The organism is Microbacterium caowuchunii (genome assembly GCF_008727755.1).
Taxonomy (GTDB): domain Bacteria; phylum Actinomycetota; class Actinomycetes; order Actinomycetales; family Microbacteriaceae; genus Microbacterium; species Microbacterium caowuchunii.
Genome location: NZ_CP044231.1, coordinates 56877 through 113956, shown reverse-complemented (window position 1 = coordinate 113956; position 57080 = coordinate 56877). Strand labels below are relative to the sequence as shown.

The 57080-nt window shown below is 71.1% G+C and carries 50 protein-coding genes (2 of these 50 cut by a window edge); 26 read left to right on the top strand and 24 right to left on the bottom strand.

The annotated features are described in order from the left end of the window. From F6J84_RS00510 to F6J84_RS00460, 11 genes are all read left to right on the top strand, one after another. Window positions 1-659 carry the 3' portion of an XdhC family protein gene (locus tag F6J84_RS00510; RefSeq protein ID WP_150970496.1) on the top strand. 433 nt of this gene lie to the left of the window's left edge, so only the last 659 of its 1092 coding nucleotides appear in the window; its start codon lies off the left edge, out of view; its stop codon occupies window positions 657-659. A 142-nt stretch (window positions 660-801) separates the two neighbouring features. Further along, on the top strand, window positions 802-1641 hold the full coding sequence (locus F6J84_RS00505; protein WP_150970494.1) for an FAD binding domain-containing protein: 840 nt from the start codon (window positions 802-804) through the stop codon (window positions 1639-1641). After that, window positions 1638-4385, top strand: a complete 2748-nt coding sequence (locus F6J84_RS00500) for a molybdopterin-dependent oxidoreductase (protein ID WP_150970492.1) — start codon at window positions 1638-1640, stop codon at window positions 4383-4385. The genes F6J84_RS00505 and F6J84_RS00500 overlap by 4 nt, the downstream gene beginning before the upstream one ends. A gap of 36 nt (window positions 4386-4421) precedes the next feature. Further along, window positions 4422-5033 carry a helix-turn-helix domain-containing protein gene (locus F6J84_RS00495; RefSeq protein ID WP_150970490.1) on the top strand — a complete coding sequence of 204 codons (612 nt, stop codon included), beginning with the start codon at window positions 4422-4424 and terminating at the stop codon, window positions 5031-5033. A gap of 142 nt (window positions 5034-5175) precedes the next feature. Next, window positions 5176-6228, top strand: coding sequence for an ABC transporter substrate-binding protein (locus tag F6J84_RS00490; RefSeq protein WP_150970487.1), 1053 nt, complete (start codon window positions 5176-5178; stop codon window positions 6226-6228). A gap of 41 nt (window positions 6229-6269) precedes the next feature. Further along, window positions 6270-7643, top strand: coding sequence for an amidohydrolase (locus tag F6J84_RS00485; RefSeq protein ID WP_150970485.1), 1374 nt, complete (start codon window positions 6270-6272; stop codon window positions 7641-7643). Between the two features lie 33 nt (window positions 7644-7676). Further along, complete coding sequence (locus F6J84_RS00480) at window positions 7677-9182, top strand: aldehyde dehydrogenase family protein (protein ID WP_150970483.1); 1506 nt, start codon at window positions 7677-7679, stop codon at window positions 9180-9182. After that, the gene (locus tag F6J84_RS00475) at window positions 9179-10567 is read left to right on the top strand and encodes an NtaA/DmoA family FMN-dependent monooxygenase (protein ID WP_191905704.1); all 1389 of its coding nucleotides are present in this window, start codon (window positions 9179-9181) and stop codon (window positions 10565-10567) included. The genes F6J84_RS00480 and F6J84_RS00475 overlap by 4 nt, the downstream gene beginning before the upstream one ends. 90 nt (window positions 10568-10657) lie before the next feature. Further along, window positions 10658-11158, top strand: coding sequence for a thiamine pyrophosphate-binding protein (locus F6J84_RS00470; protein WP_150970479.1), 501 nt, complete (start codon window positions 10658-10660; stop codon window positions 11156-11158). Window positions 11159-11160: 2 nt separating this feature from the next. Further along, window positions 11161-11772: a thiamine pyrophosphate-dependent enzyme gene (locus tag F6J84_RS00465; RefSeq protein WP_150970477.1), complete on the top strand. Its 612-nt coding sequence runs from the start codon at window positions 11161-11163 to the stop codon at window positions 11770-11772. After that, window positions 11772-13334 (top strand): GMC family oxidoreductase, encoded by a 1563-nt coding sequence (locus tag F6J84_RS00460; RefSeq protein WP_150970474.1) that lies wholly within the window; start codon window positions 11772-11774, stop codon window positions 13332-13334. Before F6J84_RS00465 ends, F6J84_RS00460 begins: the two co-directional genes overlap by 1 nt. 395 nt (window positions 13335-13729) lie before the next feature. Here the strand turns inward: F6J84_RS00460 and add (F6J84_RS00455) are convergent, their stop codons facing one another. The 8 genes from add (F6J84_RS00455) to F6J84_RS00420 all read right to left on the bottom strand — a co-directional run bounded on the left by add (F6J84_RS00455) (window position 13730) and on the right by F6J84_RS00420 (window position 21365). Next, window positions 13730-14800: an adenosine deaminase gene (add, locus tag F6J84_RS00455; RefSeq protein ID WP_150970472.1), complete on the bottom strand. Its 1071-nt coding sequence runs from the start codon at window positions 14798-14800 to the stop codon at window positions 13730-13732. Next, on the bottom strand, window positions 14797-15432 hold the full coding sequence (locus F6J84_RS00450) for a helix-turn-helix domain-containing protein (protein WP_150970470.1): 636 nt from the start codon (window positions 15430-15432) through the stop codon (window positions 14797-14799). The genes add (F6J84_RS00455) and F6J84_RS00450 overlap by 4 nt, the downstream gene beginning before the upstream one ends. 24 nt (window positions 15433-15456) lie before the next feature. Then, on the bottom strand, window positions 15457-16488 hold the full coding sequence (gene add / locus F6J84_RS00445; protein ID WP_150970468.1) for an adenosine deaminase: 1032 nt from the start codon (window positions 16486-16488) through the stop codon (window positions 15457-15459). Window positions 16489-16663: 175 nt separating this feature from the next. Further along, complete coding sequence (locus F6J84_RS00440; protein WP_150970466.1) at window positions 16664-17548, bottom strand: ABC transporter permease; 885 nt, start codon at window positions 17546-17548, stop codon at window positions 16664-16666. After that, window positions 17545-18381, bottom strand: coding sequence for an ABC transporter permease (locus tag F6J84_RS00435; protein ID WP_150970464.1), 837 nt, complete (start codon window positions 18379-18381; stop codon window positions 17545-17547). The genes F6J84_RS00440 and F6J84_RS00435 overlap by 4 nt, the downstream gene beginning before the upstream one ends. Then, a complete protein-coding gene (locus F6J84_RS00430) occupies window positions 18371-19195 on the bottom strand; it encodes an ABC transporter ATP-binding protein (protein WP_224785887.1) in 825 nt (274 codons plus the stop codon). Before F6J84_RS00430 ends, F6J84_RS00435 begins: the two co-directional genes overlap by 11 nt. Before the next feature lie 33 nt (window positions 19196-19228). Beyond that, window positions 19229-20302, bottom strand: coding sequence for an ABC transporter substrate-binding protein (locus tag F6J84_RS00425; protein WP_150970462.1), 1074 nt, complete (start codon window positions 20300-20302; stop codon window positions 19229-19231). 208 nt (window positions 20303-20510) lie between these two features. Continuing rightward, complete coding sequence (locus F6J84_RS00420) at window positions 20511-21365, bottom strand: hypothetical protein (protein WP_150970460.1); 855 nt, start codon at window positions 21363-21365, stop codon at window positions 20511-20513. A 160-nt stretch (window positions 21366-21525) separates the two neighbouring features. Between F6J84_RS00420 and F6J84_RS00415 the strand changes: the two genes are divergently transcribed. After that, window positions 21526-22032, top strand: a complete 507-nt coding sequence (locus tag F6J84_RS00415; protein WP_150970458.1) for a septum formation family protein — start codon at window positions 21526-21528, stop codon at window positions 22030-22032. Window positions 22033-22065: 33 nt separating this feature from the next. On the opposite strand, the gene F6J84_RS00410 is transcribed toward F6J84_RS00415, so the two are convergent. From F6J84_RS00410 to allB, 6 genes are all read right to left on the bottom strand, one after another. Further along, window positions 22066-23439, bottom strand: coding sequence for an amidohydrolase family protein (locus F6J84_RS00410; RefSeq protein ID WP_150970456.1), 1374 nt, complete (start codon window positions 23437-23439; stop codon window positions 22066-22068). 44 nt (window positions 23440-23483) lie between these two features. After that, the gene (locus F6J84_RS00405) at window positions 23484-24797 is read right to left on the bottom strand and encodes an allantoate amidohydrolase (RefSeq protein ID WP_150892858.1); all 1314 of its coding nucleotides are present in this window, start codon (window positions 24795-24797) and stop codon (window positions 23484-23486) included. Next, window positions 24797-25981 (bottom strand): pyridoxal-phosphate-dependent aminotransferase family protein, encoded by a 1185-nt coding sequence (locus F6J84_RS00400; RefSeq protein ID WP_150974613.1) that lies wholly within the window; start codon window positions 25979-25981, stop codon window positions 24797-24799. Before F6J84_RS00400 ends, F6J84_RS00405 begins: the two co-directional genes overlap by 1 nt. 105 nt (window positions 25982-26086) lie before the next feature. Further along, window positions 26087-27676, bottom strand: a complete 1590-nt coding sequence (locus F6J84_RS00395; RefSeq protein WP_150970454.1) for an AtzH-like domain-containing protein — start codon at window positions 27674-27676, stop codon at window positions 26087-26089. Next, window positions 27673-28767 (bottom strand): acetamidase/formamidase family protein, encoded by a 1095-nt coding sequence (locus F6J84_RS00390; RefSeq protein WP_150974612.1) that lies wholly within the window; start codon window positions 28765-28767, stop codon window positions 27673-27675. The genes F6J84_RS00395 and F6J84_RS00390 overlap by 4 nt, the downstream gene beginning before the upstream one ends. A gap of 32 nt (window positions 28768-28799) precedes the next feature. After that, a complete protein-coding gene (allB, locus tag F6J84_RS00385) occupies window positions 28800-30146 on the bottom strand; it encodes an allantoinase AllB (protein ID WP_150970452.1) in 1347 nt (448 codons plus the stop codon). A 122-nt stretch (window positions 30147-30268) separates the two neighbouring features. On the opposite strand from allB, the gene uraD reads away from it, so the two are divergent. Continuing rightward, on the top strand, window positions 30269-30793 hold the full coding sequence (uraD, locus tag F6J84_RS00380) for a 2-oxo-4-hydroxy-4-carboxy-5-ureidoimidazoline decarboxylase (protein WP_150970450.1): 525 nt from the start codon (window positions 30269-30271) through the stop codon (window positions 30791-30793). After that, window positions 30790-31122 carry a hydroxyisourate hydrolase gene (gene uraH, locus F6J84_RS00375; RefSeq protein WP_150970447.1) on the top strand — a complete coding sequence of 111 codons (333 nt, stop codon included), beginning with the start codon at window positions 30790-30792 and terminating at the stop codon, window positions 31120-31122. Before uraD ends, uraH begins: the two co-directional genes overlap by 4 nt. Before the next feature lie 13 nt (window positions 31123-31135). Here uraH and F6J84_RS00370 read toward each other — a convergent pair whose 3' ends face one another. Beyond that, window positions 31136-31702: an adenine phosphoribosyltransferase gene (locus F6J84_RS00370; protein ID WP_238702546.1), complete on the bottom strand. Its 567-nt coding sequence runs from the start codon at window positions 31700-31702 to the stop codon at window positions 31136-31138. A 94-nt stretch (window positions 31703-31796) separates the two neighbouring features. Here F6J84_RS00370 and F6J84_RS00365 point away from each other — a divergent pair, with 94 nt between their 5' ends. Beyond that, entirely contained in the window at window positions 31797-33491 is a 1695-nt protein-coding gene (locus tag F6J84_RS00365; protein ID WP_150970445.1) for a glycoside hydrolase family 13 protein, read from the top strand. Between the two features lie 65 nt (window positions 33492-33556). On the opposite strand, the gene F6J84_RS00360 is transcribed toward F6J84_RS00365, so the two are convergent. After that, window positions 33557-35368, bottom strand: a complete 1812-nt coding sequence (locus F6J84_RS00360; protein WP_150970443.1) for an FAD-dependent monooxygenase — start codon at window positions 35366-35368, stop codon at window positions 33557-33559. A gap of 144 nt (window positions 35369-35512) precedes the next feature. On the opposite strand from F6J84_RS00360, the gene F6J84_RS00355 reads away from it, so the two are divergent. Next, window positions 35513-36727: an amidohydrolase gene (locus F6J84_RS00355; RefSeq protein ID WP_150970441.1), complete on the top strand. Its 1215-nt coding sequence runs from the start codon at window positions 35513-35515 to the stop codon at window positions 36725-36727. Between the two features lie 867 nt (window positions 36728-37594). Here the strand turns inward: F6J84_RS00355 and F6J84_RS00350 are convergent. Beyond that, window positions 37595-38311: a Pr6Pr family membrane protein gene (locus tag F6J84_RS00350; protein ID WP_150970439.1), complete on the bottom strand. Its 717-nt coding sequence runs from the start codon at window positions 38309-38311 to the stop codon at window positions 37595-37597. 377 nt (window positions 38312-38688) lie between these two features. Between F6J84_RS00350 and F6J84_RS00345 the strand changes: the two genes are divergently transcribed. The 3 genes from F6J84_RS00345 to sufU all read left to right on the top strand — a co-directional run bounded on the left by F6J84_RS00345 (window position 38689) and on the right by sufU (window position 42540). Then, window positions 38689-40725, top strand: a complete 2037-nt coding sequence (locus F6J84_RS00345; RefSeq protein WP_238702545.1) for an APC family permease — start codon at window positions 38689-38691, stop codon at window positions 40723-40725. Between the two features lie 67 nt (window positions 40726-40792). After that, window positions 40793-42079, top strand: coding sequence for an aminotransferase class V-fold PLP-dependent enzyme (locus F6J84_RS00340; RefSeq protein WP_150970437.1), 1287 nt, complete (start codon window positions 40793-40795; stop codon window positions 42077-42079). Then, window positions 42076-42540, top strand: a complete 465-nt coding sequence (sufU, locus tag F6J84_RS00335; protein ID WP_150970435.1) for a Fe-S cluster assembly sulfur transfer protein SufU — start codon at window positions 42076-42078, stop codon at window positions 42538-42540. The genes F6J84_RS00340 and sufU overlap by 4 nt, the downstream gene beginning before the upstream one ends. Window positions 42541-42798: 258 nt before the next feature. On the opposite strand, the gene F6J84_RS00330 is transcribed toward sufU, so the two are convergent. The 4 genes from F6J84_RS00330 to F6J84_RS00315 all read right to left on the bottom strand — a co-directional run bounded on the left by F6J84_RS00330 (window position 42799) and on the right by F6J84_RS00315 (window position 46504). Further along, entirely contained in the window at window positions 42799-44313 is a 1515-nt protein-coding gene (locus F6J84_RS00330; RefSeq protein WP_150970433.1) for a DEAD/DEAH box helicase, read from the bottom strand. Window positions 44314-44548: 235 nt separating this feature from the next. Then, window positions 44549-45526 (bottom strand): SRPBCC family protein, encoded by a 978-nt coding sequence (locus tag F6J84_RS00325; RefSeq protein WP_150970431.1) that lies wholly within the window; start codon window positions 45524-45526, stop codon window positions 44549-44551. A 53-nt stretch (window positions 45527-45579) separates the two neighbouring features. Continuing rightward, window positions 45580-45918, bottom strand: coding sequence for an ArsR/SmtB family transcription factor (locus tag F6J84_RS00320; protein WP_150892846.1), 339 nt, complete (start codon window positions 45916-45918; stop codon window positions 45580-45582). Between the two features lie 250 nt (window positions 45919-46168). Then, window positions 46169-46504, bottom strand: coding sequence for a hypothetical protein (locus F6J84_RS00315; protein ID WP_150970429.1), 336 nt, complete (start codon window positions 46502-46504; stop codon window positions 46169-46171). A 461-nt stretch (window positions 46505-46965) separates the two neighbouring features. On the opposite strand from F6J84_RS00315, the gene purL reads away from it, so the two are divergent. From purL to F6J84_RS00300, 4 genes are read left to right on the top strand one after another with little or no spacing between them, the layout of a single operon-like run. Continuing rightward, window positions 46966-49314 carry a phosphoribosylformylglycinamidine synthase subunit PurL gene (gene purL / locus F6J84_RS00310; RefSeq protein ID WP_238702544.1) on the top strand — a complete coding sequence of 783 codons (2349 nt, stop codon included), beginning with the start codon at window positions 46966-46968 and terminating at the stop codon, window positions 49312-49314. A gap of 29 nt (window positions 49315-49343) precedes the next feature. Next, a complete protein-coding gene (locus F6J84_RS15725) occupies window positions 49344-49475 on the top strand; it encodes a hypothetical protein (protein WP_263595996.1) in 132 nt (43 codons plus the stop codon). 39 nt (window positions 49476-49514) lie between these two features. Then, on the top strand, window positions 49515-50450 hold the full coding sequence (locus tag F6J84_RS00305) for a hypothetical protein (RefSeq protein ID WP_150970427.1): 936 nt from the start codon (window positions 49515-49517) through the stop codon (window positions 50448-50450). Window positions 50451-50471: 21 nt separating this feature from the next. Beyond that, window positions 50472-51287 carry a hypothetical protein gene (locus F6J84_RS00300; protein ID WP_150970424.1) on the top strand — a complete coding sequence of 272 codons (816 nt, stop codon included), beginning with the start codon at window positions 50472-50474 and terminating at the stop codon, window positions 51285-51287. 171 nt (window positions 51288-51458) lie between these two features. Here F6J84_RS00300 and F6J84_RS00295 read toward each other — a convergent pair whose 3' ends face one another. The 3 genes from F6J84_RS00295 to F6J84_RS00285 form a co-directional block, all read right to left on the bottom strand. Beyond that, window positions 51459-52361, bottom strand: a complete 903-nt coding sequence (locus tag F6J84_RS00295; RefSeq protein ID WP_150970422.1) for a glycine betaine ABC transporter substrate-binding protein — start codon at window positions 52359-52361, stop codon at window positions 51459-51461. 100 nt (window positions 52362-52461) lie between these two features. Continuing rightward, a complete protein-coding gene (locus tag F6J84_RS00290; RefSeq protein WP_150970420.1) occupies window positions 52462-53403 on the bottom strand; it encodes an ABC transporter permease in 942 nt (313 codons plus the stop codon). Further along, the gene (locus tag F6J84_RS00285) at window positions 53403-54737 is read right to left on the bottom strand and encodes a quaternary amine ABC transporter ATP-binding protein (RefSeq protein WP_150970418.1); all 1335 of its coding nucleotides are present in this window, start codon (window positions 54735-54737) and stop codon (window positions 53403-53405) included. The genes F6J84_RS00290 and F6J84_RS00285 overlap by 1 nt, the downstream gene beginning before the upstream one ends. Window positions 54738-55108: 371 nt before the next feature. Here F6J84_RS00285 and F6J84_RS00280 point away from each other — a divergent pair, with 371 nt between their 5' ends. The 3 genes in view from F6J84_RS00280 to F6J84_RS00270 are tightly spaced (each overlapping or abutting the next) and all read left to right on the top strand, a layout consistent with a single transcriptional unit that may run on beyond the window. Further along, window positions 55109-55504 carry a GntR family transcriptional regulator gene (locus F6J84_RS00280; RefSeq protein WP_150892840.1) on the top strand — a complete coding sequence of 132 codons (396 nt, stop codon included), beginning with the start codon at window positions 55109-55111 and terminating at the stop codon, window positions 55502-55504. After that, a complete protein-coding gene (locus tag F6J84_RS00275) occupies window positions 55501-56409 on the top strand; it encodes an ABC transporter ATP-binding protein (RefSeq protein ID WP_150970416.1) in 909 nt (302 codons plus the stop codon). The genes F6J84_RS00280 and F6J84_RS00275 overlap by 4 nt, the downstream gene beginning before the upstream one ends. Further along, window positions 56406-57080, top strand: partial view of a hypothetical protein gene (locus F6J84_RS00270; RefSeq protein WP_150970414.1) — the 5' portion only. It continues 21 nt past the right edge of the window; only the first 675 of its 696 coding nucleotides appear in the window; its start codon is at window positions 56406-56408; its stop codon lies off the right edge, out of view. Before F6J84_RS00275 ends, F6J84_RS00270 begins: the two co-directional genes overlap by 4 nt.

Sequence of the window (57080 nt, the reverse complement as noted above, 5' to 3'; positions counted from 1 at the left end):
ACAGCCGCGTCCTCGGCTGCGCGGACGACGGCGCGGACGTGCTGGCCGTGGCGTCGACTCCGCGGCCGCGGCTGATCCTGCTCGGAGCAGGGGAACATGCCGCCGCACTCAGCCGGGTGGGCACCGCCGCCGGATTCGCGGTGTCGGTCTGCGACGTGTGGGAGCTGCTGGTCACCCGCGAGCGCTTCCCCGATGCCCGGGAGCTCGTCGCGGACCTGCCGCACGCCTACCTGGAGCGGCAGGAACCCGAGGACATCGACGAGCGCACCGCGATCTGCGTCCTGACGCACGATGTGCGCCTGGACATCCCCGCACTGCGCACGGCGCTCGCGATGCCGGTCGGTTTCGTGGGGGCGCTCGGCGCGCGGTCGACGGTCGCCCGCCGAGCGGAGATGCTGCGCTCCGAGGGCGTCTCCGCGGCGCAGCTGGCACGGCTGCATTCCCCGCTCGGGCTCGATCTCGGCGGCGCCGGTCCCGAGGAGACCGCCGTCGCGGTGCTCGCCGAGATCATCGCCGCGCGGCACGGCGGCACCGGTCGTCCGCTCCGCGAGCTCGCGGGTCCGCTGCACCGCCGGGCGGCGGACGACGCGGCCTGCACGGTCTCCCCCGGCCGGCCGGCAGCCGCATCCGTCGCCGTCGGGTGCGCCCTGAGCGTCTGACGCCTGGTCCGTCCCCGCTTCGCGCCCGGCTCACCCCCGTGCGGCACGGGCGCACGCGCTCACACGCAGGAAACACCCGCGAAACGCTCCGCTGCTTGACTCGGAGGCAACTGTTCATGTGACCAACATCGGAGGGCGCCCCGTGGATATCACGAGCATCGAGACGTACCGCGTGGCACGCTCCCGCGCGGACCTCGCGCTCGCTTCCGGGGAAGTGCTCATCGCCGGAGGGACCTGGCTGATGAGCGAGCCGCAGCCCGCCACGACGGGTTTCGTCGACCTCACCGGCATGGGCTGGTCCGGGATCGAGGTATCCGAGGACGGCCTCCGCATCGGCGCCACCTGCACGATCGCGCGCCTCGTGGCGTGGGCGGAAGGGCGCGCCGACGACCTCCCATCGGTCCCCGCGGACTGGCAGGCGGTATCGCTCGTGCCGGATGCGGCCAACGCCCTGCTCGCGTCGTTCAAGGTCTGGAACACCGCCACCGTCGGCGGCAACATCTGCCGCTCGTTCGCGGCCGGCGCGATGATCTCGCTGGCCGCCGCGCTGGACGGCATCGCCGTGGTCTGGACGCCCGACGGCGGCGAGCGCCGCATACCGGTCGCGCACCTGCCGACCGGCAACGGCACCAACGCGCTCGCCCCGGGCGAGGTGCTCCGAGCGGTCGAGCTGCCCGCCCCGGCCCTTCGCTCCCCCGCGCTCCTGCGCAAGATCGCACTGGCCGAGCTCGGTCGCTCGGGAGCGGTCGTCACCGGACGGGTCGACGACGACGGGGCGGCGACCTTCGTCGTGACGGCCGCGACGACGCGCCCGGCCGTGCTGCGGTTCCCGGAGCTGCCGGATGCGGCGACGCTCGCGGCATCCGTCTCGGCGGCCGAGGACTACTACACCGATCCGCTCGGCAGCGCGGACTGGCGCCGCGGCGTGAGCGTCGAGCTGGCGGCACGGATCCGGTCGGAACTGGCGGGAGCGGCGGCATGAGGTTCGAGGTCAACGGTGCGCCCGTCGAGGCGGAGCCCGCGGCGGGCCAGTGCCTGCGGACGCTGCTTCGCGAGCACGGTCACACCGAGGTGAAGAAGGGCTGCGACGCCGGCGACTGCGGCGCGTGCTCCGTGCTCGTGGACGGGGCACCCGTGCACTCCTGCATCGTCCCGGCCGTGCGAGCGGAGGGCACCCGCGTCACGACGGCGGCCGGCCTCGCCCCGGGCGACGCACTGCACGCGGTGCAGGAGGCGCTCGTGGAGAAGTTCGGCTTCCAGTGCGGCTTCTGCACGCCCGGTATGAGCGTCACCGCCTCGACTCTGTGCGAGAGCGATCTCGACGACCTCGACCGCCGGATGAAGGGCAACCTCTGCCGGTGCACCGGATACCGCCCGATCCGCGAGGCGATCCGCGAATCCGTGCTCGGCCCGATACGGGAGACCGGCCCGCGCCCCGCCACGGCGCCCAGCGGCGTCGGCGGGTCCGTGCGGCCGGAGGCGGGCCGGCGGATCGTGCAGGGCCTCGAGCCCTACACCTTCGATGTCGTCGGCACGCCCGACCAGCCCTGGACGGGAACCGCGCTGACCCTGCGCGTCGTGGCGAGCCCGTACGCGCACGCCCGCATCCGTTCGATCGATGCATCCGCGGCCCTCGCGATCCCCGGCGTGGTCGCCGTGCTCACCCACGAGGACGCCCCGAAGACCCTCTTCTCCACCGGACGGCACGAGCACCGGGAGGACGATCCCGACGACACGCGAGTGCTCGACGACACCGTCCGCTTCATCGGCCAGCGCGTCGCGGCGGTCGTCGCGGAGACCGCCGCCGCAGCGGATGCCGCCTGCCGCCTGGTGCGCGTGGAGTACGACGTGCTGCCCGCCGTGTTCGACCCGGAAACCGCCCGGAGCGGCGCCGCTCCGGTGATCCATCCGGACCGCACGCCCGCGGACCGGGTGGACGACGCGGCGAGGAACACGGTGCTGTCCTTCCACGAGTCGCACGGCGACGACGTCGAAGACGCCCTCGCTGCCAGCGCCGTGACGGTCGAGGGCACCTGGCAGACCTCCCGCGTCACCCACGCGCAGCTGGAGACGCACGGCGCGATCGGATGGCTCGACGAGGACGGCCGGCTCGTCATCCGCTCGTCCACCCAGGTGCCCTTCCTCACGCGGGACGAACTGTGCCGTGTCTTCGATCTGGAACGCGACCGGGTCCGGGTGTACGCGGCCCGCGTCGGCGGCGGCTTCGGCGGCAAGCAGGAGATCTTCACCGAGGACCTCGTCACCCTCGCCGTGCTGCGCACCGGGCGTCCGGTGGCGTACGAGTTCTCCCGCACCGACCAGTTCCAGCGCGCCGCGCTCCGGCATCCGATGCGGGTCCGGGTACGCCTGGGCGCGGATGCGGACGGCGCTCTGACGGCGATGGCGGTCGACGTCCTGAGCGACGCGGGCGCCTACGGCAACCATTCCCGAGGCGTGCTCTTCCACGCGGTGTCCGAATCGACGCACGTGTACCGGGTGCCCTCCCGCCGCATCGATGCCGAGGCGGTCTACACCAACAACGTTCCGTCCGGGGCGTTCCGCGGGTACGGCCTCGGCCAGGTCATGCTCGGCGTCGAGTCCGCGATGGACATGCTCTCCGAGCGTCTCGGCATCGACCCCTTCGAGTTGCGGCGGATGAACGCGCTCCGCCCCGAGCACGGTGGCCTCGACAACGGCCTGGTGTGGGGAAGCCACGGCCTGGACCAGTGCCTGGACCTCGCCCGGGACGCCCTGGCCAGCGGCAACGGCAGCCGCGCGCCGGAGGGATGGCTGGTCGGGGAGGGCATGGCCACGGCGATGATCGCGACGATCGCCCCGTTCGGGCACGTCTCGCACACCCACGCGACCCTGCGCGCCGACGGCACGTATCTGCTGCAGGCGGGGACCGCCGAGTTCGGCAACGGCACCTCCACCGTGCTCCGTCAGATCGCGGCCAGCGTCTTCGAGGTCGGGTTCGACCGCCTCGCCCTCTGGCACGCCGACACCGACGCCGTCGCGCACGACACCGGCGCCTTCGCATCGACCGGCATCACGGTCGCGGGAAAGGCGCTCCATGCCGCCTGCCGCACGCTGGCGTCCCGGATGCGGCGCATCGCCGCCGAGATCACCGGCACCGCCGAGAGCGATGCGCGCGTGAGCGCCGACGGCGTCGTGACTGCGGCGCGCACGGTCGGTTTCGCCGAGATCGTGGCGGCCGCCCCGGCATCCGAACGGGGAGAGGACGGTCTGACGGCGGACGGCAGCGAGCTCGGCGACATCCGCTCGCTCGCGTTCAACGTGCACGCCGTGCGCGTGGCGGTCGACCCCGCCACCGGGACCGTACGGGTGCTGCAGTCCGTGCAGGCGGCGGATGCGGGCACCGTCCTGAACCCGGCGCAGTGCCGCGGACAGATCGAGGGTGGTGCCGCGCAGGGACTCGGCAGCGCGCTCTACGAGGAGGTCATGACCGACGGCGCCGGAGCGGTGATCACGCCGGTGTTCCGCACCTATCGCGTGCCGCAGTTCGCCGACGTCCCGGACACCGAGGTGTACTTCGCCGACACGGACGACACGGTCGGACCCTTCGGGGCGAAGTCGATGAGCGAGGCCCCGTACAACCCGGTCGCGCCGGCGATCGGCAACGCCATCGCCCGCGCCGTCGGCCGCCGGCCCTTCGAGCAGCCCTTCAGCCGCGACCGGGTGTGGCGCCTCGTGCAGGGGAGCTGACCCGTGGCACCGGACTCTCCCGCCTATCCTGGAGCCGTGCCCTCCGCCGACGCAGGCCCCCCGGTTCCGCCGGGCGGCGCCGACGACAGCCTCATCGGCATCTCGCTCGGCCGCCGCATCCGGGCCGCGCGCACCGCGAACTCCCTCTCGATGCGGGCACTGGCCGCGGCCGCCGAGATCAGCCAGCCGTTCCTCAGCCAGATCGAGAGCGGCCACACGATGCCCTCGATCGTGACGCTCTTCCGGCTGGCGAAGGTGCTCGGCATCTCCCCGTCCGATCTGCTGCCGGGCGACGACGAGCCCGAGCCCATCCACGTCACCCGGCGACACGAGGGGGAGTTCGTCGCCGTCGACGAAACGGACGACGCGGCGCTCAGCCGCATCATCTCCTCCGGCGCCGCGCGTGCCGCCACCGTGCAGGAGTACCGCCTGGGGCGCGCGCCCTACCTCGGCGACTGGTTCGAGTCGGACGGCGAGAACACCGTGTACGTCGTATCCGGCACCCTCACGGTCACCCTCGATGGCCGGGGCGAGTGGGTCCTCGGCCCGGGGGACGCCCTCGCCCACCCGGGCGCGATCCGCAACCGCTGGAGCATCACCGGAGACGAGCCGGTGACGGTGCTCCTCGTGCACGCCCGCACCTCCTGAGCGGGCCAGGACCCGTCCTTCCGAGGGGTAACACCACGGAAACCTGATTGCCATTTGCAATCAATGATTGCTCTCTACGATCAACTCAAACGCCGACCGGCGCAGCAGCACCGGCCACCCCCGGCGCCGAGAGAGAGTCGTCATGAGAAGCCCCCGCTCCTTCGCCCGTATCGCCGCCACCGCCGCGGTGCTCACCGCCGCAGCCCTCACGGTGACCGCCTGCGCCTCCTCCGCTGCGCCCGCCGCCCCGGAGGACGGTCACGGCGACCTCACCGTCCAGTTGAGCTGGATCCTCAACGAGGAGTGGTCGGGCGAGCTGATCGCGCAGGACCGCGGGTACTTCACGGACGCCGGCTTCGCCGACGTGACGCTGGTCCCCGGCCCGTCCAGCGGCGTGGCCGAACTGCTCAGCGGAACCGCCGACATCGCCCTCACCGACGCGGTCTCGATCGGCGCCGCGGTGGCGAACGAAGGCGCCCCGCTGAAGGTCGTCGGCGCCACCTTCCAGAAGAACCCGTTCACGATCACCTCGCTCGCCGATGGCGCCGACATCCGCACCCCGGAGCAGCTGATCGGCAAGAAGATCGGCGTGCAGGATGCGAACCGCCCGGTGTTCGACGCCTTCCTCGCCGCGAACGACATCGCCCCCGACGAGCTCGAGATCGTGCCCGTGCAGTACGACCCGGCGCCGCTGACGACCGGCGAGGTCGACGGGCTCATCGCCTTCGTCACCAGCCAGTCCGTGACGTTGACCGTGCAGGGCTTCGCCGTGACCGATCTGCTCTTCGCCGACAACGGCCTCCCGTTCGTCGGGCACGTCGTCACCGCGACCGACGACACCATCGCGAACGACCGCGAGGTGCTGAAGGACTTCCTCCGCGCGGAGATCCGGGGATGGACGGATGCGGTGGGCGACCCCGCCATCGGCGCGACCCTCGCCGTCGAGACCTACAGTGCGGACCTCGGGCTCTCCCCGGAGACCTCGCTGGCCAGCGCCACCGCCCAGGCGGACCTGCTGGTCGTCTCGGAAGAGACGACGGCGAACGGACTGTTCACGGTCTCCCCGGAACTGCAGAAGCAGACCATCGCGAGTCTCGCCGCCGCCGGCTTCCGCCTCGACGTCGCCGACCTGTTCGACCTCAGCCTCCTGGCCGAGGTGTACGAGGAGACCCCCGACCTCTTCACCCGGTCCTGATCGTCCCGCCGTCCGCATCCCTCCGATCCCCCGAGGCCCCCATGAGCGACTCCACCCTTCTCCTCCCCGACATCGTCGTGACGATGGACGACGACCGCAGCGTTCTGACCGACTCGGCCGTGCACGTCGTCGGCGACACGATCGCCGCCGTCGGCCCCCGCGACGAACTGCTCGCCGCGCATCCGGACGCCGCTCGCATCGACCTGCCCGACCGCGTGCTGATGCCCGGCCTGATCAACGCCCACCACCACAGCGGGATGCTGCGCGGCACCGCCGAACACCTCCCGGTGTGGGAATGGCTGCGCATCCACATCGACCCCATGCACCGGGTGCTGCGCCCGGACGAGGCCGAAGCCGCCGCCTGGCTCTGCTACGCCGAGGGGCTGCTCTCGGGCACCACCACGGTCGTCGACATGTGGCGGTTCATGGACGGCGCGGCCCGCGCGGCGAGCACGCTGGGCAACCGGCTCGTCTCCGTCAACTACGTGGGCGAGCACCCGGACTTCGACTACTTCGACACGCTCGATGACAACGAGCGGATGCTGACGGAGTGGACCGGTGCCGCCAACGGCCGGATCATGCCGTGGGTGGGACTGGAGCACCCGTTCTACGCGGATGCCGCCGGTCAGCGGCGTGCCGTGGACCTCGCCCGCGCCTACGGCACCGGCCTGTACACGCACTGCAGCGAATCGGAGATCGAGCTCGCCGACTTCCGCTCGCGGTACGGCACGCGACCGATGATGGCGCTCGAGCAGCTCGGGTTCTTCGACGCCCCGCACGCCATGATCGCCCACGCCGTCTGGCTGGATCAGGAGGAGATCGACCTCATCGCCCGACGCGGTGTCGGCGTCTCACACAACCCGGTCTCGAACATGAAGCTCGCGAGCGGCATGGCACCGGTGGCGGAGATGCTCGCGGCGGGCGTCGCGGTCGGTCTCGGCACCGACGGCGAGAAGGAGAACAACAACCTGGACATGTTCGAGGAGATGAAGGTCGCGAGCCTCCTCGGCAAACTCCGCACGATGGACGCCGCCGCGATGGACTCGTGGCAGGTGCTCGGCATGGCCACCCGCGGAGGGGCGGCCGCCATCGGCCGCGGTGACGAGCTGGGCGCCATCACGGCCGGACGCAAGGCCGACCTCGTCGCGGTGCGCACGGACACCCCGCGGATGACTCCGCTCCTGCCCGCCGGCGGGCACGCCAACATCCACCACAATCTCGTGCACGCCGTCCGCGGATCCGACGTCGACCTCACCATGGTCGACGGCTCGGTGGTGGTGCGCGACGGGCGCCTCGTGAACGCCGACCTCGCCGAGCTGATCGACCGGGTCCGCTCGCTCGTGCCGGGGTTGTTCGCCCGACGGGCCGAGTGGATCGCCACCCAGGACGACCTCGCCGGTCTCTTCTCCCACTGACCGCCCGCCCCGACATCACACCGAGAGGCTGACATGACCATCCACACCGAGCGCGGGCAGCTGAGCGAACGGGTCCTCCGTTTCCTCGCCGACGACCCCGGGCGCCACCTGATCGGCGGCCGCTGGGCCCCGTCCGCGGACGGAGCCGACTTCGCATCGCTCGACCCCGCGACCGGCGAGGAGCTCGCCCGGGTCGCGCGCGGATCCGCCGCCGACGTCGACCGCGCCGTGACCGCTGCGGGCTACGCGCTCGACGGCTGGGCCCGGATGCGGCCGGCCGACCGATCCCGCCTCCTCTGGCGCATCGCCGACCTCATGGAGGAGCACCTCGACGCCCTGGCCGAGCTCGAGACCCTGGACCAGGGCAAGAGCCTGCGCACGTCCCGGTTCGGGGAGATCCCGGCCGCCATCAACCAGTTCCGCTACTACGCCGGCTGGCCCACCAAGATCCTCGGCGAGACCATCCCCACATCCCTCTCCCGCACCCCCGAGGGGAAAGAGGTCTTCGCCTACACACGGCGGGAACCCGTGGGCGTGGTGGCGGCGATCGTGCCGTGGAACTCGCCCATGGTGATGACCGCGATGAAGCTCGCACCGGCCCTGGCCGCCGGCTGCACCCTCGTGCTGAAGCCGGCCGAGAACACGTCCCTGACCGCCCTGTACCTCGGGCGGCTCCTCCAGGAGGCGGGCGTCCCCGAAGGCGTCGTCAACATCGTCACCGGCTACGGGACCGAGGCGGGACAGGCCCTCGTCGAGCACCACGGTGTGGCCAAGATCGCGTTCACCGGATCCACGGCTGTCGGCAAGCGCCTCGTGCAGACCGCATCCTCCCGGCTCGCCCGGCTGACCCTCGAGCTCGGCGGCAAGTCGCCGTCGATCATCATGCCGGATGCGGACCTGCCGGCCGCGATCGAGGGCGTCTCCCGGGGCATCTTCGACAATGGCGGCCAGGTCTGTGTCGCCAGCGCTCGCATCTACGCCCACCGGGACGTCTACGACGCGGTGGTGGCGGGCATGGCCGACGCCGGCCGGAGCCTGCGGATGGGGCACGGACTCGCCGCCGCCACGGACCTCGGCCCGCTCGTGAGCACCGCACAGGCGGAGCGCGTCGCCGCGTTCGTCGACGAGGGGGTGGCCGAGGGCGTCACCGTCGTCACCGGCGGCGAGCGCGACGGCGCGAACGGCACCTTCTACACGCCCACCGTGCTCACCGACGTGACCGCGGACATGCGCCTCATGCGCGAGGAGATCTTCGGCCCGGTCGCGGTCGTCACACCCTTCGACGACGTGGACGAGGTCGTCGGCTGGGCCAACGACAGCGACTACGGCCTGGCCGCGAGCGTGTGGACCGAGGGCCTGAGCAACGGGCACCGGATCGCCGCCCGGCTGCAGGCGGGCACGGTGTGGGTGAACTGCCACTCCTTCCTCGGCCCCGAACTGCCCAAGGGCGGCCACAAGGAGTCCGGATGGGGCTACGAGAACGGGGCGCAGGGCCTCGAGAACTACCTGGAGACGAAGAGCGTGGTGATGGTCGTATGAACGAGAAGAAGCGGATCCGACTCGGGGTCTTCGAGATGATGAACCCCTCCAACGGGATGCCGACGTGGACGCACCCCGAGGGCCGCGGCGACGACTGGGACCGCCTGGACTACTGGGTGGAGCTGGCTCAGGAGCTGGATGCGGCGGGCTTCGACTTCCTGTTCTTCGCCGACACCTACGGCTACGCCACCCTCGGCGGGCGCATGCCCGAAGAGGTCGCCGCCCACGGCATCCAGTTCCCGGCGCTCGACCCGATGCTCGCGATCACCGCGCTGGCCCGGGCGACCGACAACCTCGGCTTCGTCGTGACCTCCCCCACCACCGTGGAGCGCCCGTACGCCACCGCCCGCCGCTTCGCGAGTCTCGACCGCTTCACGCAGGGACGCATCGGCTGGAACGTCGTCACCGGCAGCTCCCAGGCGACGACCGATGAGCTGTTCGGCGTCACCGAGAAGCTCTCGCACGACGGCAAATACGATGCGGCGGACTCGTTCCTGGACACCTGCCTGCGGTACTGGGAGCACAGCTGGGACGACGACGCCGAGGTGCGCGACCGCGCCCGGCGGGTGTACGCCGACCCGGCGAAGCTGCACCGGGTCGAGGTCGACGATGCCTACCAGCGTTCCCAGGGGATCTTCGCCGTGCCCCCGACCCCGCAGCGCACCCCCGTGCTCTTCCAGGCCGGAACGTCCGACCGCGGCCGGGCGTACGCGGCGCGGAACGCCGAGGCCGTATTCATCCAGGGGCAGACGATCGAGAGTGCGGCGGCGCACGTCCACGACATCCGGGACCAGGCGGTCCGCAACGGCCGCCACCCCGAGGACATCGCCGTGGTCACCGGGATGACCGTGACGGTCGCGCCCACCCGCGCCGGGGCGGAGGCCCTCCGCGCCGAGTACGAGGAGCTGCTCGGCCGGGACGACGCCGCCGTCATGTTCGCCGGGATCACCGGCCTCGACCTCACCGGGCTGGACCCGGAGACCCGGGTCGTCGACCTCACCACGGACCTCGGACAGACGCTCATCCAGCGCTACGCCCGGCAGGACCCGGAGATGAGGGTCGGCGACATCCTGGATCAGTTCCGCACGAAGGCGATCCGCGGGTTCCAGGTGACCGGTACGCCGGAGGAGGTGGCCGACGAGATCGAGGCGATCATCGACGGCTCGGGTATCGACGGGATCATGCTGGAACCGACGTTCGGCGGCCCCGCCGCCTACCGCGCGTTCATCGAGCTCGTCGTGCCCGTGCTGGCCGGCCGCGGCCGGGTCGGCACCCCCGAGGGGTCGACGCTCCGCGAGCACATCAGCGGCACCCCGCGTCTGGCCGCCACGCACCGCGCCCACCGCCTCACCGCGAGCGCCTCCCCCCACACCCCGGTCGACTAGCCAGGAAATGCGGGTGTCGGGACCGCCGCATCCGCATTTCCTGGCGAGTCGACAGACATCAGACACGAGAGAGCACGACAAGGAGACACCATGAGAGCCGATGCCGTCGAGGCGGTGATCCGCGGCCTGAAGAAGGCCGGGGTCAGCGTCGCCACCTACCTCCCCGACTCACTGCTGAAGGAGCTGTACCCGGCCCTGGATGCGGATGCCGACATCCGCACCATCCCGGTGACCAACGAGGGCGAGGGCGCGGCCCTCGCCGGCGGCGTCTTCCTCTCCGGCAAGCGCGCCGTCCTGGTGATGGAGAACTCCGGTCTGCGTGCCGCGACCGAGCACCTCGCCCGGCTCGGCCTCGGTGCCGGCATCCCGGTCGTCATGATCATGAGCTACCGCGGCGAGATGGGCGAGAACAACTGGTGGGCCATCCCGCACGGGGTCACCATGGAGCCGCTGCTGCAGACCCTGCGCACCCCGTACACGATCGTGCACGAGGTCGACCAGATCGAGCAGGCCATCGTCAACGCCTACGAGACCGCCTACTCGTCCTACTACCACGCCGCTGTCGTCCTCGGAGGGGGGATCGTGCGATGAGCATGAGCCGTTATGAATGCATGAAGCTGCTCGGTGCACGCCTGACCGACGACGCCCTGGTGATCCTCTCGCTCGGCGGAGCGGTGGACGAGTGGTACAACGCGGCTCCGCACATGCGCGAGGCGAGCCTGTTCCAGCAGCAGCTCGGCTGCGTGACCCCGGAGGCCTTCGGGCTCGCGGTGGGCCTGCCGCACCGTCAGGTCGTGTCCCTGGACACCGACGGCGGCCTGTTGTTCAACCTGGGCGCGCTCGCCACCGTCTCGAACGAGCAGCCGAAGAACCTGTTCATCGTGGTGTGGGACAACGAGTGCTACCAGTCGATCGGCGGCCCCCGCACCCACACCCAGCAGGGTCGCGTCGACCTCGCCGGCATCGCCCGCGGCGCCGGCATCACCCACGCGTACACCGCGACCACCCTCGAGGACTTCGATCGGCACTGCGAAGCAGGCCTGGCCGCCGAGGAGCCCTACGTGCTCGTCGCCAAGACCGACGGCATCCTGGAGCCGGGGATCACGCGCAAGCACTCGGACGGCCGGGAGGACAAGTACGTCTTCGTCCGGCACGTCGAGTCGATCGAGGGCATCACCATCATGGGACCGAGCGAGCACAACTGATGCCCGTCGTCCCCTCCCCCGCCGCCGCCTACGACTACCTGGTCGTGGGCGGCGGCGCGGCCGGCTGCGTGCTGGCCGCGCGTCTGTCCGAGGACCCGGACGCCCGGGTGCTGCTCGTCGAGGCCGGACCCGACCACCGGGGCGTCCGCGAGGTGCTCGACGCCGCACACTGGGACGCCCTGATCGGCGGGCCCTACGACCACGGCTACCGATCCACCCCCACCGAGCACGTGCTCGGCCGCGCGCTCGCGATGCCCCGCGGCAAGGTTCTCGGCGGCAGCTCCTCCACGAATGCGATGCTCTGGTACCGCGGCAACCGCGCCGACTACGACGCGTGGGCGGATGCCGGAGCAACCGGGTGGGGCTTCGACGACCTGCTCCCCTTCTTCCGCCGGTCCGAGACGCGGGCGGGCGGTGACCCCGCGTTCCGCGGCACCGACGGCCCGATGCGGGTCGGGCCCCTCGCCGACGTGCACCCCATCGCGCACGCGCTGATCGCCGCATCCGCCGATCGTGGCCTGCCCGTGATCGACGACGCCAACGGCGCCGACAACGAGGGCGCCGTCTACGCGGACTACAACGCGATCGTCGGCGCGGACGGCTCGTTCGAGCGCTGGAGCACCGCCCGCGGATACCTCGAACCCGCCCTCGCCCGGCCGAACCTCGACGTCGTGGTGGACAGCCGCGTGCACGCGCTCGTCCTCTCGGCCGGAGTCGTGACCGGCATCCGGCACGTCGTCGGCGGGGAGCTCGTGACGACCTCCGCCGCGCGCGTCGTGCTGACCGCCGGCGCACTGGACACGCCCCGGCTCCTGCAGCTGTCCGGCATCGGCGACCCCGCCCGCCTCTCCGCCGCCGACATCCGGCCGGTGCACGCGTTGCCCGGTGTCGGCGAGAACTTCCAGGACCATCCGCTGATCCTGGGGATGAACTTCCGCGCCCGAGCGGACCTCGGCCCGGTGATCGGCAACGGCGGGGGCGCGATGCTGAACTGGCGCAGCTCCTACGCGGCCTCCGGACCGGACATGCACACGGTGGTCGCGCACGGGTCCCGCGGGGACGAGACGCTGCACGCGGCGCACGACCTGTCCGGCAACCGCGTGTTCGCGCTCGTGCCGGGGCTGTACCGGTCCCGCAGCGTCGGCTGGGTGCGCGTGCGGTCCGCAGACCCGGATGCAGCGGCGGACTTCCACCCGAACTACCTGGCCGACCCGACCGACCTCGCCACCATGGTCGAGGCGGTCGATACGGTGCAGGATCTCGTCGCCGCATCCGCCTACGCCGAGCTCGCCGAGGGGCCGATCACGCCCGTCCGCGGACTCTCGCGGGAGGAGAAGACGCAGTTCGTACGTCAGAACATCGGCACGTTCTTCCACTGCTCCGGCACCGCCCGGATCGGGACCGACGAGCTCGCGGTCGTCGACCCGGGGCTGAAGGTCCACGGGCTGGAGGGGCTGTGGGTCGCCGACGCGTCGGTCATGCCCAGCATCCCGACCTGCAACACGCAGGCGCCGACCGTCGCGATCGCCGAGCGGGCGGCGGAGCTGATCGCCGCCGCCTGACCCTGGACCCGGAGGGCCCTCACCGCGACTCGGAGTGCGGTGAGGGTCCCGTTCGTGCGGCGGTGCAGGCCACCGGCATCCCGTTCGTGCGGCGGTGCAGGCCACCGTGGCGACACAACTCCTGCAGAACCGGTGCGGCCACGGCCTGGCCCCCCTCACACGGGCGGAATGCAGGAGTTACGGCGACGGAGCGGAGTTCCCGGCGGGGCACGCGGTGGAATTCCGGGACGGGGACGGGGCGGAATCCCCGGGGTGGCGGAGTGGAATTCCGGGACGGGGACGGATCGGCCGGTGGCAGGGCCGGTTCGGCGGTCTCGACCGCCGTGGCGACACAACTCCTGCAGAACCGGCCCGGCTACGTCCGCGGGCCGCTTCCCGCCCGCGGACCGCAGGAGTTACGACGCCGGAACGGCGGAGGCCCAGTCGGCGGGTGCCAGCACGGCGTCGAGGGCGGCGAACTGAGCGCGGAACTCCGCCCGCAGGCGGTCCTTCCGTGCCTCGTCGCAGAACGCGCCCGTGATCCCGTTCAGGGCGATCTGCTTCGCCGTCGCCGCATCCACGCCCATCGCGAACAGCCCCTCCCGGTACTCGCGCCCGAGGTCCGTGCGGAAGAACATGGCGTCGTCGGTCGACACCGTGACCATCAGCCCCGCGTCGATCATCGCCCGGATGCGGTGCGCCTCGTCCAGCGCCCAGTCCGAGCAGATCGTGGTCGACACCGGCGTGGTCGCGAAGGCGATCCCGCGCTCCCGGGCCAGTTGGACCACCTCGGGATCGTCCGTGATCCGGTAGCCGTGGTCGAGGCGCTCGCACCCGAGTACCTCGATCGCCTGGCGCACCGCATCCGAGGTCGCGGCGTCGGTCTCGCCGACGTGCGCCGTGCGCTTGAGCCCGTGGGCCGCGGCGAGCTCGTAGGCGGCGGCGAAGCGGGTCGGATCCTCGGTGTTCTCCGGGGTGAGATCGTCCTGGCCGATCCCCACGACCTCCGGCAGTGGATGCGCGATCACCTGGCGCACCATCTCCACCGCGGATGCCGCGTCGTCACGCCGGTTGATCGCTGCGATGATCGCGAAGCCCACCCCGAAATCCCGCTCAGCGCGGCGGAGTCCGGCGATGATGGGCTCCATCACCTCCAGGTATTCCACCCCGCGCGCGGCGAAGTACTGCGGGTTGACGTAGTACTCCCGGTAGCGGAGGTTGCCCTGCGCCACCGCGTCCCGCACGCCCTCCCAGGCGACCCGGGCGAAGTCCTCCGGATCACGCAGCACGTCGTGCGCGGCACGGAATCCCACCAGGAAGTCGACGAGATCCGCGAAGTCGAAGAGCGTCTCCGGATCGGATCCCCACAGGGCGACACCGTGCTTGCCGGCGAGCTCGAGGAAGGTCGCGGCGTTCATGGTCGACACGAAATGGCAGTGCAGCTCGGTCTTCGGCAGCAGCTGCAGGTAGTCCTGGTACGAGATCATGCGCTTCCCTCCGCCGGGCGCACCCGGCCGGCCCGGGGCGAACCCGCGCTCTTCACGACGATGAGGCGGTAACCCTCCCCGTCCCGCGACCACCACCGGTGCGAGACGCCGCCCGGATAGTAGATCGAGTCGCCGGGGCCGAGGTCGTGCACCGCGCCATCCAGATCGACCCGGATGGCGCCCTCCACCACGTACACGATCTCCTCCTCGTCGTGCACGAAGAGCTCCCCGGGTTCCAGCGCGTCCGCGGTGACCTCCATGGGGTGGAAGGCCGCCGCTCCGTGCGCGAGCAGACGGGCATCCCCGGACGCGAAGCCCTCCGGCAGCGCCCCCTCTCCGGCCCGCGAGACCTCCACGGCACCGGGGGTCCCGGCATCCCCGTCGGATGCGGCGATCAGCTCGATCGGGCTGGTCTCCAGCGCCACCGCGATGCGCCGCAACGACGCGAGGCTCGGCTGGGCGAGGCCGCGTTCGAGCTGGCTGAGGAAGGGGTGGGACAGCCCCGTGGCGGCGGCCACCTGCACGAGGGTGAGGCCGCGCCCGGTGCGCAGCTCGCGGATGCGGGCGCCGAGCCGGCGGCTCGCCGCATCCTCGTCCGCGGCCCCTGCCGGCGCCGGAAGGATTTCGCTCATCTGCTGCTCTCGGCTCGGCGGCACTCAGACGGGGATCGCCGCGCTGTGCGAGGCAGCGTACTCGTGCACCCGCGCGATGTACGCGGCCCGGCGTGCGGGCGTGAGCCACGAGGCCTCGAAGGAGTTGACCGCCAGCTGCACGAGCTCGGCCTCCGACAGACCGGCCTGCTCGGCGAGCGCGACGTAGTTGTCCCCGACGTAGGCGCCGAAGTAGGCCGGGTCGTCCGAGTTCAGCATGACGCGAGCGCCCTGGCGCAGCAGCCCCACGATCTCGTCCGCCTTCATCTGCTCGGTCACGAACGAGTTCGAGACCGGGCAGCAGGTGAAGCCGATCCCCTTCTCGATCGCGAGGGCGACCAGTTCCGGGTCCTCGACGATGTTCGTGCCGTGGTCGATGCGATCGACGCCGATCCCGGTGAGGACCGTGCGGATGTTGTCGACGGAGCCGATCTGGTCGATGTCGCAGTGCATCGTGAGGAAGAAGCCCTCGGCCTTGGCGCGCTCGAAGACGGCGGCGAACTTCGCCGGCGGGTTGTCGCGCTCGTCGGAGTCGAGGCCGACCCCGAGGATCCACGCCTTGTAGGGGAGCGCCTCCATCAGGGTCGCCATCGCGTACTCCGCGGAAAAGTCGCGCAGGAAGCACATGATCAGCTCGGCCGAGATGCCGAGTTCGTCCTGCGCACGGACGGCGGCGCGGCGGTATCCGGTGATGACGTTCGCGAACGGCACGCCGCGGCTGGTGTGCGCCTGCGGGTCGAAGAACATCTCCGCGTGCACGACGCCCTGCGCTGCCGCACGCTCCAGGTATGCCCAGGCGAGATCGTGGAAGTCCTCCGCGGTCTGCAGCACCTGCATCGCGGGGTAGTACACGGCCAGGAAGCTCGTCAGGTCGGTGAAGTCGTAGGTGGCGCGGACGTCCTCGACGGTCTTCTCCGCCAGTTCGATGCCGTTGCGGGCGGCGAGGGCGAACTTCAGTTCCGGCTCCAGCGTCCCCTCGAGGTGCAGGTGGAGCTCCGCCTTGGGGAGTCCGAAGGCGAAGGCGGTGAGATCGGTCATGGTCTTCCTTAGCTGGTCCGGCAGGCCGACGGGCGGCCGGGCATGGTGGCCGGTCGGGATGGTTCAGGTCATTCTCCCGCGAGACTGCATAGAGAGCACGAGACGGATGCCGTCACGCGCTGTTTCGTGCCCACTATGCAGTCTCGCGGGGAAGAGGGTGGGAAACGGGGCGGGGTCAGGCGCGGTCGGCCATCCCCATCCGGGCCAGGACGACCGCTTCCAGCAGCTGCACGAGGTTGTACAGGATGAGGGCGGTGGCCGTCACGAACACGACCGCGGTCCACAGCGCCGAGAACTGCGCCGCGGCGATGTATCCGCCCACCGCGCCGCCGATCCCGCCGCCGACCGCCAGCCACTCCGCCAGCAGGGCCCCGGTGATGGCGCCGGGCACGGAGATCCGGACGGCCGCCAGGAGCGAGGGCAGCGCGGAGGGCAGGGCGACCTTGCGCAGCGTCGTCCACGAGCTTCCGCCGTAGACCGACACCAGGTCGTTCATCTGGGGCGGCGCGGACTTCAGGCCGAACACGATGTTCACGAGCGCGGGGAAGAGCACCACGATGCCGCCGATCACCGCGACCGAGGCGAAGTCGCGGCCGAAGATCAGGATGATGACCGGTGCCATCGCGACGAGCGGGACCGAGCGCAACAGCATCGCCAACGGCATCAGGGCGTGCTCGGCACCGCGGCTCAGCTGGAAGATCATTGCGACGAGGAGCGCGACGACGAGCCCCGCGAAGAACCCCACCGCGGAGTGGCCGAGGGTCACCCACAGCTGGGAGAACATCTGTGCCCGGTTGGCGTCGGATGCGGGGAGGGCGAACAGGTAGTTCCACACGTCCACCGGACCCTTGCCGACGTATGGGCTCACGTTGAAGACCCAGAGCGCACCGACCCAGAGCACGACGACCGCGACGATCGTCAGGCCGAAGGTCAGCAGCGAGCTGCCGACGGCGCGGAGGGTGGCCTTGCGCGCCTCCTGCTTGATGGAGACGTCGAGGGGGGCGGACGACGCCGCTCTCGCGACGGTGGGCGGCAGCGGGGCCGCCAGGGTGTCGGTCATTTCTGTGCTCCCTTCGACCAGGGCGCGATGGCGCGGGCGATGAGTCCGATGAGGCCGTACCCGGCGAGGGCGACGGCTCCGGAGGCGAGGGCGATGTCCCAGACGAGGGGCGCGTTCAACGCCTGCTGGGCGGCGATCATGGACGGCCCGACCCCGAGCTCGACCTTGCCGAAGAACTCGCCGAGGACCGCCCCGAGGAACGCGGCCGGGACCGCGATCTGCAGTGCGTTGAGGATGGCGGGGAGCGCGGCGATGAGCCGGACCTTCCGCAGCTGGGTGAAGCGCGACCCGCCGTAGACGGTGATCACGTCGAGGCTCGCCTTGTCGGCGGCCTTCAGCCCGAGCAGGGCCCCCACGACCGTGGTGAAGAAGACGCTCAGCGCCGCCAGCACGATCGCGGTGCCGGAGGGCTCCCCCGCCTTCGGCACGGGGATGACGATGACCAGGAGGAGGCCGATGGCGACGATCGGGATGCAGTACGTGATGATGGCGAGCTGCATGACGACGCCCTCGAGCCGCGGCACCACCAGCACGACGCCGGACAGGAGCAGGGCGATGACGTTGCCCCAGAGGTAGCCGATGCCGGCCTCGGAGAGGGTGACGGAGAAGTTGCGGAGGTAGAAGTCCCACCCGCTGATGAAGAAGCCCTCCACGACCTGGATCGGCGTCGGGATGGCCTGCACGTTGCCGGGGCCGACGTTCGCGAAGATCGTGGTCGCCGCGATCCACCAGGCGATGATCACGGCGATGCCGCCGATGAGGCCGGTCACCCAGGCGGGGAGGCGGATGTCCTCCCAGCGGATGGTGCCGCCCACCGCCTGCTCAGTGGTCATCGGCGGCGGCGCCTCCGACGCCGAAGAGCAGTTCCGAGGCCTGGTCGACGTACGCGTGGAACTCGGGCGTCCGCATCATCTCCGGGGTCCGCGGGCGCGGCAGGTCGATCGTCATGACCTCCTTGATGCGACCGGGACGCGGGCTCATGACCGCGACCTGGTCGGAGAGGAAGATGGCCTCGGAGATGCCGTGGGTGACCAGTAGGGTCGTCGCCGGCTTCTCGGTCCAGATGCGCAGCAGTTCGAGGTTGAGCTTCTGCCGGGTCATGTCGTCGAGCGCACCGAAGGGTTCGTCGAACAGCAGCACCGAGGGCTTCATGATGAGGGACCGGGCGATCGAGACGCGCTGGCGCATCCCGCCGGACAACTGCGCCGGCTTGGCCTTCTCGAAGCCCTTGAGCCCGACCAGCGCGATCATCTCGGCCACGTAGGCCTTGTCGACGGGCTTGCCCGCGACCTCGAACGGCAGCTGGATGTTGGACTGGACGCTGCGCCAGGGTAGGAGCGCCGAGTCCTGGAACGCGATGCCCAGTTCGTTCGCCTTGCGCAGCTGCTTGGGGCTCTTGCCGTCGACGCGGGTGGTGCCGCTGGTGGGGTCCTCGAGCCCGGCGAGGATCCGCAGGATGGTGGACTTGCCGCATCCGGACGGTCCCAGCAGCGAGAGGAAGGTGCCCTGGTCGGTGTGGAGGTTGGCGTCCTGCAGCGCGACGACGCTCTTGCGGCCGACGCTGAACACCTTGTTGAGATCCGTGATCTGGAGCCCGGTGCCCAGGGTCGTCCCCTGGGCACCGGTCAGAGTGGCCGTGTCGGTCACAGTATTCCTTCGTTATCCGGCGGGGATGGGGGGTCAGCCCGCGTAGGCGATCAGTTCGGGGTACTGCTCGTAGACCTCTGCGAGCAGCGACATGTCGAACAGCACGTCGGCGGTCACCGTGATGCCGGCCCGCTCGAGCGTCGCGATCGTCTCCTTCTGGAGCTTCTCGGAGACGGTGAACAGACCGTTCTCGCGGGTCTCCTCGGTGTCGATCAGCAGGTTCTGGGCGACGGATCCGGCCACGGCCTTCTCCAGGTCGAGACCGAGGTCCTTGCCGTACACGTCGACGGCGAGCGCGGCTCCCGCCTCCGCATCGTTGACCGCGTCGGTCCAGCCCTTGATCTCAGCGGCGAGGAACGCCTTGAGCATCTCCCGGTCGGACGCGATCTTCTCGTCGGTGACGATGAAGACCTCGGCGACGAAGGGCATGCCGTTCTCGGCGAGCGGGAAGTTCGTGGTGGCGAAGCCCTCCATCTCGACCGAGATCGCCTCGTTGGTCAGGTAGGCCATGAAGCCGTCGACCTCGCCGTTGAGCAGGGGCGCCGGGTCGTACTGGACCGGGACGATGGTCAGCTCCGACGGGTCGATGTCGTTCGCATCCAGCAACGCGTTGAACAGCGTCATGTTCGAGTCCTGGACGCCGATCTTCTTGCCCTTGAGGTCCTCCGGAGTGGCGATGTCACCGCCGTCGGCGAGCGAGAGCACCGTGAAGGGGTTCGCCTGGAAGGTGGCTCCGATGATCTTGATCGGTGCGCCCTCGTTCGCGATGGCTGCGCCCGCCTGGACGGCGTCGCTGATCGAGATGTCCGCGGTGCCGCTCATGATCTCGGGGATGCCGCCGGAGGGTCCGGGCACCAGGGTCACGGAGTCGAAGCCCGCTTCGGTGTAGTAGCCCTCGCTGTCGGCGAAGTACTCGCCCGCGAACTCCTCGTTCTTGATCCAGCTCAGCTGGAGGGTGATGTCGCCGTGGCTCGCACTCTCGTCGTCGGCCGCCGCGGTCGCTTCGTCGGCGGATCCGCCGGCGCAGGCGCTCAGTGCGAGGGCGGACAGCGTGAGGGCTGCCAGAGAGGTGGCGACGCGTGCGCGTCGGGTGGAAAAGCGGGACATATGCTGTCTCCCGTTTGTCGGTTGGTGCACTCGGGTGGGTGGGTGCGTCTCGCGGTTCCGAAACGGACGGGGACCGGATTCCCCGGGGACCCCGTCGCGGTGAAGCCAGAGGTGCGCGACGTGACCGACGCTATGCGATGTAGATTTCACGAACACTGGCGCTCGTGTTTCGGCACCGTTACACATCTGCGGGATGCCCCGCCGCGGATCAGAGCGCGCAGGCGTCCACGAAGAAGCCGTACATCCGCTCCCGGAGCGCATCGGATGCGGCGAGCACCAGCCGGCCGGTCGACCCGTCCTCGGTCTCGACCAGGAGGGGGATGCGGGTGCCGACCTTGTCCTCGGCGAGGGCATGGGCGTCACATCGGTTGGGCACCATCGGCACCCGCAGCGACGAGGGCGGGTCGGACGCCGAGACCGCGATGTCCAGCGGCGCGCTGGGCACGGCACGACCCTCCTGCGCCGGGGACAGCAGCGTCGTCCCGGCAGCCTCGAGGAGCCGCACGGTCCCCTCCCGGCCGGTCGGCACGATGTCGACCACGAGCACGGCCTCGGGGACGCCCGGCGTCCAGAGGAAGTCGGCGCTGCCTATCGTGGCGACCTCGGCGACCCGCGACGCCAGGCAGCCCTGTCGCCAGAGCGCGGGGAGCCGGTCGTCCCCACCGGGAAGGGGCAGGCGGGCATCCACGTCGTCCGCCCCCTTCCGGTACGTCAGCTCGACCGTCCCGGTGACCGGCGGGTCCGCGGCGCAGTCCGGCGGGACGAGCGGCACGCGCAGGTCCACCGCCCTCCCCGGCGGCACCGTGGCCGTCCGCTCGCCCGGCCAGGTCATGGGTTCGGCGAACCCGGGGGATTCCAGGCGCGCGCCGGTGATCTCGAGGGGCTCCGACCGCAGGTTCTCGACCGTGATCGCGATGCGCCCCGCCGCCACGTCGGTGCGGGGCTGGTAGACGGCGACCGCGATGTCCTCGGGCGCGGACGCCGCGCCCGCACAGCCGACGAGCCCCGCGGCGGTCACGATCAGTGCGAACGGCCACGCGGCGCTTCGCGATCGCAGGGCCACGTCCCTCCCCTTCGCAGCGGATGGTACCGCGTCCGCGGGCACGGCGTCAGGGGCCACGGCCGCGGACGTGCACCCGGATACCCTCGGAACCTGCGCTCCACCCCCCGGGAGCCGCCGGACGCCTCCCCCGCGCGTCCGCCGTCTGGAAAGCGAGTCCGCCATGCCCGTCACCCGTCGCCTGCTCCCCGCGGCCGTCGCCCTCGCCGCCGCGGCGCTGCTGGGTGGGTGCGCCCAGGTGGGCACCGCCCTCGAAGCCGACGACACCGCGACGCGGGACACCGACAGCGGCGAGGTCACGGCCAGCGGGAGGATCGACGTGTTCGCCCTCTCCGTGGGGGACTGCCTCGACGACCAGAGCGAGGAGCAGGTGTACGACGTGCCGGTCGTCCCGTGCTCGGAGCCGCACTCCTACGAGGTCTTCCACGAGGCCGTGCTCCCGGACGGGGCGTGGCCCGGCGAGGAGTCCGTCTGGGCCGCGGCGGACGAGGCCTGCTACGCCGCCTTCTCCGACTTCGTGGGGCTCCCGTACGAGGAGTCCGTCCTCGAGTTCACGTCGTACACGCCCACGCAGGTGAGCTGGGAGGAGGGCGGCGACCGCATCGTGTCCTGCATCATCGGCGAACCGGGTGTGCAGAGCACGGGCAGCCTCGCCGGAGCCGCCCGCTGACGTCGGCGCGGCGGAGCCACCCGCTGACCGGTGTCAGTGCGGGTGACGGCCGAGGCGCTCGGCGACCCGCGGCAGGCTGTCGTGCAGCCGCGCGCTCGCCTCGGCCGCACGCGGATTGGTCGAGACGCCGCCCTCGCTGACGAGCTCGCCCCCGACGTACACGCGCGTCAGGTTCCGCAGGCCGCAGGCGAGCACGTAGCTGCGCACCGGATGCCAGAGCGGTCCGACGTCCGGACGGCGCGGGTCGACCACGACGAAGTCGGCGTACTTCCCCACCTCGAGGCTGCCGACCCGGTCGGCGACGCCCATGATCTCCGCGCTTCCCAGCGTGTGCAGCCGGAGCACGCGCTCGGGCATCATCGACAGCGGATCCTTCGTGCGGGCCCGCTGCATCACGATGCCCATCCGCATGTTCTGCCAGGGATCGGAGACGTCGGTGCAGGCCTGGTCGTCGAGCCCCATCCCGACCTTCATGCCCTGCTCGATCATCTCCGGGACGAGCGCGACACCGGAGGCGAGCCGGCCGTTCGAGGCGGGCTGCCACGACATGCTCGCCCCGCCCGCCGCGGCCTCCGCAATGATCTCCGGTGTGGTCTGGATGAAGTGCCCGAACATCATGTCGGGTCCGAGCGCACCGGCATCCGCGTACATCCGGAACTTGGACTGCTGCAGCGGCACGGCCTCCGGGGACTCGAGGAAGTGCGCCTGGTTGGTCACACCGAACCGGCGCATCGCCTCGACCTCGATCTCGGCGGCATCCGGACGCGGCGACCACTGCACCTGGCCCATGATCGACGCGCCGAGTGCGTAGGCGGGATCCATGGCCCGCGTGTGGGCGACGGCCGCCTCGAACCGGGCGAAGATCTCCTCGTCGGTTCCGGCGGTGGCGTCCATCCCGATCGAGTCCACGAAGCGGATGCCGGCATCCAGGCAGCCGTCCGCCTGCCGGGTGTGGTACGCCGGTTCGCGCAACGGAGCGGTGCCCTCGCGCCGCCCGTCGACCATGGACTCCCACGCCTGGAGCGGATCGGTGAAGTTGTACGCGGTCGTCACGCCGTTCGCGAGGAAGTCCAGGGCGCCGTGCAGGGTCGACCAGTAGATGTCCTCCGCGGTGGCGTGCGCCGTCATCCCCAGCATCGAGTCGCACCAGCCGTAGAGCGTGTCGGCGACGCCGAGGCCGCGCAGGCCGCTCGTGAACAGGTGCGAGTGGGAGGACACGAACCCCGGGGCGACGAACGCCCCCGCGACGTCGAGCACCTCTCCGGCGGCCGCCGCGGGCGGGTCCCCGGCACCGAGCGCGACGATGCGGCCGTCCTCGACCCGCATCCAGCCGCGCTCGATGTACCCGGGGTCGTCGGTCCCGGCCGGGACCGTGATCAGGCGGGCGTTGATGACGAGCAGGTCCATGGGGTCCTCGGCAATCGTGGGGGTCGGTCGGGTTCGTCGGTCGGTCAGGCGCGGCGGTCCGCGGCGAGGTGCAGCACGGACTCGGCGAGCGCACGGATGCCGAGCGCCACGTCCGCGCCGGAGACCGACTCGTCGCGGTGGTGGCTGATACCGTCCGGGTTTCGCAGGAACAGCATCCCCACGTCCGTGATCGCGCCGATCGACATCGCATCGTGACCGGCGCGGCTGAAGATCACCGCGGGGTCCTCGGAGCCGGTCGCGCGCGTCGACGTGATCCCCTGGCGCACGACGTCCTGCAGCAGCGGCGCGCACATCACGGCGGCCGCGTCGTGCACCTCGCGGGAGTGCCAGCGCAGGCCGCGGCGCCCCATGATCGCGTCGAGCTCGTGCGAGATCGCGTCCCAGACGTCGTCGCGGTGGCCATCGAACTCGCCGCGCAGGTCGAGGGAGAACCGGGCCTCGCCGGGCACGATGTTCACCGCACCGGGGAACGCCTCGAGCTGCCCCACGGTGCCGATGATGTGATGCTCGGCCTGACAGATCCGCTCCACCGCCAGCGCGGCCTCGCTCGCGCCGAGCAGCGCGTCGCGGCGCATGTCGTAGGGCGTGCCGCCCGCGTGACGCGCCTCGCCCTCGACCACCAACTGGAAGCGGCGCGCACTCGCGATGGACGAGACGACGGCGAGCGCCTCCCCCCGGCGGTCCAATTCCGGTCCCTGCTCGATGTGCGCCTCGAGGTAGCCGACGAGCTCATCGGGCCGCCGGGCCGCCTCCCCGATGCGCGCGGGGTCGAGTCCGAACTCGAGGAAGGCCTGACGCAGCGTGGTGCCGCCCGCATCCGTGAGCGCCCACCAGTCCTCGTCCCAGAGCCCGGCCACAGCGGAGGAGCCGAGCAGCGCCTTGCCGAACCGGGTGCCCTCCTCGTCCGAGAACGCCACGACCTCGATCGCGAAGGGCAGCGCGGACCCGTGCCGGCCGTCACCCACCGGGGTGCGCAGCAGCCGCGCCACCTCGAGGCCCATCAGCACCCCGACGATCCCGTCGAAACGTCCGGCATCCGGCACGGTGTCGAGGTGCGACCCGATCATGAGCGTCGGGGCGTCCGGCGACAGCCGATCGCCCTCGATCCGGTCGAGGCGCCCGACCTGGTTGCCCGCGGCGTCCTGCCGGGTGCGCATGCCGAGCTCGCGCATCCACTCCGCCGCGAGGCGGTTGACCCGCGCGTGCTCCGGCGAGAGGTACACCCGCTCGATCCCGTCCGGTGCGGCCGAGACGCGCGCGAGCTCCTCGCAGCGCGCCATGACCCGCCGGGCGGCGGCGGCGATCCGATCGGGCGCGACCTCGAGCAGGACCGTCATCAGCCTCGCCCCGCGAACACATCGGCGGCGGCCTCGACCCCGGCGCCGGCGGGCACGGGGGCTCCGAAGCGGCGCAGGATGGCCTCCAGTGCGGCGAGGGTCGTGAGCACGGCGTCCTTCCGGGCGTTGTAGCCCATCGTGCCGATCCGCCAGACCCGTCCGTGCAGCGGACCGAACGAGGTGCCGATCTCGATCCCGAAGTCCTCCAGCATGGCCTGGCGGGCGATGTCTCCGGGCACGCCCTCCGGGATCATGACCGCCACGACGTTGTTCATCTTGTGCGCGACGTCGCCGAACACGTCCATGCCGAGCGCGCGGACGCCGGCGAGCATCGCGGCGCCCGCCACGCGGTGGCGTTCGATGACAGCATCCCGGCCCTCCCCGAGCAGCACCCGGGCGCATTCGCGCGCCGCGTACAGCATCGAGGTCGCCTCGGTGTGGTGGTTGAGCCGGCGCGGACCCCAGTAGTCGAGGATCATGCCGAGGTCGAAGTAGTTGGAGCGGACGAAGTCGGATGCGGACGCGTCGCCCTCCTCGCGGATGCCCGCCTCCACCTTGGACCGGGAGCGGACGACCTCCACCGCCCGGTCGGAGAGGGTCAGCGGGGCCGAACCGCTGGGACCGCCGAGGCACTTCTGGAGGCCCGCGGTCGCCGCATCCAGGCCCCAGGCGTCGGCCTCGAAGGCGTTCCCGCCGAGCGAGGCGGTCGCGTCGGTGTAGAACAGCACGCCGTGCTTCGCGCAGATCGCGCCGATCTCGTCGAGCGGCTGGTTCATCGTCGTCGAGGTGTCGCCCTGCACGAGCGCGAGGAGGGCGGGCTTCACCCGCACGATCGCCTCCTCGATGGCGGAGGCGGGGAACACCTGCCCCCAGGCGGTCTCGATCGTGTGGACCTCGGCGAGCGCGCGCTCGGCGATCTCGGCCAGCAGGTGCCCGAAGCGTCCGAAGACCGGCACGAGCACGCGATCACCCGGACGGATGAGCGAGACGAGAGCCGCCTCGATACCCGCACGGGAGGTGCCGTCGATCAGCACCGTGGCCTCGTTGACCGTTCCCCACACCTGCCGGTAGAGATCCTGCGTCTCGGTCATCGCGTGGGTCATGAACGGGTCGTACTGACCGACCAGCGGCGCGGACATGGACCGCAGCACGCTGGGGTACGCCGAGATGGGGCCGGGGCCCATCAGCAGACGTGCGGGCGGGTCGATGGGGCCGGGGGTCGGGTGGGTCACGATGTGATCTTCCTGTGTCGGGATGCCGGGGAGGTGGGCGCGGGGGGCGATCCGCGGTCAGAGCGCCCGCACCGCCGCGGCGAGCCGGCGGGCGAGGCGGACGAGGGCGATGTCGGTCCCGCTCCGCGAGACGAGGCAGACTCCGACCGGGGCGGGGCCCTGCGCGGCCTGCACGGTCAGCAGCGGAACCGAGAGGGCGGGGAGCCCGCCGATGGCGGCCGGTGTCGTCATCCGGAGGGTCGCCTGGCGCACCGCGTCGACCCGGGCGCCGTCGGCCGTCCGCGAGGGGGCGGGGCCGGGAACCGTCGGCAGCAGCAGCACGACGTCGCGGACCGTCTCGTGGAGGCGACCGCGCAGGTCGTCGAGTCGCGCGCGGGCCGTCGCCTCCTCCGCGGCGGTGACCCGGCTGGCGGCGCGGAAGCGCTCGGCGACGGCAGGACCGGTGGCGCCCGGGTGGGCACGCAGCCACTCCGCGTTGTTCCGCCACGCTTCGGCCGCCTGCACCGTGCGGAACGGCTCGAAGTGATCATCGAGCGGACCGAGCGCGACCCGGCGCAGCACCGGCGGATCGTCGGATGCGGCCAGTCGCGCCAGCAGGGTGTCGAACGCCGCGCGGGTGTCGGGCTCCACGGCATCCATCACCTCGTCGGGGACGGCGAAGCGCCAGGGCAGGTCGTCGCCGGACTCACCGTACACGCTCTCCGTGGAGTCGGAGCCGTCGTAGCTGAGGCACCAGTCCACGACCCGCTGGAGCGTGTCGCCGTCGCGCGTGAGCCAGCCGACCGTATCGAAGGACTGCGCGAGGGGCAGGAGCCCTTGCCGGGGTACGAGGCCGTGGGTCGTGCGCAGGCCCCAGAGGCCCTGATAGGAGGCGGGCACCCGGACGGAGCCGGCGGTGTCGGTGGCCAGACCGATCTCGGCCTGGCCGGTGGCGACGGCGGTCGCCGGGCCGCTCGACGAACCGCCCGGCAGGGCTCCCGGCAGCGCGCCGTTCGGCGGCGTCCCGTAGTGCACGTTGTCGCCTGCGATCGAGTACGCGAACTCGTCGGTGCGGGCGATGCCGCGCAGGGAGGCCCCGCCCCGCAGCAGGTCGGCGACCGCCGGTGCGGTGGTCGTCTCGGCGCGGGCTGATTCGAGGTAGGCCGGGTTGCCGGCACCGATCCGGTAGCCCTTGATCGCGAAGAGGTCCTTCACCGCCACCGTCAGTCCGCGCAGCGGCCCCTCCCAGGCTCCCTGGAAGAGCGGGTCGCCGACCGTGCGCCACACCGACCGGTCGAACGCCGGCGCGCGCGGCGTGACGTGCGCCGCGGTGATGACCCAGCGGTCGTCCTGGCGCTGCCAGAGCTGCGTCTGCAGCCCGGTGCCACCGCCGTGGTAGCGCGACACGGATACCAGCAGCGCGACCCCGTCGGCGAGCGGTCGGTACTCGATCCGTTCGATCTCCCGCGGCGGGACCCCGCCGCGGACACCCCGGAACGCGCTGATCGTGTCGTGCCCGACGAGGAGCCCCGCTCCGTCCCCGCGCATCGTGCCCGGCCCGGTCGCGAACATCTCGTCGAGCACCGCCAGGTCGTTGTCGAGCACCGCGCGCTCGTAGCGGTCGAACGCGGAGAACAGGTCGTCCGGGATGTCGAAGACCGCGGTCATCGGGTCTCCTCCCCCGTGCCGGCGACGTCCCGGGCGGCTGGGACGTCCACGGCGGCGAAGTCGGCGAGCCGGATGCGGGCGTGCACGCCGCAGACGATGTCCACCACCTGCGAGATGTCGAAGTCGGTCGCGGCCGAGAGGTAGGCGTAGGCGAGGTGCTCCGCCATCCCGTACCGCGCCTGGAGGAGCGTCAGCGCCGCCCGCACGCACCGTCGCATGGCCTCGCCGAGGTCGGGGTCGAGTCCGGTGGGCACGAGGTACTCCGCCGTGCGGACCAGGGGTCCGGCGACCTCGCCGAACTCGGCGAGCGCCTCGGCGCGGGGGACCACCTCGAAGCGCAGGGTCGCGCGCAAGGACGCCTCGAGGGCGGTGAGGGCGACCTCCCCGTCGCCCTGCGCGAAGTGCGGGTCGCCCACGTACGCGAGCGCGCCCGGGACCTGCACCGGCAGGTAGAGCACCGCTCCCTCGGTGAGCAGGTTGATGTCGATGTTGCCGCCGTGCGTGCCGGGCGGTACCGAGTGCGGGCGCTGGTCGCCCGAGACGGCGACCCCCATCGTGCCGAGGAAGGGGGCGAGCGGGAACTCCACCATCCGGTCGCCACCCTCCACGAGCGGCAGGACGCCGACGAGCCCCTCGGGGCGGGACTCCACGGGGGTGAACACGCTGACGTTGTGCTCGCCGCGCGGAAGCTCGCCCACGAGCGCGCCCTTGCCGTGCCGGTTGGAGATGACCCCGTAGGGGACGCGCGGCAGGAGGTTCTCCACCGTGATCTTCAAGAGGTCGCCGACCTCGGCGCCCTCGATGTGCAGGGGACCGGTGACGACGTGCGGGCCGTCGGCCACGACGTCGCGCGACAGCGTCCGCGCGATCCCGATCGCGTCCTGCAGGACCTGATCGGCGGGGACCCCGTGACCCGTGAAGAACAGCAGCGGATCCTTGCCCTGGTCCTCGAGGACGCCCTCGTGGGAGACGGTGTCGATCGTCACGGTGTCGCCCGGCGCGATGCGGAGCACCGGAGCGTCGCTCGCGCAGGGCAGCCGGCCCCACATCACGGTGTCGACGGCGGCGGGCAGGTAGTGGTCTCCGGGCATGGGCCCGGTTCCCGGCTGCAGGATCTGGAACGTCACGCGGCTTCCTCCTCGATCGCGGCGATGATCTCCCGCCCCGGGCGGGCCACGACCGGCTCGCCGCGGCGGTACACGGGCTCGCCGTGCACGTATGTCGTCTCGATGAGCCCGGTGAGCGTGCGACCGTGCCAGGGCGAGACGGGGTTCCGGTACTCGAGGTCGGCGGCATCGATCGTGATGCTCGCCCCCGGCCGGAAGACGGCGAGATGGGCGGGCCGGCCGACGGCGATCGTGCCGCGCGCACCGAGACCCGCGATCCGTGCCGGCCCCGTCGTCATCAGCGGGATGAGGTGCTCCAGCGCGATGCCGCGCGCGAGCGCCGCCGTGTGCACCGCGGACAGCCCGGTCTGCAGCCCCGCGATCCCGCCCCAGGCGAGCCCGAAATCCGGCTCCGTCTTCAGCGCGACGGTCGAGGGCGAGTGGTCGCTGACGATCGCATCGATCGTGCCGTCCACGACCCCGGCCCACAGGAGGTCCTGGTTGGCGCGATCGCGGATGGGCGGGCAGCACTTGTGATCGGCCGCACCGTCCGGCACCTCGGCTGCATCCAGGGTCAGATAGTGCGGGCAGGTCTCCACGGTGATCCGCACCCCGTCCGCCTTGGCTGCGGCCACGTCGGCGAGCGCCGCGCCGTCCGACACGTGCACGATGTGCACGCGGGCGCCGGTGCGACGGGCTGCGGCGATCACGGTCCGGATGGCGTCGCGCTCGCTCTCGGGCGGGCGCGACGCCAGGAAGTCCTCGTAACGGACCCCGAGCGGGCCGTCCGCGTGCAGATGCGCCGGGTCCTCGGCGTGCACGATGAGCAGTCCGTCGAAGGCCGCGAGCTCGGCGAGCGCCGCCTCCAGCTGTGCGGGATCGAGGTGACCGAACTCGTCGATGCCGGAGGGCGACAGGAAGCACTTCACGCCGACGACGCCCGCCTGGAACAGCGGATGCAGGGCGCCGAGGTTCTCCGGCACCGCTCCTCCCCAGTAGGCCACGTCGACCGCGAGCTTGCCGGCTGCCGCCGCGCGCTTGACCGCCAGGGCGTCCGGGCTCGTCGTGACCGGCGAGCTGTTCAACGGCATGTCGACCACCGTGGTCACGCCGCCCGCGGCCGCGGCGGCCGTACCGGTGGCGAATCCCTCCCATTCGGTGCGGCCGGGCTCGTCGAGGTGCACGTGCGAGTCGACGAGGCCGGGGAGCAGCACCGCGTCGTCGGGCAGCACGGTCTGCGCATCCGGGTCGAAATCGGTGACCGCCGCGATCCGGCCGTGCGCGATGTGCACGGTCGCGGCGTGGAAACCGCCGTCCAGGAACACGCGCTGCGCGGCGATGGCGCTCGGCGGAGGAGGTGTCATGCCGTTCACCGTAGAAGGTCTGCGTTTCGCGAATGTAACCAGCACCAACATCTCCCTGACCCATGCTCCTTCGCAGACCCGACGAAACGCGAGCGACATGCGTGCCCAGTAGGGTGACGCGCATGCATCTCGACGAGTTCAACGCGCTCGATCCGGCCGCCGCAGCACAGACGGTGGCCGTGTGGGCCGCCGTCCCCGGCTGGGTGGACGCCGTGGTCGCAGCGCGCCCCTACGCCTCGGCGGGCGCTCTCGCCGCCTACGCCGGTCAGCTCGCCGCGGTCTGGTCGCGCGCCGACCTGGACGCGGCGCTCGCGCACCATCCCCGGATCGGCGAGAAGCCGACCGGAACCGGTGCGGAGGCTGCCGCATCCCGCTCGGAGCAAGCAGCCATGGCCACGGCCGAGGACGACATCGCCGCCGCGATCGCCCAGGGCAATCGCGCCTACGAAGCACGGTTCGGGCGCGTGTTCCTCATCCGCGCCGCCGGGCGCACGCCCGGCGAGATGCTGAGCGAGCTGAAGCGCCGGCTGGAGAACGACGACGAGACCGAAGCCCGGGAGGCGACCGCCCAGCTGGCCGAGATCGCGCTGCTGCGCCTGCGCACGGCGATCGACGCGGATGCCGCCGAGCCGGAGGAGGCCGAATGACGCACCTGACGACCCACATCCTGGACGCGACGCGTGGTGCGCCCGCCGCGGACGTGTCGGTCACCCTCGCCCGGCATCTGCCGAGCAGCGCGGCTGAGCCGGTCGCCGCCGGACGCACGGATGCGGACGGGCGCCTCGCGATCGGGCCCGACGTGCTCGCACCAGGCACGTACGCCCTGACCTTCGCGACCGGGGAGTACTTCGCCGAGCTGGGCGTGGAGGGCTTCTACCCGCAGGTGACGGTGACCTTCACGGTCACGGATGAGCGGCACTACCACGTGCCGTTGCTGCTGAGCCCGTTCTCCTACAGCACCTACCGCGGCAGCTGAGCGGGTCGGCGTCTCAGCCGCGGAAGATGTGGTGCAGGCGGGGGTCGCCGAGGATCTCGCGCCCGCCGAGGCCCTCCAGCTCCATGAGCACGGCCGTGCCCGTCACGACGCCACCCACCCGGGCGACGAGGTCCTTCGCGGCGGCGATCGTGCCGCCGGTGGCGAGCACGTCGTCCAGCAGCAGTACGCGCGTTCCGACCGGGATGTCGTCGTGCATCTCGATGGTCGCGGTGCCGTACTCGAGCGTGTAGTCGGCGGATGCCGCGGGGCGCGGCAGCTTCCCGGCCTTCCGGATCGGCACGAGACCCACGCCGGCGGCGATGGCCACCGCCCCGGCGAGCAGGAACCCGCGCGCCTCCACACCGGCCACGACGTCGAACTCCCCGGCGAACGGGGCGATCAGGGCGTCCGTGACGGCGCGCAGCGCCGGGCCGTCCGCGAGCAGCGGCGCGACGTCCCGGAAGAGGATGCCGGGCTTCGGGTAATCGGGGATCAGGGTGATGAGACTCTCGGCCCGCTCGAGCGCCGGAACGAGGCCGGGATCGGCGGAGGTGAAGCGGTCGGAGTCGGTTTTCAGCACCGGACAACCTTAGCCGCCGCTCCCGTGAGGAAGCTGCGACCATCCAGTCACCCACACGGATCGAATCGTTACGAAAGGAGGCTAATCTGGGGGGATGACTTCGACGCCGGACGCTGCATCCCCCGTCCCCGCCGCTGACGCGTTCACTCCCGCGCCCGGTTCCGAATGGTGGCGCACAGCCGTCATCTATCAGATCTATCCGCGCTCCTTCGCGGACTCGGACGGTGACGGCCTGGGCGACCTGCCCGGCATCACCTCCCGCCTCGGCGCCCTCGCCGACCTCGGCGTCGACGCGATCTGGCTGAGCCCGTTCATGGTCTCGCCGCAGAAGGACGCCGGGTACGACGTGGCCGACTACTGCGACGTCGATCCGCTCTTCGGCACCCTCGCGGACTTCGACGCCATGCTCGAGCGCGCGCACGGGCTCGACATCCGCGTGATCGTCGACCTCGTCCCCAACCACTCCTCGGATCAGCACGTCTGGTTCCAGGAGGCCCTGCGCTCCGCTCCCGGCAGCCGCGAGCGCGCCCGCTACATCTTCCGCGACGGCCGCGGCGAGAACGGCGAGCTTCCGCCGAACAACTGGGAGTCCGTCTTCGGCGGCCCGATGTGGGACCGGGTCACCGAGCCGGACGGGACGCCCGGCCAGTGGTACCTGCACATCTTCGACTCGTCGCAGCCGGACTTCGACTGGACCAACCCCGAGGTCCGCGAGGAGTTCCGCCGCATCCTGCGCTTCTGGCTCGACCGCGGTGTCGACGGGTTCCGCGTGGACGTCGCGCACGGCCTCATCAAGAAAGACGGCCTGCCGGACTACACGCCCGCCGACGACGCCGACTCGATGGGCGGCGAGGAGCAGGACGTTCCGTACTGGGGTCAGCCCGGCGTGCACGACGTCTACCGGGACTGGCACCTGGTGCTCGAGGAGTACCCCGGCCACCGTGCGCTCTGCGCGGAGGCGTGGTTGCCGACGCCCGACAAGACCGCCCTCTGGGTGCGCCCGGACGAGATGCACCAGGCGTTCAACTTCCCCTACGCCATGACGGAATGGGATGCCGCGGCCCTGCGCACGGTGATCACCGACTCGCTGCGCGCCTTCCCCGCCGTGGGGGCGCCGGCCACGTGGGTGCTGTCGAACCACGACGTCATCCGCCACGCTTCCCGCCTGGCCCTGACCGCCCCGAGCCCGCAGGGCGAGGGCATCGGACCGGACTCGGTCGCGCAGCCGATCCCCGAGCTGGGCCTGCGGCGGGCGCGTGCCGCCACGACCGTCATGCTGGCGCTTCCCGGTTCGGCCTACCTCTATCAGGGTGAGGAGCTCGGGCTGCCGGAGGCGATCGACATCCCGGACGACGCCCGTCAGGACCCGACCTGGTTCCGCACGAACCACGAGAAGTACGGCCGCGACGGCTGCCGCGTGCCCATCCCGTGGGAGGCCGGCGCTCCCGCCTACGGCTTCAACCAGACCGGTCTCGCGTGGCTCCCCCAGCCTGCGACGTGGGCGGACTACGCCCGCGACGTGCAGGAGGGCGATGCCCGCTCGACACTCGAGCTCTACAAGCACCTGCTGGCGGAACGGCGCGCGCATGAGCTGGCGACGGCGCCGCTGGCGTGGCTCGACGGGTACCCGGACGACGTGCTCGCCTTCCAGGTCGGGACGATCACGGTGATCGCGAACACGGGTCCCGCTCCGGTCGAGCTCCCGGCCGGCCGCATCCTCGTGGCGAGCGAGCCGTTCGAGGGGCGCGAGCTCCCGGCCGACACGGCCGTCTGGCTCACGACCGACTGACGTCGAGACATCATCGAAACGACGAGTGGGTGGGTCGCCACGGCGACCCACCCACTCGTCGTTCGTCAGAGGGCGCGATCGAGGACCCGACCGAGCGCACCCCGCAGGAGTTCTCCGGCCACGGTCGCGTCCCACACCGCATCCACCTGCCGCCACGCGACATATCCGTCCGGGCGCACCAGGATCGCTCCCGCCTCCGCGACCTCCCGGGCCTTGGCCCAGTAGCCGTACGGGTCCTGGTAGTCGACCTCGCCGACCACGATCGTGCGCAGGAACGGCAGGCCGAGCTCGTTCGCCGCGCTCTGCCACGCCGTGCCGGAGAGCCCGGTGATCAATGCGAAGGAGCCCTTCCCGACGACGTCGAGGGTCGACGTGCGGTGCCCGGTACGGTCGACCAGCCACGCGTGCGGGAGCTTCGCGCCCGGCCGGGTCGTCGGCTGCACGTACAGCTCGGGGTCGCGGGCGAACACCTCATCCCCGGCGGACTCGTCCGGCACGACAGCCGAACTCACGTACCGCTGGTTCATCTCCACGCCCTGCGCGTTGTACTCGTAGTTCTTCAGGTCGATTGCCTGGACCAGGCGGGCACGCAGCTCGGCGCCCTCGGGCGTCGTCGCCTGCAGTCGCTCGAGCGCCGCCTCGGCAGAACGCGTGCCGTCGCCGGCGTCCGTGTCGAAGCAGGCGCGCAGGTCGGCGTATTCGATACGCGACCTGTTCGCACGTGCCACGATCTGCGCGCCGACCGGGACCCGCTCGTCGCTGTAGCTTTCGAGCAGGCCGGGACCGGCATCACCGCGCACGACATACGCCAGCTTCCACGCGAGGTTGAAGGCGTCCTGGATGCAGGTGTTCGATCCGAGGCCGTTGCTCGGCGGGTGCCGGTGCGTGGCGTCGCCTCCGCAGAACACGCGTCCCTTGGACATCCCGAGGGCGTGCTGCTGGTTGACGTACCAGGTGGAGAGCCCTTCGATCTCGGGATCGAAATCGGGGTCCCCGACCAGCGTCCGGATCTGATCACGCATCTGGTCTTCGGTCAGCTCGGGCTCACCGGCCGCCTTGTCGAAGCCCCAGCCGGCGATCCACTCGTTCCAGGGGCGCACGCAACGCAGCAGGCCCATGCCGATCTCACCGAACGAGGCCGCCGGATTCAGGATCCAGTGCAGGACGCTGGGCCGGTGCGCCACGTACTTCGACAGGTCTCCGCGGAACCGCACATACACGGTTCCCGCGCGGGCGAGGTGTCCCTCGTACTCCAGACCGATCTCTTCGGCGATCTGACTCTTCGCGCCGTCCGCGCCGACAAGGTAGCGAGCGCGCACGGTGTACTCGTTCCCGGACGTCCGGTCGAGCAGGCGGACCGAGACGCCTCGCTCGTCCTGGGTGTGCCCGAGATACCGGGTGGAGAATGCGACCTTGGTTCCGCGTTCGGCCGCCTTCTTGACCAGGACCGGCTCGAGAAGCGTCTGCGGCAGATCGAGCATGCGGCACGGGCTCGAGGTGATGTAGTCGCCGGCGCGCTCGTCGCCGGTGCCCCACGTTTGCAGCCGCGCGACCTCCGGTCCGGCGAGCGACGTCGTGAAGAGCGTGTCACCCATCTCGTCCCACGGAAGCGCGAACAGCTTGGCTTCCTCTTCCACGCCCAGGTCCCGGAGCACCTCGACCGCACGGAGGTTCGTGATGTGGGCGCGCGGCGTGTTGGCCAGCCACGACCACTGCGAGATCATCATGACCCGCGTCCCGTACGTCGCGAGGGCGAGTGCGGTGGCCGCGCCCGTGGGGCCGGCACCGACGACGAGGACGTCCGTGTCGAACTCCGAACCCGCCGCCTCCGTGTCCCGTTGGTCGGCTGTTCCGATGATGTCGGTGAAAGCAGTCATTGGCGTCCTCACGGCGGTTAGTGATCGGTGTTGACTCCACTCACAATAATCGACTTTGAACGAATAGTGCACAAAGTCTTGATGCCTTCAGCCGCCGAGCCGGGCGCCGAGCCGGGCGCCGCACCGGCCGAGTAGGGTCGGCGCATGGGAATCGACCTCGAAGCGCTGTACATCGACCTGCACCGCCATCCCGAGCTGTCGTTCCAGGAGACCCGCACGGCGGGGGTCGTCACGCGCGCGCTGACGGCGCTCGGCATCCCCTTCGAGGAGGGCGTCGGCCGCACCGGCGTCGTCGCCGTGCTCCGCAACGAAGAAGGCCCCGTCGTCTGGCTGCGGGCGGACATGGACGCCCTCCCGGTGGAGGAGCGCACCGGCCTGGACTATGCGAGCACGGCGCGTGGCGTCGATCCGTCCGGAGCCGCGGTGCCGGTGATGCACGCCTGCGGGCACGACATGCACGTCACCGCACTTCTCGGCGCACTGGAGCGTCTGGCCGCCTCACGCACGGAGTGGTCCGGCACGGTGGTCGCCGTCTTCCAGCCCGCGGAGGAGTTCGGCGCGGGCGCTCAGGCGATGATCGCCGACGGTGTGCTCGAGCGGTTCCCGGCCCCCGATGTCGTGCTCGGTCAGCACCTGACTCCGCTCCCGGCCGGGATGATCGGGGTACGCCCGGGGACGCAGATGTCCGCCTCCGACGGGCTGACGGTCACGCTGCACGGTCGGGGCGGGCACGGGTCGCGCCCGCACGCGACGATCGATCCGATCGCGATGGCCGCAGCGACCATCATGCGCCTGCAGACGATCGTCTCCCGGGAGGTGGACCCGCGCGACGTGGCGGTGGTCACCGTCGGCTCCATCCATGCGGGGCTGAAACACAACATCATCCCCGCCGAGGCGACGCTGCAGCTCAGCCTGCGCTACCCGGACGACGCCGCGCGAGATCGCGTGCTGGAGAAGGTGGAGCGCGTCGTCCGCGCGGAGGCGGCCGCATCCGGGGCCGAGCAGCCACCCACGATCGTCACCGACCACACCCTGCCGCCGACGATCAACGACCTGGCCGCGACCGACCGCGTCACGACCGCGTTCCGCCGGGAGTTCGGGGAGCACGCCGTCATCGACCCCGGCATGTTCACCGGCAGCGAGGACGTCTCGTGGTTCGCCCGCGATTCCGGCGCACCGCTCGTCTTCTGGTTCTGGGGCGGGGTGGATCCGGAACTCTTCGCTCGGGCGACGGCCGCCGGCACGGTCGATCGCGACGTGCCGACCAACCACTCCCCGTTCTTCGCTCCGGTCCTCCATCCGACGATCGAACGGGGCGTCGAAGCCCTCGTCGTGGCGGCGCGGGAGTGGCTCGGCTGACCGCCCGCCCCTCCCGGGCGCGCCCACCCGCCGGCGCTCGTCCGGGCGCAGGCGCCCCGCCGGCGCCCGCCCGCCCGCCACCGCCCCGCTACCCGGACCGGCACAACTCCTGCAATCCGCCCGGTACTGCCGATCCGCGACCCGCAGGGCCCCGGACTGCAGGAGTTGTGCGCGGGCTAACGCGGGCCCCGCGCCGTGCTGCCGTCCTAATGCCCGCGAACCACCGCCGCCCCAGGGCCGGGCGCTACCGGGCCGCCGTTCGCGAGCCGCCGGGCCGCCGTCCCGGAGCCGGGCAGCCGGCCCGCGGACGGGCAGCGACCACCCACCGAGCCGCCATCAGGGGCACAAATCCTGCAATCCTCCCGGTGTGGCTGCTCCCCGATCCCCGAGGCCCAGGACCGCCGGAGTTATGCCAGGCACGCGGACCCCGAGCCGGGACACCGCCCGGACCGCCGCAGACCAACCCGGCCGACAGCAACCACCCAGGGCCGCCGTCCCGGCACCGGGCCACGGCCGCCGACCACCCCACCGCAGCCAGCACAACTCCGGCAATCCGCCCGGTGGAGCCGGATCCACGGCCCCGGGGCCCGGGAGTGCCGGAGTTCTGCTGCCGCCGAGCGACCATCAGGCCCGCGGACCCCGCGCCCGGCCCGGAACCGGCAGCCGGCGGCCCGGCAGCCAGCAACCACCCACCGGCGGCAACCACCCACGGGCCGGCCACGAGAGGCACAACTCCTGCAATCGGGGTTCGGCCTGCCGATCCACGGGCTGCAAGACCCGGATCCGCCGGAGTTGTGCCGGCCGCACACGGCCACCGGAACAGTCACGGCACGGCCACCGGCGCGGGCACCGGGGCAGGAGGGCCAGCTACGGGATGACCCGCTGCGGCATCACGGGCTCACGCGGGATACCCCACCGGCGGGCGGCGGCCCCGAGCAGCCGGTCGATGGCGAAGTACGCGTAGGCCACGATCTCCAGGGCGATCGTCAGACCCACGATCCACAGCACGACCCCGACCAGTCCGTTGCGGTCGAGATCCATGAAGGGATACGGATAACGGGTACCACCCCCGAAGACGCCGCCGGCGGCGCCGTAGACGAAGGCGAACGCCAGATACGCATACGGGATGAGCGCCCACAGCACCGGATCGAGCGGGCGGACCCACCCCTTCGGCACGAACAACAGCCAGTCCGCGATCGTCAGGCAGGGCGTGATGATGTGCACGAGGTTGTCGGTGAGCGTGAACGGCACGTAGTCGTTGCCCTGGGTGAAGGTCTCCGGCACGAGCACGACGAGGTAGATGAGCATCGTCACGGTGATCACGAACATCACGGCTGCCGCGAACCGCGGTGAGGGCGCCGACCACCCGCGCGGGCCGCCGGCGCGCAGGTCCCGGATGGTGCGGACCGCGAGCGCCGCGAACCAGCCCAGGCACAGCAGGTTGCTGAGCACCGTGAAGTAGAGGAACTGCACCGCGTTCGGCCGTCCGTCCCAGACGCCGCTCACCCGGCCGACACCCCAGACGATCACGGCGATCGACAGGACCCGGAAGACGAGGGCGATCCGGCGATCGGGCAGGTACATGCGTCGATGGTAGGTGAGGATGCGGACCCGGGACGTCGCCCACGGCGCCACCCGCGGATGCCGTTGATGCCGCGATGGTGTGGACACCCAGCGCATCGGCGTGGACGCCCACGGCACCCAAGACGGGTGCCCATGGCACACCGACGCGGTCGCCCACGGCGCCCCCACCCACGGACGTCGCAGGCACCCCCGCGACGAGGCCGCCGGCACCCCACCACGGAGGCCGCCGGCACCCCGGAACGAGGGCCGCCCGGTAGCCGCAAGACGAATGCCGCCGATACCCCGAACCGGCGGCAGCCGCCGCGCCGCGCGCACCCACAGGGCACCTCGGGAGCGACACGGCGGATGGCCATTGCGCAGCCCTGCCGGGCGGCGTAGTGTCGCCCGCCGTGGCACGTGACGCCGAAGAACCGGCTCCTGAATCCCCCCTCGTCAAACGTCTCCTGATCGGCGACCCGCTGGCCTCCTCGGACGGCGACGATCATCTCCTCCGCAAGCGGATGGCGCTGCCGATCTTCGCCTCGGATGCGTTGTCGTCCGTCGCCTACGCTCCGCAGGAGCTGGTGATGATCCTGCTGATCGGCGGGATCTCCTTCCTCTCCTTCACCCCCTGGGTCGCGGCGGCGGTCGTGGTGCTGCTCGTCGTGGTCGTGCTGTCCTACCGGCAGCTGATCAAGGCGTACCCCTCCGGCGGAGGCGACTACGAGGTGGCCAGGAAGAACCTCGGGGAGATCCCCGGCGTGGTGGTGGCGTCCGCACTACTGGTGGACTACATCCTCACCGTCGCCGTCTCGGTCGCGTCCGGCGTCGACAACATCATCTCGGCGCTGCCGGTGCTGCATCCCTGGCGGGTGGAGCTGGCGGTCGGCTTCGTCATCCTGATCATCGTGGTGAACCTCCGCGGAGTCCGCGAGGCCTCGCGCGCGTTCGCCCTGCCGACCTACATCTTCATCGGTTCGGTGGCGCTGATGATCGTCGTCGGCGTCGTCCGCTGGATCGCCGGCGACGCCCCCGTCGCCTCCAGCGCCGGGTACACCGTCGAGGCCGACAGCCTGGGTCAGGCCGCGGTCATCCTGCTGGTGCTGCGCGCCTTCTCGAGCGGCTGCTCCGCGCTGACGGGGGTCGAGGCCATCTCGAACGGCGTCCCCGCCTTCCGTCGCCCGAAGGTGCGGAACGCCCAGGTGACGCTGACCGTCATGGGACTCACGTCGGTGCTGCTGTTCTCCGGCCTCACCCTGCTGGCCCTGGTGACCGGCGTCCACTACGCCGAGAACCCCTGCGATCTCATCGGATTCGACTGCGCGGACCAGCCGCAGCCGAGCCTCATGGCGCAGATCGCCGCGGCCACGTTCGGCGGCGGCTCCGTGCTCTTCTTCGTCATCCAGGCGGCCACGGCGTGCGTTCTGCTGCTCGCCGCCAACACGGCGTTCAACGGGTTCCCGCTGCTCGGGGCGGCGCTCGCCCGCGACGGTTACGCGCCGAAGGCGCTCAACACCCGCGGCGACCGCCTCGTGTTCTCGAACGGCATGATCATCCTGGGTGCCGCCGCCATCCTGGTCCTGGTCGTCTCGCAGGCGAATCTGACCACCCTCATCCAGCTCTACATCATCGGCGTCTTCGTGTCGTTCTCCCTCGGTCAGCTCGGGATGGTGCGCCACTGGCTGCGCGAGCTCGCTTCGCTCCGGCGCGGTGGCGCCGTCCAGTCGGGGCGTCCGGTCGCGGATCGGCGCGACATCCTGTCCGGCCTGGTGATCAACTCGCTCGGCGCCGCCCTCACCGCCGCGGTCTTCCTGATCGTCACGGTGACGAAGTTCACCCACGGCGCCTGGCTCGTGTTCCTCGCCATCCCGATCCTCTCGCTCCTGATGGTGGGAGTGAGCCGCTACTACCGCGACGTCGAGCAGGAGATCGCGTTCGACGACGACACGCATTTCGGGGCATCCGGTGATCTCGCGATCGTGCTCGTCGGCCGGCTGCAGAAGCCCGCGGCGAAGGCGCTCGACTACGCGGTCGCGGCCCGCCACGACAGGACGATCGCTCTGCATGTGGCGGCCACCGCGGAGTCCGGGCACGAGGTGCAGGAGGAGTGGACCGCCCACGGGATGACGGTGCCGCTGGTCATCCTGGAGTCCCCGTACCGCACCTACGCGACACCCATCGTCGAGTTCATCCAGAAGTACCGGGAGAAGCACGGCGCCTCCCTGGTGACGGTGTACCTGCCGCAGTACATCGTCGGGCACTGGTGGGAGTCACTGCTGCACAACCGGCGCTCCCGGCGGATCGCCGCGCAGCTCATGCTCGTGCACGGGGTGACCATCGCCCTCGTGCCCTGGTTGCTGGATTCCTCGGAACTGATCTACGGGCGGCGGTCGCGCCCCCTGCCGGGCCAGCAGCGCACCGGCGAGCGGGTCTGAGGGCTCGGGCGCTCGTCCGGACGCCGCGACGGACCCGCGGACGCCACGACGGAACTAGCCTGGAGGGGTGAGTACGACCGATCTGCCGCGCCTGGACGCGGCGGCGCTGCGCGCCGATTTCCCGATCCTGGACCAGTCGATCGGCGGCGAACCTCTCGTGTACCTGGATTCGGCCGCGACGAGCCAGAAGCCGCAGGAGGTCGTCGACGCCGAGGTGTCGTTCCTCACCCGCGCGAACTCCGCCGTGCACCGCGGCGCGCACACGCTCGCCGCCGAGGCGACCGAGCTCTTCGAGGACGCCCGCACGGCCGTGGCGGGGTTCGTGGGTACCGAACCGGAGAACCTCGTCTGGACCTCGGGCGCCACGATGTCCCTCAACCTCGTCGCCTACGCGATCGGCAACGCGACGGCGGGTCGCGGCGCGCCTGCGAGCGCGCGGTTCGCCCTGGAACCGGGTGACGAGATCGTGGTCACCGAGATCGAGCACCACGCCAACCTCATCCCCTGGCAGGAGCTCGCCGCCCGCACCGGCGCGATGCTGCGCCACATCCCGGTGCACGACGACGGCACCCTGGACATGGATGCCGCGGCCGCGCTGATCGGCGAGCGCACCCGGATCGTCGCCTTCACACACGTGTCCAACGTGCTGGGCATCGTGAACCCGGTCGCGGACCTGGTCGCCCTCGCCCGCGCGGTGGGAGGGCTGACCGTGCTGGACGCCTGCCAGTCGGCGCCGCACCTTCCGCTCGACCTGCCTGCGCTCGGTGTCGATCTCGCCGCATTCTCCGGGCACAAGATGATGGGCCCGTACGGCGTGGGGGCGCTCTACGGCCGCACAGACGTGCTCGACGCCCTGCCCGCGTTCCTCACCGGCGGCTCGATGGTCACGACCGTGACGCTCGACGAATCCGAGTTCCTGCCCGCGCCGCAGAAGTTCGAGGCCGGCACCCAGCCGGTGTCCCAGGCCGTCGCGCTGGCGGCGGCCACGCGCTATCTCGACCGACTCGGGATGGCTGCCGTGCACGCGCACGAACGGGAGATCGGCCGGCGGATGATGAGCGGGCTCCGCGGCATCCCCGGCGTCCGGCTGCTCGGCGACGCGGACGGCGCGGAGCGGATCGGGATCGCCTCGTTCGAGGTGGAGGGCGTCCACGCGCACGATGTCGGGCAGTTCCTGGATGCCCGCGGGATCGCCGTGCGCGTCGGGCACCACTGCGCCAAGCCGCTGCACGCCAGATTCGGGCTCACCGCCTCCGTGCGGGCGTCCGCATCCGTGTTCACGACCGAGGACGACATCGACGCGCTGATCGACGGGGTCTCCGCCGTCCGGGCCTACTTCGGGGTGGACGCATGAGCGGGCTGGATGGGCTGTATCAGGAGCTGATCCTCGATCACTCGAAGCACCCCCACGGCAAGCAGCTCGCGCCGGAGGAGGGCCGCACGGCGACCTCCCACCAGCGGAACCCGATCTGCGGCGACGAGGTCTCGCTGCGGGTGCGACTGTCCGACGACCCCGACGTGATCCGGGATGTGACGTGGCAGGGTTCCGGCTGCTCCATCTCGCAGGCGTCCGCGTCGATGCTCGCCGTGCTGGTGACGGACGCCGTCGAGGAGCGCGGTGGGATGACGCGCGCGGAGGCGAAGACGCTCGTGGACGGTTTCCGCGAGGCGCTGCGCTCGCGGGGGACCCTTCCGCTGGACGAGGAGACCTTCGCGGATGCGGCGGCGCTGTCCGGCGTCTCGAAGTTCACCGCCCGGGTCAAGTGCGCCATGCTCGCCTGGGTCGCGCTCGAGGACGCCCTCGCTCGCGCCTGAGCGCCCCCACCCTCCCCTGCTCCCGTCGCCCCGCTCCCGTCGCTCCGCTCCCGTCGCTCCGCTCCCTTTCCCGCGAGACTGCATAGTACGCACGAGACTGCGGCTGGTTACGTCCGTCTCGTGCTGTGCGTGCAGTCTCGCGGGGGGATGAAGGGGAGCACCGCGGGAGAAGAGCCCGGGAAAGAGCGAAGCCCGCCCGGGCCGGGATGGGCTCGAGCGGGCTTCGTGCGCGCGGATCAGGCGCGGGGAGTCAGCGGATCAGGCGCGACCGGCCGGCGCCTGCGCGCGACCGTTGCCCCCACGGCGGCGAGCGCCGCCACCGGTGTTGGTGTGCTCACCCGACGAGGTCGAGTACCGCGAGACGGTGCCGCCCCCGTGCGCGGCGCCGGAGCGACCCGCGGATGCGGATGCGGATGCGGGACGGGCGGCCGCGCGCCCACCGGAGCGAGCCGCAGCAGGAGCACCGGCACCGGCGCGACCCGAGCCGCCGGAGCGACCGGCGCCACCCGAGCGACCGGCACCGCCGGAGCGACCCGAACCACCGGAGCGACCGGCACCGCCGGAGCGGCCCGAACCCTGCTCGGTGACCGGGACGGGCTTCACGTACGGCGCGGTGTCGCCGACCAGTTCGGTGACGGCCTGGTGCGTCGCGTTCACGAGCTCGAACTCCGCGCTGATCGCCGCCTGACGCAGCATGAGCGCCACATCCCGCTTCTGCGACGGCTGGACGACGGTGACGACCGTGCCCTCGGCGCCCGCGCGAGCGGTGCGGCCGGAGCGGTGCAGGTACGCCTTGTGCTCGGTCGGCGGGTCGACGTGCACGACCAGCTCGACGTTGTCGACGTGCACACCGCGGGCGGCGACGTCGGTGGCGACGAGCACACGCACGCCGCCCTGCGAGACCGGGGCGCCGAATGCGGCGAGGTTCCGCTCACGCGCGTTCTGCGAGAGGTTGCCGTGCAGGTCGACGGCGGGGATGCCGTCGGCGGTCAGCTTCTTCGCGAGCTTCTTGGCCTGGTGCTTGGTGCGCGTGAACATGATGCGACGGCCGCTGCCGGACGCGAGCGCGGTGACGAGGTCGTTCTTCGCGTCGTCCTGCACCTGGAACACCCGGTGGGTCATCGCGGCGGCGGGGACGCTCGACTCGTCGACCTCGTGCCGGACCTCGTTCTGCAGGAACTTGCGGACCAGGCCATCGACACCGCGGTCGAGCGTGGCGCTGAACAGCATCCGCTGTCCGCCGCGGGGGGTCGCCGACAGGACGCGGGTGACGACGGGGAGGAACCCGAGGTCGGCCATGTGGTCGGCCTCGTCGAGCACGGTGATCTCGACGCGGTCGAGGTGCACGAGCTTCTGCTTCATGAGGTCGTCGAGACGGCCGGGGCACGCGACGATGATGTCGACGCCGGCGCGCAGCGCCTGCTCCTGCGGCTTCTGGCTGACGCCGCCGAAGATGGTGGTGACGGTGAGGCCGGCGACCTCGGCGAGCGGGATCAGCGTCGCCGCGATCTGGGTCGCGAGCTCACGCGTCGGGGCGAGGACGAGTCCGCGCGGGTGACCCGAAGTGCGGCGTCCGCCCTCGAGACGGGTGACCAGCGGCAGCGAGAACGCGAGGGTCTTGCCACTGCCGGTGCGGCCGCGGCCGAGCACATCGCGCCCGGCGAGAGAGTCGGGCAGCGTGCCCTCTTGGATGGGGAACGGCTCGCTCTTACCGGACTCGGTGAGGACGCGGGCGAGGCGTGCGGGCACGCCGAGATCGATGAAGGAAGGCATAGGGGCTTTCGGATGAGAAGCGATCGGAGACGACCGCTGAGGTGGGGCGACGGCGGGGGATCCCGCATCGTTTCGCCGCTCGAGAAATTCCACGGCCGCTCAGAGAGGCCGGAAGCGTATCGACGACGCAGCGCACGAAGGCGCGACACAACCCTAGCAGGACCCGCCTGATCGTCCTCACAGCCGACTCTCCCCCCACGCAGAAGCGGGGAGGGAGAGGGTCGGCAGCAGCGGTTCAGCCCAGCAGCACGCGCTCCATCCGCGCGTAGCTCGCCTCCATGCCGTCGGTCATACCGGTGGCGAGCACCGCGTCGCGGGTCTCCTTGTCGGGGTACTCGATGAGCACCGTGACGAGGGTCGCACCGTCCTCCTCGTACAGCGACAGGTCGTTGAGCGTGGACGGGTAGTCGGTCCCGGTCATGTGCTCGGTGCTCACCATCCGTCGCGGGCGCTCGGTGAGCAGCGACTCTCCATCGAAGCCGAACGGCTCGCCCGCCACACCCTCCTCGGGCGTCCACTCGTAGCGGTACTTCCCCCCGGGGGCGGTGTCGATCTCGCACACGGTCATGCGCCATCCGTCCGGGCCCAGCATCCACTGCCGCATGAGCTCGGGCTCGGTGTGCGCGCGCCAGACGAGTTCGCGCGGCCCGTCGATGAGGCGGCTGATCCGCACGTGCTGGTCGTCGAGGAGCTCGGTCCAGGTGCCCTTCCCCTGTGCGTACTCACGCAGGTCCGACAGCACGATCGCAAGCTGATCGAAGGCCATGGAGCTGCCTTCCTCGGCGCCCATCGCGAGCATCTGCTCGAGCGCATCCTCGGAGGGGAAGGTGGTCACGCAGGTGACGCGCGAGCCTTCGGCGGTCTCGGTGAACTCGAACGTCATGCGCATCGAGGGCATGTCCGCGGTGGCCTTGCCGTCCTCGTCGACGAAGCCGTCCAGTACCTCGAAACCCGTCTCCGGTTCGATGCGCAGGAACTCCCACGCCCCTCGGGACTTCTCCCCGCGCGGGCTCGTCATCTCGTACCGTGCGCGACCGCCCACCTCGAAGTCGAAGTAGGTGAAGGTCGCGGGCCATCCGGGCGGCCCCCAGAAGCGCTCGAGCTGGCGCGGGTCGGTGAAGGCGCGCCAGAGCCGGGCGACGGGGGCGGGGAAGTCGCCGACGACGGTCATCGTCAGGTCGGCGGTGTCGGTGTTGACAGCGGTGACAGGCATGTCGTTCTCCGGATTCGTTGCATGGAGGACGGATGCGGCGACTGCCGCGTCCGTCAGGGATCCACGGCGAGCAGATCGTCGAGCCGGTCGACCCGGGCCCGCCACATGTGCTCGTACTCGTTGAGCAGACGCCGAGCCCGGACGATCGTGTCCGGGTCCGCCCGGACGAGCCGTTCCCGCCCCTCGGCGCGTTTGACGACGAGGTGCGCCGCCTCGAGCACGGCGACGTGCTTCTGCACGGCGGCGAACGAGACGTCGTAGGTGGCGGCGAGCGCCGACACGGACTGCTCGGTCTGCAGGGTGCGCCGCAGGATGTCGCGGCGTGTGCGATCGGCGAGGGCCCGGAAGACCCGGTCCACCTCGTCGTCGTTGAGCGTCAGATGTACAACCATTTGGTTGCACGTTAGACCTCTGGGGTCGCCCGGACAACCCCCGTCCTGTCGGGAATGCACTCGCGTTGCATCTCTGGGCTTCTCGTTGCACTGCCTGTGTCGTCGGTGCACTGAATGCAGCGAACCGCCGATGCGGCTCCGGAGGCCGCGGTCGTTCAGCAGGCGCGCAGCGGGTGCAGGGGTGCACCAGGCGCTCTGCACGGAGGGCTGTGGCGATCCGGGGCCGCAGGCGAGCGTGCGGAAACGGCCGCTATATCCGACGCCGGAGCCAGATCGCAGTGGTGACGACGAGCGGCACTTGGGTGATCCCGTAGAGCACGTGGAACGCGTAGTGGGCGGGAGTCTGAGCCGGATCGAAAGGAAGGATCGGCAGGGGCAGCACGGTGAAGATCGCACCCAGGAGGTTCAACACACCCCACCCCAAAAGGGCCCACGCCGCGACGGATCGCAGCCGCGTGAACCACGCAGCGACGAGCACAACCGTCAGCGCCAGAGGGATGAGCGATTCCGGGCTGACGATCGTCTGACCCGGCAAATCGGCCACATTGTGCACGAGCAGTCCGACCCAGCCGAGGGCGGCGGACACGGGCACCCACGGTGCGCTCCTCCTCGGACCGCCCGGTCCGTCGTGCACGCTGGTCCTGCTCATGCGGCGGACCCGCGTGACGGCGCGGTCTTCCGCATCCTCACCGTCTCTGCACCCCACATCGTTCGCGCATTCCCATCGGCTCCGCCCGGAAGCAGGCTCATCTGACCACCTCGCGCGGCTCTCGGGCTCGGAGCCTACTGCGCACCGGAGTGAGACGGAACCACCACGCCTCAGGTCCCCCCGGCCGCCCTTCAGGTCGAGTGTCCAGGACACGCCGGATGCGGCCGCCACCACCCCGCGTGTTGTGGACACTCAACGGGTGCATCGGCGGGCGGGCCCGGGTGAACACTCAACATGCCTCGGGACGCACGGGGCCCGCGCAACAACAGGGGCGGACGCACGGAAGCGCCGAGTAGGATGAACGGGTCCGGCCCCCGTGAATCCTGGAGTTCAGCCGCGTGACCACCCCTATTTCTTCCGAGGCGCCGTCGCGTCCCGCCGCCGACACCGTCGAGAACGCCATCGCGACTCCCGACCGGGAGCAGCCGTATGCCGCGTTGGGCCTCAAGCCCGACGAGTACGCCCGCATCCGCGAGATCCTGGGCCGGCGCCCGACCAGCGGCGAGCTCGCCATGTACTCGGTGATGTGGAGCGAGCACTGCTCCTACAAGTCGAGCAAGATCTACCTCCGCCAGTTCGGGGAGAAGGTCACCGACGAGATGCGCGAGCGTCTCATGGTGGGGATGGGGCAGAACGCCGGCGTCGTCGACGTCGGCGAGGGCTGGGCCGTCACCTTCAAGGTGGAGTCGCACAACCACCCCAGTTACATCGAGCCCTTCCAGGGCGCGGCCACCGGCGTGGGCGGCATCGTCCGCGACATCATCTCGATGGGCGCACGTCCGGTCGCGATCATGGACCAGCTGCGCTTCGGCGCCATCGACCACCCGGACACGGCGCGCGTCGTGCACGGCGTCACGAGCGGCATCTCCTTCTACGGCAACTGCCTGGGCCTGCCCAACATCGGCGGCGAGACCGTCTTCGACTCGGTCTACCAGGGCAACCCGCTCGTCAACGCCCTCGCGGTCGGGGTCCTCCGCCACGAGGACCTGAAACTCGCCAACGCGGCCGGCCCGGGCAACAAGGTCGTCCTCTTCGGTGCACGCACCGGCGGCGACGGCATCGGCGGCGCGTCCATCCTGGCCTCCGACACCTTCGCGGACGGCGGGCCCACCAAGCGCCCCGCCGTCCAGGTCGGCGACCCGTTCGCCGAGAAGGTGCTCATCGAGTGCTGCCTCGAGCTGTACCGCGACGAGCTCGTCGAGGCCATCCAGGACCTCGGCGCCGCCGGGATCTCCTGCGCGACGAGCGAGCTCGCCGCGAACGGCGGCAGCGGGATGCGGGTGGACCTGGAGAAGGTCCTGCTGCGCGACCCGTCGCTCACGCCGGAAGAGATCCTCATGTCCGAGTCGCAGGAGCGGATGATGGCGATCGTCTCGCCCGAGAAGCTCGACGCCTTCCTCGAGGTCACCGGACGCTGGGAGGTCGAGACGAGCGTGCTCGGCGAGGTCACCGGCGACGGTCGCCTGCAGATCTTCTGGCACGGTGAGCAGATCGTCGAGGTGGACCCGTCCACCGTCGCGGTCGACGGCCCCGTCTACGAGCGCCCGGTCGCCTACCCCACCTGGATCGACGCCCTCCAGGCCGACTCGGCAGCCGCGCTCCCCCGCGCCACCGACCCCGAGACCCTGCGCGACCAGTTCCTGCGGGTGCTGTCGAGCCCGAACCTCGCGGACACGTCGTGGATCACCAACCAGTACGACTACTACGTGCTGGGCAACACCGCGCTGAGCTTCCCCGACGACGCCGGCATGATCCGCGTCGACGAGAACTCCGGGCTCGGGTTCGCCATCGCGACAGACTGCAACGGCCGGTTCTGCCAGCTCGACCCCTACCAGGGCGCGAAGCTGGCCCTCGCCGAGGCGTACCGGAACGTCGCCGTCACCGGCGCGACGCCCACCGCGGTCACGGACTGCCTGAACTTCGGCAGCCCGGAGAACCCCGAGGTCATGTGGCAGTTCTCGCAGGCGGTCGAGGGGCTGTCCGACGGATGCCTCGAGATCGGCATCCCGGTCACCGGCGGCAACGTGAGCTTCTACAACCAGACCGGCGACACCCCCATCCACCCGACCCCGGTCGTGGGTGTCATGGGCATCATCGACGACGTCGCCCGCCGCATCCCGAGCGGCTGGCAGGACGCCGGGGAGAACATCTACCTGCTCGGCGTGACCGCCAACGAGCTCAGCGGCTCGGCATGGGCCGACGTCGTCCACGACCACCTCGGCGGTCGTCCGCCGGCGGTCGACCTGGCTGCGGAGAAGCGCCTCGCCCAGCTGCTGCGCGCCGCCTCCGACCAGGGCCTCGTCTCCAGCGCGCACGACCTCTCCGAAGGCGGGCTCGGCCAGGCCCTCGCCGAGGGCGTGATGCGCTTCGGCGTCGGTGCCCGGGTGTGGCTCTCGGAGCTCTCCGAGCGTGACGGGGTGGATGCGGCATCCGCCCTGTTCTCGGAGTCGACCGGACGCGTGATCGTCACGGTCCCCCGCGAGGAGGACGTGAAGTTCCGCGGACTGTGCGACGGACGCGACTACCCGGTGCTGCGCATCGGCGTGACCGACTCGGCCGCCGACGGCGACGACCCGGCGCTCGAGGTGCAGGGTCTGTTCACCGTGCCGCTGGCGGAGCTGCGGGAGCGCTCGCGCGCGACGCTTCCGGCGGTCTTCGGCCCCACGGTCACGGAGATCGACGCGTGAGCGTGGCCGGATCAGGGGGAAGGCGCGAGATGGACGACGACGACACCGAGCTGTACGGCCAGAAGCGTCAGGCCCGGATGAAGATCGTGGCCTGGGTCGTCATCGTGGCGCTCGTGCTCGTCGGTGGCGGATCCACCGTCATCGCGCTGCTCTTCGGCTGAGACCTCGGCACCGTCCACCGCGGCGGTTAGCATGACAGGGTGGAGCCGCTGCTCGAGTTCCTCGCCGCCTGGTGGTGGGCCGCTCCGACGACCGTGGGTCTCGGAGCCGTCAGCTATGTCGGTCTGACGACCGGTCGCCGCCGCGCGCGGCGGCTGGCGCTCGACGCCGCGCGGCACGAGGAGCAGCTCGCCGCACGCGCCCTCGTCTCCGCGAAGGCCGACACCCGTTCCGCGCAGGCGCAGTTGCTCTCGGCGCAGGCGCAGCGCGGAGTGCCCGCCCCCGGCATCGCGAGCGTCCCCGATGCACGACGCCAGCTCCAGCAGGCGAAGCAGGCCCAGCGTGCGGCCGGCCTCGCACTGAAGGCCGCGCGCAGCCGGGTGCGTGCCGAACGCGTACGTCTGAACGGCGGCGCATCCGCCGACCTGCCCCTCGCGCAGCTCGTGCGCGAGCACGACGCCCTGAACGCGCGGTGGCTCGAGTACGAGACGGATGTGGAGACGGCACTCGCCTTCCCGCAGATGTCCGATCCGCACCATCCGACGACGGCGGCGTTCCTCCAGGCGCAGCGCGACGCGCAATGGCTGCGGCCCGCCGCTCCCACCGCCCGCATGAGCCCGGGGGACTTCGTCGCGTACCGTCGCGCCGTCCGCACCATGGAGGCGGCCTTCACGGCCGCGGAGGACGCCGCCCTGCGGGCGACCTCCGCGCGGGCCGCGACACCGCCCCGCACGCCCGCGCGAGAGGCGTTCCGTCCCGCATCCCCGGCGCCATCGCGCCCCGCAGCCGCATCCGGAACCCCTCCCACGGAGCCCGTCTCCGGAGCCGGCCGCCCCGCCCCCTCAGCGCGCGCGGCGGCGCCCTCCCCGGCCGCGGATGCCGATGACCGGGGCGAGTCCGGCGCCCGGCGCGATCCGCTGCCGCAACCGGTATGGCCGGTGCCCGGACGCCGGCAGCGCCCGCCCGCGTCCCGCTGAGCGCGCACCTACGATGGAGCCGTGGATTTCTTCCAGTTCCTGGGCAGCTACTGGTGGCTCGCCTTCCCCCTGATGGGGGCCCTCGGCGGCGTCGGCAGCGCCTGGGAACGCTCGGCGAAGCGCCGGCACAAGCGGCGGCTGGAGATCCTCGAGGCCAAGCGCGAGATGAAAGCGGTCGAGATCGCCGCTCGGCACAGGACCGAGCCGGACACGCCTGCTGAGGCCGCTCCCACCGCCTCGGCCGCGGATCTCCTCGCCCGTACGCAGGCCGAGCACGACGCCATCACGGCCCGCTGGCTCGAGTACGAACTGGACGTGGCGAAGATGATCGCCTACCCGGCGATGAGTGACGGGCGCCAGCCGCTGACGGCCGGTTTCCTGCGGGCGAAGAAGGTGGCCGACCGGTTGCGCCCTCCAGCATCCGGCCCCGCTCCCACGCCGCCGGAGGTCGCGGCGTACCAGAACGCCGTGACCGACTACGAGGTGGCGTTCGAGCTCGCCGAGCGGGACGCCCGCCGGCTCAAGGACTCCTCGTTCACCGCACCCGAGCGAAAGCGTCTGGACGTCGCGAAGCAGTTGCTGACCGTGGCAGTGGACGAGGCGGCCACGCCGGCGGAGCGACAACTGGCCTACAAGCGCGTGCGCGAGGAGCTGGACGGGCTGATCTCACTGTCGGACGGGGCGATCGACGTGCTGGAGCGGAAGGTCGCGCTGGAGCTCACGACATCCGAGCGACCCCCACTGCCCCCGCCATCCGCGCCGCCGGCCTCCCCCGGCTCCGCCCCAGAGCCTCACGACCCTCCACACCCCGAGCAGCTTCCGCCCGAGCGCGGCTGAGACGGCGCCCTCGCCTGCCGGGTGGAGGATATCCGCCGGGCGGAGGGCCGCAGAACCCGATTCGGCCCTCCCCTGGCCAGATCTCCTCCGCTCGGCCGGGATCCCCGGACGCCCGTGCAGACGGACGCCCCCTGGCGCGCGCCTCGAAGGAACACGCCAGGGGGCGGGGTGTCAGCTGGTCAGGGCGTCCACGTAGTCGCGGTTGTCCTCGACCCAGGCCTTCACGATCGGGTTCCAGTCCTTGGCGCCCGCGTTCTCGTTGAACATGGCGTCCTCGAGGTCGGCGAGCATCGCCGTGTCCATGGTGAAGTTCGCCAGCCACTCGGCGACCTCCGGGAAGTCATCCGCGAAGCCGATGCGGCTGTAGGAGCTCAGCGTCTCCGCGCCACCGAGGGTCCCCTTCGGGTCCTCGAGGTTCTTCAGCGGGAAGGCGCTGTAAGCCCAGTGCGGCTCCCAGAGGGTGACGACGATGTTCTCGCCGGCGTCGGTCGCCGCCTGCAGCTCGGACAGCATGGCGGGCGTCGAGGAGGTGATGTAGTCGAAGTCCTGGAGCCCGTACCCGGGGATGACCTCGTTCTCGGTCACCGAGGTGAGGCCGGCGCCCGGCTCGATCCCGATGATCTTCCCGTTGAACTCGTCGATGGCGCCTGCCAGCTCGTCGAGCGAGTCGATCGGCGCGTCCTCGTTGACGGCGATCGTGAGCTTGGACTCGTCGTTCCACGTGCCGAGCTTCTCGATCTTGTCGCCGTACTGGCCCAGGTAGTCCGCGTGCGTGACGGGCTCCCAGACATCGGTGGTGAAGTCGTAGTCCCCGTCCGCGAGACCCTGGAAGACGGGCGCCGCGGAGACCGGCTTCAGCTCGACCTCGTAGCCCTGCTCCTCGAGGACGACCTTCCAGAGCTCGGAGGTGGCGATGCCCTCCTCCCAGCCTTCGAAGACCGCGATGGTCAGTGCGCCCTTCGACTCGCCCGCGGCATCCCCGGTCGTGTCGTCATCGGTCCCGCCGGCGCAGCCGGTGAGGGCGAGTGCCGCGACCGACGCGAGAGCGAGGGACGCGAATGCGTGCTTCTTCATGCTGTGTTCCTTCCTCGGCGGGAGTCTCTCCCCCACCGCCTGTCCCGGTGGGACCCGGGACGACGGACACCGGCGAGCGGTGTCCGCAGGCCTGTTGCGGTCAGCCGACGCTGACCGGGGCGGAGCGGGCGGGCTCCGCAACGGGAACGGGGACCGTCTGCCCGTTGTCCGCGCGCCGGCGCCCGAGCGAGCCCACCAGCCGGGAGAAGAGCCCGATCCGGCGACCGAACGCTCCCGTGAGGCGGTCCAGGATGATGGCGATGATCACGACGGCGAGGCCCGCTTCGACCCCGAGTGCGGTGTCGAGCCGGTTGAGCGACGCGACGATGTCGCCGCCGAGACCGCCCGCTCCGACCATCCCGGCGATGACGACCATCGACAGGGCGAGCATGATCACCTGGTTCACCCCGGCCATGATCGTCGGCAGCGCCAGCGGCAGCTGGATCTGCCGGAGGATGCGGCCGCCCGTCGCACCGAAGGCGTGACCCGCCTCCACGACCTCGCGGTCGACGCCGCGGATGCCGAGTTCGGTGAGCCGCACGCCGGGGGCGAGCGCGAAGATGATCGTGGCGACGATCCCGGGGGCCACGCCCACGCGGAACAGCAGCAGCGCCGGGATCAGGTACACGAAGGCGGGCATGGTCTGCAGGAAATCCAGCACCGGCCGGATGATCTTGGAGAAGACGTCGTTCTGAGCGGCCAGGATCCCGAGCGGGATGGCGATGACGAGCGCCCAGACGGTCGCGACGAGGATCAGGGCGAGCGTCGCCATCGCGTTGTCCCACTGGTCCACGGCCACGATGAACAACAGCCCCACGGCCGTCCCGGCACCGAAAAGCCATCCCCGCGCGAGGACGGCGATAGCCGCAGCCACGACCACGACAACCCAGAACGACGGTGTGGACAGCACCCAGGAGAGGGCGTCGTACATCTCCACGAAGATCGTGCGCAGCACGTCGAAGAACCCCTTGAGGTTCGCGACCACCCAGGTCACGGCCTGCTCGGCGATCTCGCCGACCGGCAACCGGAAGAAACCGTCCATCAGCGCTCACTCCCTTCCACGGCGGCGTCCACCGGCACGGCGACGTCTCCGGCCCGGACGGTCGGGGGCTCGGCCGCGACCGCGTCCATCAACGGGGTGAACTCCGCCACCATCTCGATGGGCGACTGGATGATGGGCATCTCCCGGGTGGTGGTCGGCACGTTCCCGAGGGCTGCCAGCAGGGTGACGCGAGGGATGACGCCGACGAGGCGGCGGTTGTCGTCGACGACGGCGAGGGGCACCGGGGACTCCACGGCTCGCTCGACGATGTCGGTGAGCAGGTCGTCCGGGCCGACCGTGAGCACCGAGGTGTCGACGATCTTGCGGAGATCGGTCTGCCCCGCCTTGACCGCCCGGATGACGGCACGATCGGTGACGACTCCGACGAGCCTGCGGTTCTCGAGCGCGAACACCGCGCTCGCCTGCTGTTCGCGCAGGAGACGGAGTGCCCCGCGGACCCCCGCGGTGACGGGCAGACGCAGGTGCGGGGGCTCCATGACGGCACTCGCGGTCAGCACGCGGGTGCGGTCGACGTCCTGCACGAACTGGGCGACGTAGTCGTTCGCCGGGTCGGTGAGGATCTCCTCCGGGGTGCCGGTCTGCACGATACGCCCGTCGCGCATGACCGCGATCCGGTCGCCGAGGAACATCGCCTCGTTGAGGTCGTGCGTGATGAACACGATCGTGCGGCCGAGTTCCTGCTGCAGCTCGATCAGCTGCTCCTGCATCTCGCGCCGGATGAGGGGATCGAGCGCGGAGAACGCCTCATCCATGAGAAGGATGTCGGTACCCGCGGTGAGCGCACGGGCCAGGCCCACGCGCTGGCGCATGCCGCCGGACAGCTCGTCCGGGTAGGCATCCGTGCGCTGGTCGAGGCCCACCTTCGCCAGGATCTCGCGAGCGCGGGCGCGACGCTCCTCGCGGCCGACGCCCTGGATCTCGAGCGCGTAGGCGGCGTTGTCGAGGACGGTGCGGTGCGGAAGCAGCGCGAAGTGCTGGAACACCATCGAGATCGAGGACCGGCGGATGCGGCGCAGTTCCGCGGCGGAGGCCCGTGTGACGCTGCGGCCCTGCACGAGGACCTCACCGGCGGAAGGCGGCAGGAGCCCGTTCAGCATCCGGATGATGGTCGACTTGCCGGAGCCGGAGAGTCCCATGATGACGAAGATCTCGCCGGGAGCGACCGTGAAGCTCGCGTCGATCACGGCGGCGGTGCCGCGCTCGGCGAGCTCGGCACGGGACTTGCCCGCCTTGAGGCCCTCGATCACGGCTGCAGGGTGACGGCCGAAGACCTTGAACAGGTTCTTTGCTTCGATTGCGTGTTCGCCTGACACTGTGTTGCACCTCGGCAGCCCGGTGCGCTGGCTGCATCGGTCACGCCCGGGTGGTGACCGTGCGTGCCTGCGTCGGGACGCGGCGCTCCGGGCATCCGGCCCGGTCACGATCGCCGACCGTACGCTCGTCCAGCGCCATGCGGGGATGGCGGGACGACCGCGGACTGGTCGTCGGCCCGGCGACGGGCCTCTTCGAACCTGTCATGCGAATGCAGCGCATCGCAAATCGGCGGAGGGATTTGCACGCGGATCGGGCATCCCCTACGCGCGCCCGCGCACTGTCCACTTTCTCTCTCGACCGCTTGACATCCGCCCATCCCGTGTTGCATGGTTACTTAGTCAAGTAATGAACCACAGAACAGGAGGCCGGCGTGATCGAAGAAGGCAGAGCGCTCTTCCTGCAGATCGCGGAGAGCGTCGAGGATTCGATCGTCGACGGGACGCTGGCGGAAGAGAGCCAGGCCCCGTCCACCAACGAACTCGCGGCCTTCCACCGCATCAACCCGGCCACGGCCGCGAAGGGAGTGAACATGCTCGTCGACAAGGGCGTGCTCTACAAGCGTCGTGGGATCGGCATGTTCGTCGCGCCCGGTGCACGTGACCGCCTCCTCACGGAGCGGCGCACCGCGTTCGCCGACAGGTACGTCGACCCCTTGCTCATCGAGGCGGGCAAGCTCGGGCTCGGACCCGACGACCTCACGCGCCTCATCCTCGACCGCGCCGCGGTCGGGTCCCGCCCGCATTCTTCCGAAGGGAACCCGCAGTGAACCCCGTGATCGAGGTGACCGGCCTCACCAAGCGCTACGGCGACACCGTGGCCGTCGACGATGTCAGCTTCGCGCTCGAGAAGAACACCATCTATGGTCTGCTCGGTCGCAACGGCGCCGGCAAGACCACCATCATGTCCATCCTCACGGCGCAGAGCTTCGCCACCTCCGGCAAGGTGCGCGTGTTCGGCGAGGACCCGTACGAGAACGCCCGGGTCCTGTCCCGGATGTGCTTCGTGCGGGAGGGCCAGAAGTACCCGGACGACGCGTTGCCGTCCCACGCGTTCCGCACCGCACGTCTCTTCTTCCCCAACTGGGACCAGGACTTCGCGGACCGCCTGATCGCGGACTTCCAGCTCCCGCTCAAGACCCGGATCAAGAAACTGTCCCGTGGACAGCTCTCCGCCGTCGGCGTCGTGATCGGGCTCGCCGCGCGCGCCGAGATCACCTTCTTCGACGAGCCGTACCTGGGCCTCGACGCCGTGGCCCGCCAGATCTTCTACGACCGCCTCCTCGAGGACTACGTCGAGCACCCGCGCACCGTCGTGCTCTCCAGTCACCTCATCGACGAGGTCGCGAACCTCATCGAGAAGGTCCTGGTCGTGGACCATGGCCGGATCATCATGGACGAGGACACGGATGCGGTGCGCGACCGGGCCGCGAACATCGTGGGGGACAGCGCCGCCGTCGACGCCTTCGTGGCGGGGCGCAGCGTCGTCCACCGCGAGACCCTCGGTCGCGTCGCGTCCGTGACGGTCATGGGGAGCCTCTCCGCAGCCGACCGCGCGGAGCTCTCCGCGCGGGGGCTCGATGTCACACCCGTATCCCTGCAACAGCTCATCGTGCGGGCCACCCAGAACGCCGCGGAGGACGCGGCCGCCAACACGGAAGGAGCACTGCGATGAGTCGCACGTTGAACGTCGTCCGGATGCAGCTGATCAACCGGCAGACCTACATCTGGGTCCCGCTGCTCGTGCTCGCGGGGTCACTCGTCATCACCCTGGCGATCTACGGGATCATCGCGAACGCCGGCGTGGAGACGGAGATGTACGGCGGCGGAGCGCAAGCGCCGCTGTGGTACTTCGCCGTCGTGGGTGCGCAGGCGCTGACCCTCACCTTCCCGTTCTCCCAGGCGATGAGCGTGACCCGGCGAGAGTTCTACCTCGGCACTCTGCTCACCGCCGCACTGACTTCGGCGATGCTGGCCGTCATCTTCGTGATCGGCGGGCTGATCGAGAAGGCCACGAACGGATGGGGAATGAACGGGTACTTCTTCGCCCTCGACTGGTTGTGGGAACAGGGACCGCTCGTCGCCGGGTTCTTCTTCTTCACCCTCGCGATGCTGTTCTTCGTCATCGGTTTCGCCGGGGCCACGCTGTACAAGCGGTTCGGCACGATGTGGCTGACCATCGTCATCCTCGGCATCGCGGTGCTGTTCGTGGCCGCGCTGTGGCTGATCGGTCAAGCGGATGCCTGGGTGGAGGTGTTCGGCTGGTTCGCGCGGCTCGGATCCGGCGGACTCGCCCTGCTCATGGCGGGGGTGGCGGCCGTCCTGGCGGTCGTCTCCTTCCCCGTG

What these genes read in the sequence shown, in the direction of transcription:
- F6J84_RS00500 (WP_150970492.1), top strand. Translation starts at nt 1,638, where the DNA reads ATGAGGTTCGAGGTCAACGGTGCGCCCGTCGAGGCGGAGCCCGCGGCG.
- F6J84_RS00490 (WP_150970487.1), top strand. Translation starts at nt 5,176, where the DNA reads ATGAGAAGCCCCCGCTCCTTCGCCCGTATCGCCGCCACCGCCGCGGTG.
- F6J84_RS00485 (WP_150970485.1), top strand. Translation starts at nt 6,270, where the DNA reads ATGAGCGACTCCACCCTTCTCCTCCCCGACATCGTCGTGACGATGGAC.
- F6J84_RS00480 (WP_150970483.1), top strand. Translation starts at nt 7,677, where the DNA reads ATGACCATCCACACCGAGCGCGGGCAGCTGAGCGAACGGGTCCTCCGT.
- F6J84_RS00475 (WP_191905704.1), top strand. Translation starts at nt 9,179, where the DNA reads ATGAACGAGAAGAAGCGGATCCGACTCGGGGTCTTCGAGATGATGAAC.
- F6J84_RS00470 (WP_150970479.1), top strand. Translation starts at nt 10,658, where the DNA reads ATGAGAGCCGATGCCGTCGAGGCGGTGATCCGCGGCCTGAAGAAGGCC.
- F6J84_RS00465 (WP_150970477.1), top strand. Translation starts at nt 11,161, where the DNA reads ATGAGCCGTTATGAATGCATGAAGCTGCTCGGTGCACGCCTGACCGAC.
- F6J84_RS00460 (WP_150970474.1), top strand. Translation starts at nt 11,772, where the DNA reads ATGCCCGTCGTCCCCTCCCCCGCCGCCGCCTACGACTACCTGGTCGTG.
- add (WP_150970472.1), bottom strand. Translation starts at nt 14,800, where the DNA reads ATGATCTCGTACCAGGACTACCTGCAGCTGCTGCCGAAGACCGAGCTG.
- F6J84_RS00450 (WP_150970470.1), bottom strand. Translation starts at nt 15,432, where the DNA reads ATGAGCGAAATCCTTCCGGCGCCGGCAGGGGCCGCGGACGAGGATGCG.
- add (WP_150970468.1), bottom strand. Translation starts at nt 16,488, where the DNA reads ATGACCGATCTCACCGCCTTCGCCTTCGGACTCCCCAAGGCGGAGCTC.
- F6J84_RS00440 (WP_150970466.1), bottom strand. Translation starts at nt 17,548, where the DNA reads ATGACCGACACCCTGGCGGCCCCGCTGCCGCCCACCGTCGCGAGAGCG.
- F6J84_RS00435 (WP_150970464.1), bottom strand. Translation starts at nt 18,381, where the DNA reads ATGACCACTGAGCAGGCGGTGGGCGGCACCATCCGCTGGGAGGACATC.
- F6J84_RS00425 (WP_150970462.1), bottom strand. Translation starts at nt 20,302, where the DNA reads ATGTCCCGCTTTTCCACCCGACGCGCACGCGTCGCCACCTCTCTGGCA.
- F6J84_RS00415 (WP_150970458.1), top strand. Translation starts at nt 21,526, where the DNA reads ATGCCCGTCACCCGTCGCCTGCTCCCCGCGGCCGTCGCCCTCGCCGCC.
- F6J84_RS00410 (WP_150970456.1), bottom strand. Translation starts at nt 23,439, where the DNA reads ATGGACCTGCTCGTCATCAACGCCCGCCTGATCACGGTCCCGGCCGGG.
- F6J84_RS00405 (WP_150892858.1), bottom strand. Translation starts at nt 24,797, where the DNA reads ATGACGGTCCTGCTCGAGGTCGCGCCCGATCGGATCGCCGCCGCCGCC.
- F6J84_RS00400 (WP_150974613.1), bottom strand. Translation starts at nt 25,981, where the DNA reads ATGGGCCCCGGCCCCATCTCGGCGTACCCCAGCGTGCTGCGGTCCATG.
- F6J84_RS00395 (WP_150970454.1), bottom strand. Translation starts at nt 27,676, where the DNA reads ATGACCGCGGTCTTCGACATCCCGGACGACCTGTTCTCCGCGTTCGAC.
- F6J84_RS00390 (WP_150974612.1), bottom strand. Translation starts at nt 28,767, where the DNA reads ATGCCCGGAGACCACTACCTGCCCGCCGCCGTCGACACCGTGATGTGG.
- allB (WP_150970452.1), bottom strand. Translation starts at nt 30,146, where the DNA reads ATGACACCTCCTCCGCCGAGCGCCATCGCCGCGCAGCGCGTGTTCCTG.
- uraD (WP_150970450.1), top strand. Translation starts at nt 30,269, where the DNA reads ATGCATCTCGACGAGTTCAACGCGCTCGATCCGGCCGCCGCAGCACAG.
- uraH (WP_150970447.1), top strand. Translation starts at nt 30,790, where the DNA reads ATGACGCACCTGACGACCCACATCCTGGACGCGACGCGTGGTGCGCCC.
- F6J84_RS00365 (WP_150970445.1), top strand. Translation starts at nt 31,797, where the DNA reads ATGACTTCGACGCCGGACGCTGCATCCCCCGTCCCCGCCGCTGACGCG.
- F6J84_RS00360 (WP_150970443.1), bottom strand. Translation starts at nt 35,368, where the DNA reads ATGACTGCTTTCACCGACATCATCGGAACAGCCGACCAACGGGACACG.
- F6J84_RS00355 (WP_150970441.1), top strand. Translation starts at nt 35,513, where the DNA reads ATGGGAATCGACCTCGAAGCGCTGTACATCGACCTGCACCGCCATCCC.
- F6J84_RS00350 (WP_150970439.1), bottom strand. Translation starts at nt 38,311, where the DNA reads ATGTACCTGCCCGATCGCCGGATCGCCCTCGTCTTCCGGGTCCTGTCG.
- sufU (WP_150970435.1), top strand. Translation starts at nt 42,076, where the DNA reads ATGAGCGGGCTGGATGGGCTGTATCAGGAGCTGATCCTCGATCACTCG.
- F6J84_RS00330 (WP_150970433.1), bottom strand. Translation starts at nt 44,313, where the DNA reads ATGCCTTCCTTCATCGATCTCGGCGTGCCCGCACGCCTCGCCCGCGTC.
- F6J84_RS00325 (WP_150970431.1), bottom strand. Translation starts at nt 45,526, where the DNA reads ATGCCTGTCACCGCTGTCAACACCGACACCGCCGACCTGACGATGACC.
- F6J84_RS00320 (WP_150892846.1), bottom strand. Translation starts at nt 45,918, where the DNA reads ATGGTTGTACATCTGACGCTCAACGACGACGAGGTGGACCGGGTCTTC.
- F6J84_RS15725 (WP_263595996.1), top strand. Translation starts at nt 49,344, where the DNA reads ATGGACGACGACGACACCGAGCTGTACGGCCAGAAGCGTCAGGCCCGG.
- F6J84_RS00295 (WP_150970422.1), bottom strand. Translation starts at nt 52,361, where the DNA reads ATGAAGAAGCACGCATTCGCGTCCCTCGCTCTCGCGTCGGTCGCGGCA.
- F6J84_RS00290 (WP_150970420.1), bottom strand. Translation starts at nt 53,403, where the DNA reads ATGGACGGTTTCTTCCGGTTGCCGGTCGGCGAGATCGCCGAGCAGGCC.